This window comes from Salibaculum sp., assembly GCF_035270045.1.
Classification (GTDB): domain Bacteria; phylum Pseudomonadota; class Alphaproteobacteria; order Rhodobacterales; family Rhodobacteraceae; genus Salibaculum.
Map to the genome: position 1 here is coordinate 1 of NZ_DATFIP010000032.1, position 57,383 is coordinate 57,383.

Below are 57,383 nucleotides of genomic sequence, written 5' to 3' on the forward strand. Positions count from 1 at the left end.
AGCTGGGCTGGACCAGCTTCATGCGCCCTGACACCACCGAGAAGGCACCGGCCGAAAGCTCTGAGCGCGTCACATGCGCGATCTTCTCGGCCTCGTACCTACGCCAGGCCGAGATCGCGACCGCGCCCGAAACGATGAGGCCCCCGAATATTTCCAACAACATCGAAGACAGTGGTGATGCCCCCGACACCACCGAGACAGGAGTCATGTCATGACAGAGATCAGCCTCGAAACCGTCACCGGAAAGCTCAATCGCGTGGGCTACGATGCCTTCATGCAGGCCCTGCGCCATGCCCGTGGCGAGGGCAACCGGCACCTGGAGCTGACACACTGGATCTTCCACCTGCTTGAGAATGAACGCTCCGATGTTACCGTGTCACTGCAACACTACGGCATCGACCGAGGCCGCGTGCTGGGCGATTTCGAAAAGGCCATCGCGGGGCTGCGCCGCAACGTGACCGAGATGCCGGGCATTTCCGCCCACATGACAGACGCGCTGGATCGCGGCTGGCACTACGCCACGCTGCTGTTTGGCGAGGCCCAGATCCGGTCGGGACATGTGTTGGTCGCCATGCTGCGCACACGCGACCTCTACCAGGCGCTCAAAACCATCAGTCCGCTGATGGCGACACTGGACGCCGACCAGATCGTCACAGATGCACGCACCGTTTGGGCCGGTTCAGAAGAAGAGGACATGCGCCCGATGGACGGCTCCGGACTGACCGGCGCGGGCGGCGAACCCGGACACGAGCCAGGCACCGGACAAACCGCGCTGGGACGCTTTGCCATCGACATGACCGCCCAGGCCGAGGCCAGCAAGATGGACCCGATCGTCGGCCGCGACGAGGAAATACGCCAAGTCATCGACGTGCTGATGCGGCGGCGGCAGAACAACCCCATCCTGACCGGCGAGGCGGGTGTCGGCAAGACCGCCGTCGTCGAAGGCTTTGCACAGGCGCTGGCCGCCGACAAGGTACCGCCGGCGTTGCAGGGTGTTCGGCTTTTCGCACTGGACATCGGCCTGATGCAGGCCGGCGCCAGCATGAAGGGCGAATTCGAGCAGCGCCTGCGTTCTCTCATTGACGAGGTCCAGGCCTCACCAACCCCGATCATCCTGTTCATCGACGAGGCGCACACGCTAATCGGCGCAGGCGGCGCAGCGGGCACAGGAGATGCCGCCAACCTGCTGAAACCGGCTCTGGCGCGCGGCACCCTGCGAACCATCGCGGCCACGACATGGTCGGAATACCGCCAGCATTTCGAGAAAGACCCGGCGCTGACCCGCCGTTTCCAGCCTGTCAACGTGGACGAACCCTCGATTGACCGGGCCTGTACCATGCTGCGTGGGCTGCTCGACCCGATGGAAGCACATCACAAGGTGCGCATTTCGGACGAAGCGGTGACGGCGGCCGTCACGCTTTCGGCACGCTACCTGCCCGCGCGGCAATTGCCCGACAAGGCAGTGTCTTTGCTCGACACGGCCTCGGCCCGTGTGGCGATCAGCCAGTCGGCAGTCCCTGCTCTGGTCGCGGATCTCCAGGCCGAGATCGCCGCGCTGGAAACCGAACTGTCTGCCAAGAAGGCCCAGGCAGACTTGGGCGAGACCAGCGCCGACCGCATCGCCGAGATCAACGAGACACTGGAAGAAAAGAGAACCGCTCTGGACGCGGCCGAGATGCATTACCAACGGGAAAAGGACCTGGTCGACGATATCCTGTCGCTGCGCCAAAGGCTGACCACGGCGCGCGGCGGGAACGCGCAGGAAGCCGGAGAAAGCGAGGCGGTCTGGGGCAAGGACGACGCGGAAGCCGCAGAAGATGGCGGCGCGACACCACCCACTGAGCCCGAGGCGAAAGCAATGAGCGGCGACCCCGAGGCATTGCGGGCTGAACTGGCCGCTCAAGTCGGCGTCCTTGAAGGCGGCGATCCAGACCGCCGCATGATCTATGCTCACGTGGACGAACAGGCCGTCGCCTCGGTCGTGTCCGACTGGACGGGCATCCCTGTTGGCCGAATGGTCACCGACGAATTGCGCGCCATCCTCAACCTGCCCGATCAGCTGCGTGAACGGGTCATCGGCCAGGATCACGGCCTGACCCAGATCGCAAAGCGGATCGAGACCAACCGCGCCGGGCTGGACAACCCGGGCAAGCCCATCGGTGTCTTCATGCTCTGTGGTCCCTCGGGCGTGGGCAAGACCGAGACCGCGCTGGCCCTCGCAGAGGCGATCTACGGGGGCGAACAGAACGTCATCACCATTAACATGAGTGAATTCCAGGAGGCGCACACCGTCTCGGCGCTCAAGGGGGCGCCGCCGGGATACGTGGGCTACGGCGAGGGCGGTCGCCTGACCGAGGCAGTGCGCCGGAAGCCCTACTCGGTGGTGCTTCTGGACGAGGTCGAGAAGGCACACCCCGACATTCACGAGCTGTTCTTCCAGGTCTTTGACAAGGGCATCCTGGAAGACGGAACAGGCCGCAAGGTCGATTTCAAGAACACGGTGATCCTTCTGACCTCGAACGTGGGAACCGAGGCGATCATGGACATGGCCGCGCGCGGCGAGACCCGCCCCGACCCGGATGAGCTCAGCACGGCTCTGCGCCCGCACCTGCAACAGGTGTTCCCACCCGCGCTTCTGGGGCGCATCGTGACGATCCCCTACTTCCCGCTGAACCCGGATGTCCTGTCCGGCATCGTGCGGCTCAAGCTGGACGCCATCGTCGAGCGCATGACAGCGGGCCACGGCGCGAAACTGCACTACTCCGACGCGGTCGTCGATCACATCGTGGCCCAGTGCAACGACCCCGACTCGGGCGGTCGCGTGGTCGACAACATCATCACCAACTCCATCCTGCCCGACCTGTCGCGCGCCGTGCTCACCCGCACGCTGGAGGGTACCGAGTTCGCCAGCGTCGAGGTGGGGATGGGCGAGGAGGGGTTCGATTACAGGATCGATTAGGGCCGCAAGGCCCATACCGGATCTTGCCAGTGTGACAACGCCCATATTGACCGAAAGGAGATTCCCCATGCCCATCAACAGCTCGCTTTTCATTTCCGGCAGCGTCGGCGCCGGCGGTCGCAACAAGAACCAAGACGTCGCAGCGGTGCAGCAAAGGCTCAACGACCTCATGAACCCGCCGCGCCAGCCGCTGGTGGTCGACGGGCTGTCAGGCCCGAAGACGATCCGTGCGATCCGGGATTTCCAGAAATGCGTCATGGGTTTTCATCGCGGCGACGGACGGGTTGATCCAGATGCCAAGACGATACGCGGGCTCAGCGACCCGTCCTCGGAGGGAAAGTGGGCCGGAATGTCGATGCCGTCTCAAGAAGATATGCGCCCCCCCAAGGGCCCGGGTGCCGGGCTGAGCGAGCCGGAACTGGACAATCACGAAAAGCTGCACGCTGCTATTTCGAACGAGCTGGAAGACCAGGACTACGCACAGGAATTTCTTGACGAGTCCCTCAAGAACTACGGCCCCGCGGTCAAGGGCATGATCGCAACCCTCGGTGAGGCCGGGAACATCCTCAAGGTCGCGCAGGGGATCAAGGTCCTCAAGGATGCCGGGCTGTCCGCGCCGCAGGCAGCGCAGGTCCTCGGTGTCTTGCTCAGAACAAGATCGGCCCCGATGTCCGTCGCGTTCCTCAAGGAGATGGGCAAGCACGGACAGTCGATCGCGCCCAAACTCAGGGCCCTGGGCAGGGGGGCAGTCGTGCTGTCTGTCATCGTGACTGCCCTGGAATACTACAACCACTGGCAAAAGGGCGAATACGGCGCCGCTGCCGGAAAAGCCTATGAGCTGGGTATGAGCGTGGCCGTGCCCTGGGCCGCCGTGATTGGCGCGATACAGGCTGTCATCGAGGGCATGGCCCCGACCCTCAAGGGCAATCCCTATTTTGACGCCAGCTTCAAGATTCTCCGCACCTTGAATCCGATCGCAGCGGGCGGCGTGGGCATCGACGCCGTTGTGACCATCGTCAACATGACCATCGAGGGGCTTATGACCGGAAAGATCAATTGGTCCGAGCTGGACAGGCTGGTTGAACGCATGCGGAACAGTCCACTCGGCGTATTCACCGAGATCGGCGATTCCCTGGGCGACGCCGCCTTCGACTTCTACGAGTGGGCTTCGAGTTGACCACAGGGTTTTTGCAAGTTCGAAACCGTGGCGTCCATGGAAAGGGCGCAGGCGCCTCTCCATCAGCCCTTCGCCCGCCTTTCCCGTGACATCCTGATCCGGTCTTGCTAAGCGGAACCAGCATCGAGCGGAGGTTTTTCGTGCAGGTTCTGAAGACAGGGTTGCCGGGTATCGTGATCATCGAACCGGCGCGGTTCGGTGATGATCGTGGCTTCTTCTCGGAATCCTGGAACCGGCGTCGCATGGCCGAGGCGGGTCTGGACATCGACTTCGTACAGGACAACCATTCCCTGTCGAGACAGGCGGGCACCCTGCGGGGGCTACACTTTCAGTCGCCGCCCCATGCGCAGGCCAAGCTGGTGCGCTGTGGCCGTGGAGCGCTTTTCGACGTGGCCGTCGACATCCGCCACGGCAGTCCGACCTACGGCCAGTGGACGGGGGTCGAGCTGAGTTTCGAAAATGGCCGTCAACTGTTTGTCCCCGAAGGCTTTCTGCATGGCTTTGTCACGCGGCAGCCCGAGACCGAAGTTATCTACAAGTGTTCCGACTACTACGCGCCCGACTGTGACGGGGCCGTGCGCTTCGACGATCCGGAACTCGGCATCGACTGGGGGCTGGACGGTGACCCCGTGCTGTCGGACAAGGATGCCGCCGCGCCGCGCCTGCGCGACCTTCCTGCTTATTTCACATGGGAGGGCTGAGGCCATGAAGCTGCTCGTGACGGGGGGCTGCGGCTTCATCGGATCGGCCGTGGTGCGCCTCGCCATCGCGCGCGGCCACGCTGTGATCAATCTCGATGCGCTGACCTATGCCGCCTGCCCGGACAACGTGGCCGAGGTTGCCGAGGACCCGGGCTATGCCTTCGAACATGCAGATATCCGCGACCGTGTCGCGCTCGACCGGATATTCGAAGCTCATACCCCCGACGCGGTGATGCACCTGGCGGCAGAATCCCATGTCGACCGGTCGATCGACGGCCCGGGCACCTTCATCGAGACGAATATCACCGGGACCTACCAGTTGCTGGAGGCGGCACGCGCCTTCTGGGTGCGCCACGGCAAACCTGAAGACTTCCGGTTTCATCACATCTCGACCGACGAGGTCTTCGGCACGCTCGGGGCGGAAGGGCAGTTCACCGAGGACACGCGCTACGATCCGCGCAGTCCCTATTCCGCCTCCAAGGCGGCGAGTGACCACTTGGTGCGCGCCTGGAACGAGACCTACGGCCTGCCGGTGATTCTGAGCAATTGTTCCAACAACTATGGCCCCTTCCATTTCCCCGAGAAGCTTGTGCCGGTCATCATCCTCAACGCGCTGGATGAAAAGCCGCTGCCGATCTACGGCGACGGCTCGAACGTGCGTGACTGGCTCTATGTCGAGGATCATGCCGATGCGCTGCTGCTGGTTCTGGAAAAGGGCAAGCTGGGGCGCAGCTACAACATCGGTGGTGAGAACGAGCGCAGCAACTTGGAACTGGTGCGCACGATCTGCGCCATCCTCGATGAGAAACGCCCTCGCGACGAGGGGTCATATGCCGATCTGATCGAATTCGTCGCCGACCGTCCCGGGCACGATGCACGCTATGCCATAGATCCCGAACGCATACGTGAGGAACTGGGCTGGCGGCCCTCGGTCACGGTCGAGGAAGGGCTGGCCCGAACCGTTGACTGGTACCTGATGAACGAGGGCTGGTGGCGCGCGCTGCAAGACCGTGACGGGGTCGGTGCGCGACTCGGCGTAAGACCATGACCCTGCTCGTCTTCGGCAAATCCGGCCAGATCGCCACCGAGCTGGCCCGCCGCGCGCCCGGGGCGGTGTTCCTTGGGCGGAAAGACGCGGACCTTTGCGATCCCGAGGGATGTGCAGCGGCGATCCACGCCCACGCTCCAAACGCCGTGATCAATGCCGCCGCCTATACCGCCGTTGACCATGCAGAGGACGACGAAGCCGTGGCAATGCGCGTCAATGCCGATGCTCCCGGGGCGATGGCTGAAGCCTGCGCGGCGCAGGGCGTTCCGCTGTTGCATATCTCGACCGATTACGTGTTCGACGGCAGCGGCGACACAGCCTGGCACCCCGGGGATGGGCCCGGCCCACTTGGCGTTTACGGTCGTACCAAGCTGGCCGGCGAGCGGGCCATCGTACAAGCCGGTGGGCCTCATGCCATCTTGCGCACATCCTGGGTGTTCTCGGCGCAGGGGGGAAATTTCGTGCGAACCATGCTGCGTCTCGGCCGGACCCGCGAGGCGTTGTCGATCGTCGAGGACCAAGTCGGCGGGCCGACCCCTGCGGCCGACATCGCGGCGGCCTGCCTGAGTATCTCAGGCGCCCTGCGCGAGAACCCAGGGCAGACGGGTATATATCATTTCGCGGGCTGGCCAGACACCAGTTGGAAGGGCTTTGCAGAAGCGATTTTCGGAATGACCGGTCACGCCGTGTCCATCACCGGCATCCCCACGTCGGACTATCCCACACCGGCCAAAAGACCTCTCAATTCCAGGCTCGATTGTCGCACAACGGAACACGCCTTTGGCATTACACGTCCCCGGTGGCAGACCGGTCTGCGTGACGTCCTGAAGGAACTCGGAGACCTGAGACAATGACTGATCGCAAGGGCATCATCCTGGCCGGCGGGTCCGGCACGCGGCTTTATCCCGTCACGCTGGGGGTGTCGAAGCAGCTGTTGCCAATCTACGACAAGCCGATGGTCTACTATCCGCTATCGGTTCTGATGCTGGCCGGTATCCGGGAGATCGCCGTCATCACGACCCCCCAGGACAGTGCCCAGTTCCAGCGCGTCCTGGGCGATGGAAGCCAATGGGGTATCCAGCTCACCTTCATCACCCAGCCCGCGCCCGAAGGGCTTGCCCAGGCCTATACGCTGGCCGCGGATTTCCTCGATGGCGCTGCCTCGCTGATGGTGCTGGGCGACAATATCTTTTTCGGCCACGGGCTTCCAGACATGCTGGCGAGGGCTGCCAAGCGCGACAGCGGTGGCACGGTCTTCGGCTACCGGGTTGCAGACCCGGAACGCTATGGCGTTATCGACTTCGGCACGGACGGAACCGTGCGCGGGATCATCGAGAAGCCCGAAAAACCGCCATCCCACTATGCGGTCACAGGCCTTTATTGCCTGGATGGCACCGCCCCGGAGAAGGCCGCCCGAGTCACGCACTCGGCACGGGGCGAACTGGAGATCACTTCGCTGCTGGAAATGTACCTGGACGAGGGGACACTCGCCGTCGAAACGATGGGTCGGGGTTATGCCTGGCTCGACACCGGCACCCATGGCAGCCTGCTCGATGCGGGGAACTTCGTGCGCACACTGGAAACGCGCCAAGGCCTTCAGACGGGCAGCCCCGACGAGATCGCCTTTGCGAATTCCTGGATCACGGCGGCGGACCTGGGTGCGCGCGCCGACCACTTTGCCAAGAACGACTACGGCAAATACCTCCGCAGCCTGACCGGGTAGTCAGCCGTCCGATTTGCTGCCCGCCACAAGGCCCACGACGCTACCATTCCGCACAGTGGCTTCGAATTCCTCCCGTGCCTCCAGCTCGGTGGCAAAGGTGGCCTGCCACTCGATCGGTTCGCTATCACGATCGATGATGGCCAGCCGCCAGATTGTCTGGCCCGGCTCACGGTAGATGCGCACTTTCAGGTCACAGCCGTTATCGGTGTAGGTATGACTGTAATTCGAGTGTTCGATAGCCGCCACCGTCCCACTTGCTTGCGAACCTGCATCTTGCCGGGCGCACCTGTATTTGCGCCGCCGGCGGATAGCCAGCCGGGTGATCGCCACATGAGTAACGCCAAAGAGTGTTGCAAAGAATGCGAGCGCAATCCAGGCCGCCCGTGGATCAGCCGCCAGCGCGACCCCGGTAAGAACGGGCATGATGACCAGTGGCGTCAGTGCCAAGGTCGTGAGAGGGTTCGAACGTTTACGGTGGGCACCGCCAAGAAAGACGATTTCGATGCAGCGGCGCGTCTTTTGGTGCAGGTGCATTCGGTCCGGCTCAAAGACCGGCGCCCGCCCCACCAAACGCCGCGCAATGGAGTGCAAGGTATCGGCGAAGGGCCAGAACAGCACCAAAACCAATGCCGGCACAGCGATCTCGGAGTTTCGGTCGGCCAGGAGAAAGGCCAACCAGATCAGGACATGCCCGACACCATAGGACCCCGCATCGCCCATGAACATGGTCCCGAAAGGCCAATTGAGCATGAAGAACCCGACCATGGCCGCCCCTACGATCGCTGCCATCATCGCGATGTCGGACTGGCCCGCCCCATGTGCCAGGATCGCCAGCCCGGCCGCAGCCACGGTAATGACCACCGCCGCCAGCCCGTTCATCCCGTCCACCAGGTTGGTCGCGTGGCAGAACCCGGCCGAAACGATCACGGTCAGCAGGATGCCGGTGGGCGCAAAGCGCAAAACCTGGTCAAGCCCCGGCATGTTGGCCCGGCCTACCCAGGTTTCGAGAAGAATGACAGCCAATGCTGCGGCGAGGAACGAGGCGATCAGCCGCCGCAGGGGCGAGGCACCATAGCCCAGATCCTCCCACAAACCGGCCAGAAAGGCCGGTGCCGCGGAAAGAACAAGTAGCGCCGGCATGGCCGGGCTATCCCAACGGGTAACGAGCAGGCCCGCGCCCAGGCCGGCAAAGATGGCGATCCCCCCGAGACGCATCGGGTTTCCGAAATGCGAGGATTGCACCGCCTGCGCATCGTTCCGTTCCCGCATCAGGCGCGACAAGGGGCGACGGTTCACGGTAATGGCCAGCGCCACGATGACAGTAGCAAGTGCCACAACCAGAAGGCGTGCCCAGAAATGGGGGAGAGCCCCTGACAGGGCCAGGTCCGTATTGAGAGTGGCAAACATGACGACCAAGGAACCCCGCAGCGGGGAAGGAAGAAAAATCTAGCGCAAACAGGGGCCGCGCGTCTCTTGCATATTGCGAAGGGCCCGGCACATTTGCAAAGGGATTCCGGTCGATGACGCCGCATCGCGGCGAAAATGGCACGCTGGTGCAACAGCCCGCTCAACTGCTGCAAGTACGAGCACTGGATAAGGGTTCATGGCTACAGTTTGATTTACCTCGCGTCACCCCCAGCAGATGGCTTGTCTGCCCAGCAGCTTTCGCTCTAGTCTCGGTGATGGTCGCGCGGCCGGGACAAGGCTGCCGAATAACTGCAACCTGGGAGAACAAGATGAAATATCAAACCGGTATCCTGGCAGCGGCGCTTCTGGCGTCGACGTCGATCGGCGCTTCTGCCGAAACGCTGCGCTGGGCGCGGGCGGGTGATTCCCTAACGCTGGATCCCCATGCCCAGAACGAGGGGCCGACTCACACGCTGTCGCACCAGATCTACGAGCCGCTGATCATCCGCGACATGACCGGGGCACCGCAGGCCGCACTGGCGACATCCTGGGCACCCAGCCCTGAAGATCCGAGCGTATGGGTCTTCGAGCTGCGCGAGGGTGTTACCTACCATGACGGCGCGGATTTCACCGCAGAGGATGTGGTATTCTCGATTGAACGTGCGAAGTCCGAGAATTCCAACATGAAGGAACTTCTTGCCTCGATCATCGAGGTGCGCGCGGTGGACGATTACACAGTGGAGATGGAGACCGACGGCCCGAACCCGATTCTCCCGGCGAACCTGACCAACCTGTTCATGATGGACAAGGGCTGGACCGAAGCGAATGACGCGGTCGACGTGCAGGACGTGGAGGGTGGCGAGCAAACCTTCGCCGCAGCCAACGCAAACGGCACCGGCGCCTACGAACTGGTGAGCCGCGAACCTGACGTGCGCACCGTCCTGACCCAGAACGAGGATTACTGGGGCATGGACGAATTCCCCATGGAAGTGACCGAAATCATCTACACCCCGATCCAGAACGCCGCGACCCGCGTCGCGGCACTGCTGTCGGGCGAGGTGGACTTCATCCAGGACGTGCCGGTGCAGGACCTGGGCCGCGTCGCGGATACCGAGGGCCTTGTCGTGAAGACCGCACCACAGAACCGCGTGATCTTCTTCGGCATGAACATCGGTGCGGATGACCTGGCCAATGACGACGTCGACGGCGCCAACCCGCTGGCTGATGTCCGGGTGCGTCAGGCTATGAACATGGCCATCAACCGTGAGGCCATCCAGCAAGTGGTCATGCGTGGCCAGTCGGAGCCTGCGGGCATGATCGCGCCGCCCTTCGTCAACGGCTGGACCGAAGAGATGGACTCGGTGGAAACGGATGTTGACGCGGCCAAGGCGCTGATGGCCGATGCCGGCTACGAGGACGGCTTCTCGATCCAGCTGGACTGCCCGAACGATCGCTACATCAACGACGAGGCGATCTGTCAGGCCACCGTGGGCATGCTGGCACAGATCGGTGTCACCGTGAACCTGGATGCCAAACCCAAGGCACAGCACTTCCCTCTGATCACCAATGCCGAGACCGATTTCTACATGCTCGGCTGGGGCGTTCCGACCTACGATTCGGAATACATCTTCAACTTCCTGGTTCACACCCGCGGCGACGAGCGCGGAAGCTGGAACAACACCGGCTATTCCAACCCCGAGCTTGACGAGATGATCGTCTCTCTCGCCTCCGAGACCGATCTCGAGGTCCGCAACGAAGACATCGCGTCGATCTGGGAGGTCGTGCAGGAGGAAACGCTCTACCTGCCAATCCACCACCAGGTCCTTAACTGGGGGATGACCGATGCCGTCGGCATCGAAGTCAGCCCCGAGGACGATCCGAAGTTCAAGTTCTTCGAAATGAACTGATCCGACCCAACAGGCGGGCGGCGCGAGAAGTGCCGCCCGTCTTCGTCCTGCGTCCTTCAGGGTGCGGGGCGGTCGATTCCGGGGGTCCCGCACATGCTTGCCTACATCATCCGCCGCGTGGCGCAGTCCATTCTGGTGCTTTTCGTCGTGGGGCTTGTCGCCTTTTCCATGTTCCGCTTCGTCGGTGATCCCATCGACAACATGCTGGGGCAGGAACGCACTCAGGCCGATATCGAACGTCTGCGCGAGCAGCTGGGCCTCGATCAACCCTTCGTCGTGCAATATTGGCGGTTTTTGGAACAGGCGGTGCAGGGCAATTTCGGCCTGTCGTATCGCCAAGGTCGCCCGGTTGCCGATATCCTGATCGAGCGTCTTCCCGCCACCCTGGAACTGGCCTTCATTTCTGGCCTGATGGCACTGATCGGGGGCATTGCACTAGGGATCTTCACCGCGATCCGTCGGCGCGGCCTGTCAGCCAACATCATCATGACCGGCTCGTTGATCGGCGTGTCACTGCCAACCTTCCTCATCGGTATCCTGCTGATCTACCTCTTCTCGGTCGAGCTCGGCTGGCTACCCAGCTTCGGGCGGGGCGAAGTCACAGATCTTGGATGGTGGACCACCGGGTTTCTGACTGAAAGCGGCCTCAAGGCCCTGATCCTGCCCGCGATCACGCTGGGCCTCTACCAGATGACGCTTATCATGCGGCTGGTCCGAACCGAGATGCTTGAGGTTCTGCGCATGGACTACATCCGGTTCGCCCGCGCCCGCGGGATTCGCGAGCGCGCGATCAATTTCCGCCATGCACTCAAGAACACTCTTGTTCCGGTCATCACCATCACTGGCCTGCAACTGGGCAGCATCATCGCCTTCGCCATCATTACCGAAACCGTGTTCCAGTGGCCCGGCGTCGGCCTGCTCTTCATCAACGCGATCCAGTTCGTCGATATCCCTGTCATGGCGGCCTACCTGATGCTGATCTCGGTCATGTTCGTGGGCATCAACCTGATCGTCGACATGCTCTATTTCGCGATCGATCCGCGCCTGCGCGCGGACCGCACGCAGGGAGGCAACTAAGATGACAGACTCAGCCGAAACCAGGGCTCCTGCGGCCACGAACCGGGCCCGCCGTATCTGGGACAGCGATTTCGTCTGGTCGTTCCGTCAGACACCAGTCGCGATCATTTCGTTCTTCGTGGTCATGGTGCTGGTCCTCGCCGCTGTCGTTGCGCCGCTGATCGCGCCGCATGATCCTTTCAACCCGGCCACGCTGAACCTGATGAACGGCTTCACCCCGCCGGGCGAGCCCAATGCCTTTACCGGCGACCAGTTTCTGCTGGGCACCGATGACCAGGGGCGCGATGTCTTTTCGACCATTCTATACGGAATGCGGATTTCGCTGTTCGTCGGGTTCGCGGCCGTGATGCTGGCGATGGTGATCGGCGTCACGCTGGGGCTGCTCGCGGGCTACCTCGGCGGTTGGGTCGAATCGATCATCATGCGCGTGGCCGATGTGCAACTGACCTTTCCGGCGATCCTTGTGGCAATGCTGATCTTCGGCATTGCCAAGGGGATCACCCCCCCCGAATACCGTGACCAGATGGCGATCTGGGTTCTGATCCTGGCCATCGGACTGTCCGACTGGGTGCAGTTCGCCCGCGTGGTGCGCGGTGCGACCCTTGTCGAGAAGGGCAAGGAGTACGTGCAAGCCGCCCGGCTGATCGGCCGCTCGCCCTTTGCCATCATGCTACGGCACATCCTGCCCAACGTGCTCAACCCGGTTCTGGTGATCGCCACGATCTCTCTGGCGCTGGCCATCATCGCGGAGGCTACCCTGTCATTCCTCGGGGTAGGCGCGCCGCCGACCAAGCCCTCGCTGGGTACGCTGATCCGCATCGGTCAGGAGTTCATGTTCTCGGGCGAATGGTGGATTCTCTTCTTCCCGGCCCTTGCGCTCCTCTCACTGGCCCTCTCCATCAACTTGCTGGGCGACTGGCTGCGCGACGCCCTGAACCCGAGGCTGAGATGACCCAGACACCCGTTCTTTCCGTCCGCAACCTCGTCGTGGAGATTCCCACGCGCCACGGTGTGCTGCGCCCGGTCGACCACGTCAGCTATGACATTCATGCCGGTGAAATCCTGGGTGTCGTGGGTGAATCGGGCGCTGGAAAATCCATGGCCGGCAACGCGGTGATCGGCCTGCTGGACCGGCCCGCGCGCATCGCATCGGGAGAAATCCTGCTGTCCGGGCAACCCATCCATGCCCTGAAGGGGGACACCATTCGCCGCCTGCGCGGCAAGAAGATGGGAATGATTTTCCAAGACCCCCTGACATCCCTGAACCCCTTGCTGACCGTCGGCGACCAGCTGACCGAGACGATCCTCGAACACCTCAGGGTCGGACAGACCGAGGCCAGAAAGCGCGCCATCGCCGCCTTGGAAGAGGTCGGAATCCCCGCCGCCGCCCAACGGATCAGCAGCTATCCGCACGAATTTTCCGGCGGGATGCGGCAGCGGGTGGTCATCGCGCTCGCGCTTTGTGCCGAGCCGGATCTCGTGATTGCCGATGAACCCACCACCGCACTGGATGTCAGTGTCCAGGCCCAGATCGTCGCACTTCTTAAACGGCTCTGCCGCGACCGTGGTGTGGCCGTGATGCTGGTCACCCATGACATGGGCGTGATCGCCGAGGCCGCAGACCGCGTCGCCGTCATGTATGCCGGACGCTTGGCCGAGCTTGGACCGGTCCGTGAGGTCCTGACAAACGCGCGCCACCCCTATACCGCAGGGCTCATGGCCTCGACACCGTTGGCCAGCCAGGGGCGCAAGCGGCTGCGGCAAATCCCAGGTTCGATGCCACGGCTGGGCGCCCTTCCCAGCGGCTGTGCCTTCCACCCCAGGTGTGAATTTGCGCAGGAACAGTGCCGAAACGAACCCGGCCCGACGCTGGACCGCTGTGATGGTCGGGCCGCCTGCTGGTTCCCCCTGACCACCGATCAGAAGGTATCCGCATGAGCGCGCTGATTTCTGTCCGCGACCTGACCCGGGTCTTTGACGTCTCGAAACCCTGGCTCAACCGCGTGATCGAGCGCCGACCCAAGGCCCTGCTTACGGCCGTGTCCGAGGTAAGCTTCGATGTTCCGGAAAATAGTGTTTACGCCCTTGTCGGCGAAAGCGGTTCTGGCAAGTCCACCATCGGAAAGATCATGGTTGGGCTGGTTCCGCCCAGCAATGGATCAGTCAAGATTGAGGGGGTGGATCTGGCCACGGAGACGGATCAGAGCAAGATCGAAGCGGTCCGCGACGACATCCAGATGATCTTTCAGGATCCCTTCGCCTCGCTCAACCCGCGCTGGCGGGTGCGCGACATCATAGAAGAACCGGTCTCGGCCAAGGGCAGGCGGACCAGCGGCCTGGCCGAAAAGCTGCTCGAACAGGTCGGCCTGTCTGCTGCCGATGCCGGAAAATACCCGCACGAGTTTTCCGGAGGGCAGCGGCAGCGGATCTGCATCGCCAGGGCACTCGCCTCGGAGCCGCGGATCATCGTCTGCGACGAGCCGACCTCGGCGCTGGATGTCTCGGTACAAAGCCAGGTGCTGAATCTCATGTCCGACCTGCGCGAGGAACTGGGCCTGACTTATCTGTTTATCAGCCACGATCTGACCGTGGTGCAGCACATGGCCGACGTGATCGGCGTGCTCTACCTGGGCCGGCTGGTCGAAGAGGCGCCGCGCGACCGCTTGTTCAACGAACCCAAACATCCCTACACACAAATGCTCTTTGATGCGGCCCCCCGGATGGATGCCTTCGGCCGCGAGATCGACCCGCCCAAGGGGGAGATCCCCGATGCCATCAACCCGCCGCCGGGCTGTGCCTTTCACCCGCGCTGTCCGCTGGCCACGGATCGATGCAGGACGGAAAATCCCGAGATGCGCAATATCGGAACGACCCGCGTGGCATGCCACCACGCGCAGTAAATCGCTCGGGGTAACAAACAAGGGCGTGATCGCAGACTTTCTGCACGAAAGGGCCGCAACCGGCACGCACCAAGGGAAGGGACGCCAGGTTCAACGCACTGATCGTTCGCAAGGATGGCGAAACGGGCAAGACCACCGCCAAGGTCAAGCAAATTTCCGAGGCGGACCTGCCCATGGACACGCTCGACGCGATGGTCCAGCCGGCATCTCTCGCCGATCTTCCGCGGCTGGGCGCGGAGATCCTCAAAATCCGCGTCAGGGACCGCGTTGTAGTGGATGTAAACGCTTGGCAGACCGCGCGATTACGGTGTCACGAGCTCGTGACATCACGAGCCCTTGAATTGTCCCGCAGCAATCTGGCCCTCATGTTCCAATCGCATGGAGGGGCACAATGACTCGTGTAAGCCGGAACCTTAAGACCGCCATCCTGATCGGGGCAATTGTCCTGGGATGGATCGTGCAATCGACCACCGCGCAGGCGCGGGACATGCAGGTTCTGACCGTGGCCGGTGGCTGCTTTTGGTGCGTCGAGGCCGATTTCGAGAAGGTCGCCGGCGTTCAGGAGGTCGTCTCGGGTTACACCGGAGGCACGGTCGAGAACCCCACCTACAAGCAAGTGACGCGCGGCGGCACCGGGCACTACGAGGCCGTGGAAATCCGCTATGACGCTGATCGCGTCTCGGCCCGTCAGCTTTATGACCTGTTCTTTCGCTCGATCGACCCAACGGATGCCGGCGGCCAGTTCTGTGACCGTGGCGAAAGCTATCGCACCGCCATTTTCGTCTCTGATTCTTCGGAAAGGCAACAAGCGCGGGCCGCCAAGGCCACCGCTGAAAGCGAGCTGGGCCGATCCATCGTGACCCCGATCCTGGACGTCGCGCCCTTCTATGAGGCCGAGTCCTACCATCAAGACTACTACAAGGGGCAGGACCGGATCATCACGCGGCGTGGGATCAAGACGAAAGCCGAAGCCTATGATTTCTACCGCGAGGCTTGCGGCCGGGATGAGCGTATCCGCCAGCTCTGGGGCGATGGCGCCCCCTTCGTGAACTAGCCGCGAAAAGCCTGCACCTCGGCCAGGTCTGGGATCACGTCAGCGGTACCATGTCGTGTGACCATAAGCGCGGCGGCGCGGCTGGCCTGGTCCATTGCCTGTCGCATCGGCACACCGCGCGCCAGCCCCGACAGCACATACCCTGTAAAGGTGTCGCCTGCTCCGGTTGTGTCCACAGGCTTGACAGTCAGGGCCGAAATATGGACTGGGCCTTCCGGGCCAAACCATGTCGCACCGTCATCACCTTTCGTTACGATTACATGCTCCACCGGCAGAGCTCCGGGGGATTGGCCAATGGCCTGCTCCAACTGCTCGGCCTCAAGCGCGTTCAGAATCAGGAAATCGAGGCTGTCCAGAACCGCCGTGACACGATCAGCCTCGAAGGGCGCGGCGGCGTAAGCGACCCGAAGGCCCATGGCCTTGCCCAATTCGGCCGCTTCGGTCTGCAGGCAGGTTTCGTTCTGCATGACCAGCCAGTCATCGGTTCTTGCCCGGGTCAGGGCCTGTTCCAACGCGTCGGGCGGGATCGCCATGTTCGCGCCGGGGTGCAACACGATGGTGTTTTCCCCAACCGGATCCACGAAAATCATGGCTTGGCAAGTCTCGGTCTCGACCTGGGAGATGTATCGGGTATCAACGCCGTATTCCATGAGCCGATCGACCGCCCAGCGCCCGTCTGCGCCCACCGCACCAATATGGCACACATGCGTTCCGGCCCGCGCAGCGGCGACCGAAATATTGGTGCCCTTTCCACCAAGAAATACCTGCCGCCCGGACGAGGTGATGGTTTCACCCGGAGCCGGAATATGCGGCACGTCGTAAATGTAATCCGTGTTGATCGAGCCAAGGTTCCAGAGCGTCATCACCCCACCTTGCAGGCTGCCAGAACGGCCATGTTCAGGATGTCGTTGACCGTGGATGTAGTCGAACAGATCTGGATGGGCCGGTCGATGCCCGAGAGGATCGGGCCAATCACCGTCGCGCCGGCCATTTCCTGCATCAACTTGACCGAGATCGAGGCCGAATGCCGCGCGGGCACCACAAGGACATTGGCCGGGCCAGTCAGGCGGGAAAAGGGGTAGTTTTCCATGGCCCTGGGGTTCAGGGCGACATCAACGGTCATTTCGCCCTCGTATTCGAAATCCACGCCGCGGGCGTCCAGTTCGCGCGGCGCCATGTGCATCTTGGTGGCCCGCTCGGACACGGGGTAGCCGAACGTCGAGAAGGACAGGAAGGCGACGCGCGGTTCCAGGCCCAGGTCCCGTGCCACTGAGGCGCCGCGTTCCGCGATATCGGCCAGGTCTTTCTCGTCAGGCCATTCATGCACCAGCGTGTCGGCGATGAGAACGATCCGGCCCTTGTTCAGCACCGCTGAAACACCGACGGCCCCGTCATGGGGGTTGGCGTCAAAAACATGGTTGATGAGTTCAAGCACATGTGCCGATTTGCGTGTCGCCCCGGTCACCATGGCGTCTGCATGGTCGTGGGCCAGCATCAGGGCCGAAAACACATGCCGGTCCCGGGCAGCAAGCCTGTGGATGTCGTGCCGGTCGTGCCCCTTGCGCTGGAGCCGATGATAAAGGAATTCCTTGTAAGTCTCGAGGTAGTCAGTATTGGCCGCGTTGACCACGCGGAGTTCGCGCACGGCATCGCCCAACCCTTCGGACTCGAGCTTCTGTTTGACGTCCTGTTCCCGGCCCACGACCAGCGCCCTGCCATAACCGCCCCTTTGATAGGAGACGGCGGCGCGCAAAACGCGGGGGTCGTCGCCCTCTGCAAAGACCACGGTCGACTGGTTCTTGCGAGCCCGGGCATTGATGCCACGCAGGATCGAGGCGGTCGGGTCCATCCGAGTCTTGAGCGATTCCTCGTAACCGTCCATGTCGACGATGGGCCGACGCGCAGCGCCCGTTTCCATCCCGGCACGGGCCACGGCGGGCGGAACCACATGGATCAGGCGGGGGTCGAAGGGGGTCGGAATGATGTAGTCGCGCCCGAAAGTCAGCTTGCGGCCATAGGCCATCGCGACCTCGTCGGGCACGTCCTTGCGCGCCAGTTCAGCCAGTGCATCGGCGCAGGCGATCTTCATCTCGTCATTGATGGCGCGTGCATTGATGTCCAGCGCGCCGCGGAACAGGTAGGGAAAGCCAAGAACGTTGTTGACCTGGTTTGGATAATCACTGCGCCCGGTGGCCACGATGGCATCGACCCGCACGGCATGGGCCTCCTCGGGAGTGATTTCCGGGTCGGGGTTGGCCATGGCGAAGATCACAGGGTTGTCGGCCATGCTCTCGACCATCCCGGGCGTCACCGCTCCCTTGACCGACACCCCGAGGAACACGTCGGCCCGCTCCATTGCCTCTTCCAGGCTACGCAGGTCCGTCTTGATCGCATGGGCCGATTTCCACTGGTTCATGCCTTCGGTGCGACCCTGGTAGATCACGCCCTTGGTGTCGCAGACGATGCAGTTCTCGTGCCGCGCCCCCATGGACTTGAGCAGTTCTATACAGGCGATGCCGGCGGCTCCGGCGCCATTCAGAACGATTCGGCAATCCTCGATTTTCTTTCCCGACAAGTGCAGTGCGTTGATCAACCCGGCGGCGCAGATCACGGCAGTGCCGTGCTGGTCATCATGGAAGACGGGGATGTCCATCTCTTCCATGAGGCGCTGTTCGATGATGAAACATTCGGGCGCCTTGATATCCTCGAGGTTGATCCCACCAAAGGTCGGTCCCATCAACCTGACCGCCTTGCAGAATTCATCCGGGTCCTCGGTATCCAGCTCGATATCAATGGAATTCACATCGGCAAAGCGTTTGAACAGCACCGACTTGCCCTCCATTACCGGCTTGGACCCGGCCGCTCCAAGATTGCCCAGGCCGAGGACGGCCGTGCCGTTCGAGACCACGGCCACGAGGTTACCCTTGTTGGTATAGTCGTAGATGGTTTCGGGGTTCGCGTGGATTTCCTCACAGGGCATGGCCACGCCGGGGGAATAGGCAAGCGACAGATCACGCTGCGTGGTCATCGGGACCGTCGGCTGGATCTCCCACTTGCCGGGCGTCGGCTCGATGTGGAATTGCAGCGCTTCCTCGCGCGTGATGCGTTGCTTGGTCATGTTGTCCCTCCCGGCCAGCGCGAGCAGCTTTACGGGAAAGGACCTTGGCGGGGCAACCGCTCTCTTTTCGGCTTTCGTCGCTAACATGGTCTGGTTTAGGGTCAGCCAACAGGCATTCGGGGGCATGAATGAGCGGCACATCGGCGGCTGTCACACCGATGATGGCACAATACCTGGAGATCAAGGAGGGCCACCCCGATGCCCTGCTGTTCTACCGGATGGGCGATTTCTACGAGTTGTTTTTTGACGATGCCATCGCCGCCGCGGAATCGCTAGATATCGCCCTGACCAAGCGCGGCAAACACCAAGGCGAAGATATCGCGATGTGCGGCGTGCCGGTCCATTCTGCCGAGAACTACCTTCTAACCCTGATCCGCAAAGGGTTCCGTGTCGCGGTTTGCGAACAGATGGAGGATCCCTCAGAAGCCAAGAAGCGCGGCTCCAAGGCAGTGGTCAAACGCGAGGTCGTGCGGCTTGTCACACCCGGAACGCTGACCGAGGAGAACCTGCTGGACGCCCGGCGCCACAATTACCTGGCCGCCGTCGCAAGGGTGCGTGACCAACTGGCCATCGCCTGGACAGATATCTCGACCGGCAGCCTTTCAGTGCTGACCTGCGCACCGGTGGCAATGGGCCCGGAGCTGGCCCGGCTCGCCCCGCGCGAAGTTCTGGTGCCCGACAACGCGAAGGAGGATTTCGGCAAGGTGATCGAGGACTCGGGTGCTGCCTTGACCGTCTTGGGAAATGCGGCCTTCGACAGTACAAACGGTGTTTCACGCCTGTGTAGGCTCTATTCGGTCGATACACTTGATGGATACGGTGCCTTCGGGCGGCACGAGATCGCAGCGCTGGCAGCCGTGGTCGAATACCTGGAGATCACCCAGAAAAGCAATCTTCCGCTGTTGCGCCCGCCGATCAAGGAATATCGGGATGCCGCCATGCAGATCGACGCAGCAACGCGGCTGTCGCTGGAGCTTACCACCTCGATGAATGGCGGGCGATCCGGCTCGCTGTTGGGTGTGATCGACCGAACCGTGACCGCGCCAGGCGCGCGCCTTCTGGAGCGGCGGGTTTCTGCCCCCTCGCGGAGGCTTGAAACGGTGGAATCGCGCCTGAACAGTATCGAATGGGCGCTTGGGCAAACCATCCTTGTCGAGGACCTGCGCGATATCCTGAAATCCGTTCACGACCTCGACCGGGCACTGTCCCGGCTCGCGCTGGACCGGGGCGGTCCCCGCGACATGGCAGCGCTTCGTAACTCCATCGCCGCAGCGCAGGACATTCATGCACTACTGCCCGACGAGATGCCGGATCTTCTCGCCTCGGCCCGGGAGGATCTCGTCGGTCTGGACGAGATCGGTGCGCTTCTCGACGCGGCCTTGGTGGCCGAGCCGCCCTTGCTGACCCGTGACGGCAATTTCATTGCGCCTGGCTATGAGTCCGAACTGGATGAGTTTCGCAAACTTCGTGATGAAGGCCGCTCGGTCATCGCGAGCATGCAGTCGGACTACGCTGAAAAGACTGGCATTGGCGCACTGAAGATCAAGCACAACAACGTTCTGGGCTATTTCATCGAGACCACGGCAACCCATGCTGGAAAGATGATGCAGCCGCCTCTTTCGGAGACCTTTATCCACCGTCAGACCACGGCTAACCAGGTCAGGTTCACGACGCTTGAACTGAACGAGCTGGAAACCCGAATAATCAACGCCGGAAGCAAGAGTCTGGAAATTGAAAAGCGGCTCTATTCCGGCCTGAGAGAACATATAATCAAAAATGGCGCGCAAATCTCGGCGCTTGCGCGGGCGCTGGCGGAGATCGATATCGTCTTCGCACTGGCCCGACTGGCCCAAGAAGAAGACTGGACCCGCCCACGGGTGGATGAAAGCCGGAGTTTCGAGATTTCAGGCGGGCGCCATCCGGTTGTCGAGGCGGCGCTGAAGCGAGGGGGAAGACCCTTTGTCGCCAATGATTGCGACTTGAGCGAACAATCCATATGGCTCCTGACTGGCCCCAACATGGCCGGTAAGTCAACCTACCTGCGGCAAAATGCACTGATCGCCGTTCTGGCGCAGATCGGCTCCTTCGTGCCGGCCAAGGCGGCCCATCTGGGGCTGGTCAGCCAAGTCTTCAGCCGGGTCGGCGCCTCGGACGACCTGGCGAGGGGGCGTTCTACCTTCATGGTCGAAATGGTCGAGACCGCAGCGATCCTGAACCAGGCCGACGACCGGGCGTTGGTAATCCTTGACGAGATCGGGCGCGGCACCTCGACCTACGACGGGCTATCGATTGCCTGGGCCACGTTGGAATACCTGCACGACGTGAACCAGAGCAGGTGCCTGTTCGCAACGCACTACCACGAGATGACGGCGCTGTCCGACCGGCTGGAAGGTGTCGAGAACGCCACAATCCGCGTCCGTGAATTGGAGGGCGAGGTCGTTTTCCTTCACGAGGTCATTCGGGGCACAGCCGAGGGCAGTTATGGCGTGCAAGTCGCGCGTCTTGCCGGGCTTCCTGCCCCGGTACTGGACCGGGCCAAGATCGTGCTTGATATGCTTGAGAAGGGCGAGCGCGAAGGCGGGCGCGACAGGCTGATTGACGACTTGCCACTGTTCTCGGCTACATCAACAGTTCGCGCGGACGCCGCCAGCGACGTGTCTCAGGTAGAACAGCGCCTCAAAGATGTGTTTCCCGACACCCTGACACCCCGAGATTCGCTTAACCTCGTCTACGAGCTCAAGGCGCTCATGTCTCCGGCGTCGGATCAGGGGTCGCCTGGGGGGTCGAACTGACACCGACCTGAGCGGGACGCAGCAAACGATCGTAGAGCATGAACCCGGTGGCAGACACTTGGATGATATCGCCAGATGACGTGTTGGGAACAGGTGCCTCGAACATCGCTTCGTGCGACTGCGGGTCGAACTTGTCACCCAACTGCGGCTGTATCGTGGTGATCCCATGCTTTTCGAAAACTTTCAGGAGCTCGCGCATGGTCAGGTCGACACCTTCAAGAAGGGCCTTGTCGAAGGCGCTGGCTTCTTCGCTGTCCTGGCGAAGGGCGCGATCAAGGTTATCATAGACCGGCAAGAGGTCCCGTGCGAGGCGTGAACCGCCATAGTTCTCGGCCTCGCGACGGTCACGATCCGCACGCTTGCGCGTGTTCTCGGCGTCGGCAAGCGCGCGGACATAGGCATCCTTCAACTCGGCGTTCTCAGTTCTGAGCGCCTCGATCTCGTCGCCTTCTGCGGCTAGTTCATCAAGCGACAGGGGTTCGTCCGCGATATCCTCTACCGGCTCTTCCGGGGTCTGCTCTTCTGCTTTCGCTCTGCTCATATTCGCCTTCCTATCCGCGGTTCGAGATCAGTCGCCCAACCAACTGCGCGGTGTAATCCACAATCGGCACGATCCGTCCATAGTTCAGGCGGGTCGGCCCGATGACGCCGACGGCGCCAACGATCTTTCGGTCAGCGTTCATATATGGAGAGACCACCAAAGATGAACCCGAAAGTGAAAAAAGCTTGTTCTCGGAACCGATAAAAATCCTCACACCGTCACCGGTTTCGGCGAGATCAAGGAAATCCACAATGTCCTGCTTGCGTTCAAGATCGTCGAAAAGCGATCGGATGCGGTCAAGGTCAGATTCTTCCTGATCCGCGATCAGGTTCCCGCGCCCCCGGACGATCAGCCGTTCCGATGATTCGCCCGGGTTCTCCCAGATCGCGGCACCGTTCTCGACCAACTCGCGGGCGAGAATGTCGATTTCTTGTCGACGTGCATCAATCTCTCGCGCGATGCCAGTGCTGAGCTCTGCCAAGGTTCGGCCCTCGGCGATCGCATTTATGAAATTCGCCGCTTCCCGCATGGAAGACGGGGTCTGGCCTGGCGGGGGGGTGAAAACCCGGTTCTCGACATGGCCATCGCCGTAAACCAGCACTACGAGCGCACGATCAGGGGCCAGGTTCACGAAGTCGATATGCTTGATCGGGGCCTCATGCTTGGGGGTCAAGACAAGACTCGCGCCATGTGTGACCCCGGACAGCGCCGAACCAATCCTGTCCAGGGCCGTGGTTACGTCCTGATCGTTGCCTCCGAGGGTCTGGTCCATGCGGGCGCGGTCCTCTCCGTCCAGATCCCCTACCTCCAGGAGGCCATCGACGAACATGCGTAGGCCAAGCTGTGTCGGGATGCGTCCGGAGCTGACGTGGGGGCTGTCGAGAAGGCCAAGATGCTCAAGGTCCTGCATGACATTGCGAATCGTCGCTGCACTGACCTTTTCGGCCAAGGCGCGGGTCAGCGTGCGCGAGCCCACGGGGGCGCCCGTGTCAAGGTAACCCTCGACCACGCGGCGAAAGACCTCGCGCGAGCGGTCGTTGAGTTCCGAGATGGAGGGTGTCTGCTCAGCCATAACTACGATCCTGGTTCGATCGGACACATTAAATACCGCTGTCTGCAAAGGTCAATCGGGGTTGGAATTGCAGGGCAGGGCGCGTATCCCCGCAGCAAAACGAATGAAGGATGAGACATGCGACCCTCTGGACGGACCCTGAACGAGATGCGGCCGATTTCCATCGAAACCGGTGTAACGAAACACGCGGAGGGATCTTGCCTGATCCGGGTCGGAGACACGCATGTGCTTTGTACCGCCTCCATCGAAGAGCGCGTACCACCCTTTATCAAAGGGTCTGGGCTAGGTTGGGTCACGGCGGAATACGGCATGTTGCCCCGCTCGACCGGCAGCCGGATGAGACGCGAGGCCACGGCGGGCAAGCAAGGCGGGCGCACGGTGGAGATCCAGCGCCTGATCGGGCGCAGCCTGCGCGCCGGGACGGATCGGGTGGCCATGGGCGAGCGTCAGATCACCGTGGACTGTGACGTGATACAGGCCGACGGCGGCACTCGCTGCGCCGCGATCACCGGGGGCTGGGTGGCCCTTAAGTTGGCCGTTCAGAAACTGATCAAGGCAGGCGATCTGGCCCATGATCCACTGGAACAGCCTGTTGCCGCAGTCAGCTGTGGGATCTACGCCGGCCAGCCGGTACTGGATCTCGACTATCCCGAGGACAGCGAGGCTGGTGTCGATGGCAACTTCGTTATGACTGGCGATCGCATGATCGAGGTTCAGATGTCCGCGGAAGGCGCCACCTTCTCTCGCGGCCAGATGGACGAGCTGATGGAATTGGCCCAAAAAGGCGTTGCGGAGCTTGGCCGGATGCAGATGGAGGCCCTGGGGTGACACGGAAATTCGAGGGCCGGGACTTGCTTGTCGCTACCCATAACCGGGGCAAGCTTGATGAAATCGCTGAGCTCCTGGCACCTTTCGGTATTTCTGTGAGCTCGAATACCGATCACGGTTTGCCGGAACCTGACGAAACCGAGATGTCCTTTGTCGGTAATGCTCGGATCAAGGCCCATGCCGGCGCCCGTGCCACCGGGTTGCCGGCCTTGGCGGACGATAGTGGGATCACGGTTGATGGTCTGGATGGCGCGCCCGGTGTCCAGACCGCCGACTGGGCCGAGGGAGAAACCGGGCGGGACTTCGTCAAGGCAATGACCCGCACGCGGAACGAGCTGGAACAGCGGGACGTGCCGAGTCCATGGCTCGCACAGTTTCGCTGTACACTGGTTCTGGCCTGGCCAGATGGTCATGACGAAGTCTTCGAGGGTGTTATGGCTGGTCAAGTGGTCTGGCCCATGCGGGGAGACCAAGGCCACGGCTATGACCCTATCTTTCTGCCCGACGGCTATGATGTGACTTTCGGTGAAATGGATCGTTGGGAAAAGAACCGCATCAGCCACCGCGCCCGTGCCTTTAAAAAGCTGGTCGAGGGTTGTTTTGCCTGATCCGGGTTTCGGGCTCTATATCCATTGGCCATTCTGCCAGGCCAAGTGTCCCTATTGCGATTTCAACTCGCACATCTGGAACAACATCGACCAAGACGACTGGACAGAAGCCTACCTGCGCGAGATCAACCGTGTCGCGGACGAAACAGGTGACCGTATCCTCCGGTCGGTCTTCTTCGGCGGCGGAACGCCCAGCCTGATGGAAGGGCGCACCGTGGAACGCATACTCGACCGGGTGCGGCGAAACTGGCGCCTGGAGAACAATATCGAGATCACGCTCGAAGCCAATCCGACATCTGTGGAAGCGGCGCGCTTCACTGCTTATCGGCAGGCCGGTGTGACCCGTGTTTCCCTGGGTCTCCAGGCCCTGAACGATGAGGATTTGCGGCGACTTGGTCGGCTCCATACCTCGCGTGAGGGGCTGAAGGCGCTTGATGTCGCCAGAGAGGTCTTTGAGCGGGTCAGTTTCGACCTGATCTATGCCCGACAAAACCAGACCGTCACGGCTTGGCAGGCAGAGTTGGACAGGGCACTCTCGTTTGAACCGTCACACCTGTCGCTTTACCAGTTGACGATCGAGAATGGCACGGCTTTCGGTGACCGCTTTGATCGCGGAAAGCTGGATGGATTACCTGACGAAGATCTGGGTACGGCTCTCTGGGACATGACTCAGGACCGCACCGAACGAGCGGGCCTTCCGGCCTACGAGATCTCGAACCATGCAAAGCCGGGTGAAGAAAGCCGTCACAACCTGATCTACTGGCAAGGGGGCGACTATGCCGGCATTGGACCAGGATCACATGGCCGGTTGACACTCGGTGGCCGGCGCTGGTCGACGGAGTCTGTCAAAGACCCAGGGACTTGGCTGCAGGCAAGCAGGACCGGATCAGCTGAAACACGTAGGGCCCTGTCAGAGGCCGAAGTCTTGCAGGAAAAACTCCTGATGGGGCTGCGTCTTTCGGACGGGGTAATGCTATCGAGTCAGGATGAGATGAGAATATTTAAAAATATCAAATATTTATACGATCTCAACCTGGTGACGCTCGATCAAGGCGAACTACGTTTGACACGCGCTGGTCGACCACTACTGAACGCGGTACTTGACCGGCTCTTGAATGGTTAATCGCCGGACAGGAGCCGGAGTAGATCATCCAGTTGGCTCAAATCGCGGTAGTTCAACGTCAGCTTGCCCGCCTCTCCACCAGCTTCGTGATCAATCCTGACCGACATCCCGAGGTGCGCCGCAAGTTCTCGCTCAATACTCTTGGTATCCGCATCTTTCTCTGCAGCTTTTGATCTTGGTGCCTTGGCCTTTTTGACATCGCTTGCCAGCTTCTCGGCCTGTCGAACAGACAGGTCGCCTTTTATGATCTGCCTTGCCAGATCGATTGCGTTGTCTTTGCCGACAAGGGCCCGGGCATGGCCTGCAGAGAGCTTTCCATCCGACACAAGCTGCTGGACATCTTTCGGGAGGGTCAGAAGGCGCAGGAGATTCGCGATATGGCTGCGGCTCTTGCCAAGAGCCGTCGCGATTTCTTCCTGCGTATGATCGAAACGATCCATGAGCTGTCGATAGCCCGTCGCCTCGTCCACGGCATTCAGGTCCGCCCGTTGAATGTTCTCTATGATCGCGAATTGCAAGACTTCGGTGTCCGACAAATCCCGAACAAGAACCGGAAGGTCATGCAACCCGGCTTTCTGAGCCGCGCGCCAACGGCGTTCCCCTGCCACGATCTCGAACATTTCATCATCAGCCTCGCGAACGATAAGAGGCTGAATGACGCCTTTGGAACGGATCGATTCCGCGAGTTCGGACAGGGCGGAATCGTTGAAGCTACGCCTTGGCTGGTGCGGATTCGGCCGAATCTTTTCGATAGGAACGGACTGGTCAGCACGACTCTCGTTCCTCGGTGCGGCATCGGGCGGCCCGGACTCTTGTGTCACGACATCGGACATGAGCGAGGATAGACCGCGACCCAAGCCGCGCGTGCGCGATTTGTTATCACTCATACCGCTTTCCTTTCATGTCTTGGCCCTTCACGCTCCAGGATTTCTGCAGCCAGTTCCAGATAGGCCCGACTTCCGGTCGAATTGGCATCGTAATCCATGACGGGCAGGGCAAAGGACGGGGATTCACTGAGTCGAACATTTCGCGGGATCACGGTCCGAAAGACGAGGTCATGCAAGTTGTCGCGTGCATCATTCTCGACTTGTTGGCACAGATTGTTGCGTCGGTCATACATCGTAAGGATCACCCCTTCGATCCTTAAGTCCGGGTTCGCGGCCTGGCGCACTTCACGGACGGTAAGCATGAGCTGAGAAAGCCCCTCCAACGCGAAGAACTCGCTCTGGAGCGGAACAATGACGGAATGAGCCGCAACCATCGCGTTAATTGTGAGAATATTGAGCGATGGCGGACAGTCGATCAGGATATAATCGAGATGCAAATCATCAATGGACGTTTGTCGCAGTGCGTCATGCAGGACGAAGCTGCGCTTTTCGTTGGAGAGCAGGTTGATATCAGCGGAACTCAGGTCCGTTGTGGCGGGGATGAGCAGCAGATTTTCTACATTCGTCAGGCGCGCAGCATCTTGCGGTGGCACGTCCCCCAGAAGCAGATCATAGGTGGTTGTTGAACGATCATCCATGCCCAGGCCGGTGGAAGCATTTCCCTGCGGATCAAGATCTACGAGGAGAACCCGACGACCGGACCGCGCAAGACCGGCGCCCAGGTTGATGGCGGTCGTCGTCTTCCCGACCCCGCCCTTCTGATTGGCGATGGCGATTATCTTTGGGTCGGTGCTACGGCTGAGATCCACGTTTCCTAATCCTTGCGATCCTGAGAATTCGGGCGTTCGGGTTGGTTATACTGGGCAGGGCGTCGTACTCAAAGTGCCAAGCCTTCTGTGCGGACAGAATTTCTGTCGCATGTGTTTCGCCTTTCGGAAACAAGGCGATTCCCCGTTCATCGAGGCTTCGCGCCGCATAATCCAAGAGCTGTCCAAGAGGCGCGAGCGCGCGCGCTGACACGACGTCTGCCGGGTCGACTTCAAGCTCTTCGATCCGTGCGTTTACGACTTTGACGTTCAGTTCAAGCTCTCGGATTACCGTTCTCAGAAAGGTGCATTTTCGCAGGTCGCTCTCCACCAGCGTAACACGGCAGTCCCTTGGCGCGAGGATGCCGATCACAAGACCCGGAAAGCCGCCTCCGCTTCCAAGGTCCAGCCAGTGCTGCCATTGATTGGGCGCTTTTTGCAGGAGCTGGGCGGAATCACGGATGTGGCGATCCCAGATGATGTCAACGGTTGATGGCGCGACAAGGTTTATCCTTCGGGTCCATTTCTTTGTCAGTTTGGTGAAGGTTTGCAAGTCCTGCGATGTTTCACGTGAAACACTCAAGCCAGCGATCAGCTCATCCCCCATCAACTGGCCTTGGTCCGAACATCAGCCTTGCGAATAACCGCCACCAACAGACTGAGCGCCGCCGGCGTCATCCCCTCGATCCGACCAGCCTGACCAACCGTTTCCGGCCGCACCCTCTCGAGTTTCGCAGCAAGCTCCCCTGAAAGGCCGGACAACGTCCCGTAGTCGATATCGCAGGGCAAGCGTAGCGCCTCGTCCTTGCGCAGTAATTCCACGTCTTTTTTTTGTCGCGCAACATAATGGTGGTAGAGCGCTTCAATCTCGGCCTGACTGACAATACCAGGCTCGACACACCGGTCGTCTTCCGGCAGGAACGAAGAGATTTGCGAAAAATTCGTTCCATGGATTGAAAGCGCTTCAAAGAGCGACCGTTTGGGACCGTCAGGATTTACCTTCACTCCTGCTTCCGACAACGCCCGCGAACTGATTCGTGTATCTTCAAGACAGGACCTGAACCGCGCGAGGGTTTCGGTCTTTTCATTGTACATACTCCAACGGGCATCTCCGACACAGCCCAGCTCTCGTCCGATCGGCGTCAACCTCTGATCAGCGTTATCGGCCCGCAAGGCCAAACGGAATTCTGCCCGTGATGTGAACATACGATAGGGTTCCGTCACCCCACGCGTCACCAGATCATCCACCATGACGCCTATGTAGGAACTCGCCCTGTCGAATTCTGCGGGCTCCTTCTCCAATATCTCACTCGCTGCGGCAAGCCCAGCAACGAGTCCCTGCGCTGCGGCCTCTTCGTAACCTGTTGTTCCATTGATTTGGCCAGCGAAGAAAAGACCGGGCAACGCCTGTAATTGCAACTGCCGTGTCAAGCACCGTGGATCGACGTAATCATACTCGATTGCGTAGCCCGGCTGAAGGATGACCGCATCTTCAAGGCCGATCATTGAACGGACATAAGCCTCTTGCACGTCGGCTGGCAGGGAGGTCGAAATACCGTTGGGATAAACGGTATTGTCATCAAGCCCTTCGGGTTCGAGGAAAACTTGGTGTGATTCCTTGTCCTCAAAACGAACGATCTTGTCTTCAATGGACGGACAATACCGTGGCCCGACACTGTCTATATGACCGCCATACATTGCTGACTGGTGCAAGTTGGCTCTAATAATATCGTGGGTGGTATTGTTGGTATGTGTGATACCACATGCGATTTGTCGAGCGAACGGCTTGTCGTGCATGAAGCTGAACAACGTCGGATCAGCGTCCGCCTCCTGACGATCGACCTCGCCCCAGTTGATTGTCTTGCCATCAAGGCGAGGTGGAGTGCCGGTCTTGAGCCGACCAAGTGGCAACCCCAGGTGATCAAGACGTTCAGCCAGCTTAACCGTGGGCCGATCGCCCATTCTTCCTGCCGGGATCCGTTCCTCGCCCAAGTGGATAACGCCCCGTAGGAAAGTTCCCGTCGTCAAGATCACCCGTCGCGCTGATATTTCACTCCCGTCCGCCAAGACAACACCGGCTGCCCGATCGTTGGCGATACGGATGTCCACAACCTCGCCCTCAATGATTTGGAGGCCGGGACGTGCCCGCGTTATGTCCAGCATTGCCGCACTGTAAAGCTTACGGTCCGCCTGAGTACGCGGCCCTTGCACGGCAGGGCCCTTCCGTCTGTTCAGAAGCCGAAACTGGATACCGGCCCGATCCGCCACGCGTCCCATGACACCGTCCAGTGCATCAATCTCTCTGACAAGGTGACCCTTGCCAAGACCGCCAATTGCTGGATTACAGGACATTACGCCGATGCCGCCCAAGGTTATTGTGATCAGCGCCGTTTGAACACCCATTCGCGCGGCGGCATGGGCGGCTTCGGCGCCCGCATGGCCGCCACCGATTACAACAACATCATAATTCAAATGTTTCACGTGAAACATGCCTCACTTTCCAATGCAGAAGCTCGTGAAGATCTCATCAAGTAGAGATTCAACATCCACACGCCCCAGAAGAGCGTCAAGCGCCCTTATGGCAGTGCGGACGTCCTCTGCCAGAAGGTCGACACTCTCAATATCATTCGAGGCCAGTCTCTCCAACACCTGACCGATCTGGGCGACACCCTCCCTCAATGCCACCGCGTGACGCGCGCGCGTCGCCGCGCCGGCTGATCGAACACGATCTGACAAGGTCAAGGCAACTCTGTCTACGAGATCATCAACACCGGCGCCCGTCATACCTGACACCCCCGGCTTTGTGGACCCCACCTGGCAGTCCGCCTTGCCAAGCAGCAGGATATCGTCTGATGACAGGGGCGTAATTTCCTCATCTTCCGACCTCAGCAGGTAAATCCGAAGATCCGCCCGGCTGGCACGCTTTCTACCAACATCAATCCCAATCCGCTCAACCGCGTCCTCGGCAACCCTAAGGCCCGCAGTATCAAGGATTGTTACAGGCAACCCCTTGAGATCCATCCGGACTTCAATCACGTCCCGCGTCGTTCCCGCATGTTCCGACGTTATGGCAGCATCACGACCGGCCAAGCGGTTCAACAGCGTGGATTTTCCTGTGTTGGGCGCACCCACGATTGCAACTTCGAAACCGTCGCGTACACGCTCTCGAACGTCAGCCCCGTCAGCCTCCGTCAAAAGCTCACCATGCACTGATGTCAGCAAGTCATTCACCTCTGGAAAAACGTCCTCCGGCACATCCTCTTCGGCGAAATCGATCGTCGCTTCCAACAAGGCCGCAGCACGGATCAACTTGACCCGCCAACCCTCCACAAGCCCCCCGAGCGCGCCGTCGAAAATCCGAACCGCTTGGCGACGTTGTTCTTCTGTTTCCGCGTCGATCAAGTCGGCTAGTCCCTCGACCTGCGCAAGATCCAGTTGACCGGTTTCCAAAGCTCGCCGCGTGAATTCTCCCGCATCGGCCAGGCGGAACCCAGCTTCGGCCAACCTGTTCAGAACGCGGGAAACGATCACTGACGATCCATGCGTATGGAACTCAACGACCGGCTCACCCGTGAAACTGCGCCCCGGCTCAAAGGACAGAATAAAGGCAATATCAATCAATGCCCCATCACGGTCCAGGAGTCGGCCAACCTTTCGATCCAATGAAGCAAGCTCAACGCCAAAAACAGCCGCTGCGGCGCGCGCATCAGGGCCCGAAACGCGCACGATGGAGACCCCGGCCTTGCCCGCAGCGGTTGCCTGGGCAAAAATGGTATCCATCTGATCCCTCCCGGTATCGTCAGGTGTTCATAGACTCGAAGAAGTCGGAATTCGTCTTCGTCTGCTTAAGCTTCGAAATCAGGAATTCAATTGCATCCGTCGTCCCCATCGGGTTGAGGATACGCCGCAACACAAAGGTCTTTTGAAGATCAGCCTTATCGATCAGAAGATCCTCTTTCCGCGTTCCGGATTTCAGGATGTCCATTGCCGGGAAAACGCGCTTGTCCGCCACCTTGCGATCCAGCACGATCTCGCTGTTGCCTGTGCCCTTGAACTCTTCGAAAATGACTTCATCCATGCGACTGCCCGTGTCGATCAGCGCGGTCGAAATGATCGTCAGAGACCCGCCTTCCTCTATATTTCTTGCCGCGCCAAAGAACCGCTTGGGCCGTTGCAATGCATTGGCATCGACCCCGCCTGTCAATACCTTGCCCGAACTCGGAACAGTCGTGTTGTAAGCTCTGCCAAGACGGGTAATCGAATCCAGAAGGATGACGACGTCACGTTTGTGTTCGACCAGGCGCTTGGCCTTCTCTATCACCATCTCGGACACGGCTACGTGACGGGTCGCAGGTTCATCAAATGTCGATGAAATCACCTCGCCTTTCACTGACCTCTGCATGTCGGTCACTTCCTCCGGGCGCTCATCGATCAGAAGAACGATCAAATAGCATTCCGGGTGATTATGCTCGATCGAATGCGCGATGTTTTGCAGCAGCACCGTCTTGCCGGTTCTAGGCGGGGCCACGATAAGCGACCGCTGGCCTTTTCCAATCGGGGCCACCAGATCGATGATCCGGGCAGAACGATCCTTGACCGTCGGATCATCCTCGATCTCCATGTTCAGACGGTCATCGGGATAAAGCGGTGTCAGGTTATCGAATGCGACCTTGTGCTTGGCCTTGTCCGGATCCGAAAAATTGATTGATTCTACCGTGATGAGACCGAAATACCGCTCGGTGTCATTTGGTTCCTTTATCACGCCTGCAACCGTATCACCCGTCCGCAAGGAGAATTTCTTTATCATCTCGGGGCTGACGTAAATATCATCCGGGCCCGGGAGATAATTGGCTTCGGGGGACCGCAGGAATCCGAACCCATCCTGAAGCACTTCGAGAACTCCGTCACCACCAATGATCCAGCCATCATCCGCCCGTTCACGCAGGATCGAGAACATCATCTCGCCTTTGCGCATTGTCGAGGCGTTCTCGATTTCAAGTTCTTCCGCCATCGAAAGCAGGTCCTTGGGGCTTTGCGCCTTTAGGTCGGACAGATTCAAACGTTGATCGGACAAGGGTCGTCTCCTGCTGAAAGCATCAGCTTTAGCTCATGTACGTGGAAATAGATGCTCCGGACGGAGCTTTGCCTAACTAGGCGTGTGCCAGTATCAAGTCAAGCAGTCTGAAGTGTCGGAAATTTTGGACTTCACCTTCTTAACCATAGAATATTCTTTAGAATATTGTGGTTGTGGTGAGGCCGGGGATAACTCCTCGAAGCGATCTTTTCCTCTGGGTCATCCCCAGGACCTTGAGGCTCGACATCAGTTGCCACAGGCTCAGAAATAACTACAAATCACTGATTTACAAAGATTTTTATAGAATGACCTTTGCTAAATAAGTGTTGCTTTCTCAACCAGGCTGTTCCAGATGGAAGTTATACACAACACGGATTCGTCCTTGTCCCGCGTGGACAATTAGGCACAACTCCTGAACAAGAACCAAGCTTTCCACGGGCGACACCAGGGTGGTGACAGCCAGTCGGGTCTTCCGAAAGTTCCGCACCGATCAACACACCGGGATATCCACATGAAAGAACAGGTTGTTCTAGCCTCTGCTTCCGAGATTCGGTCGCAAATGCTGCATGCAGCTGCGGTTCCGCACGAATCGATCCCCGCGCGCATCGACGAGGAGTCCCTCAAGGCGTCGATGATGCAGGAGGGGGCGATGCCACGTGACATCGCCGATGCACTCGCCGAGATGAAGGCACGCAAGGTCTCGCAAAAAGCCCCCGACGCACTCGTTCTCGGATGTGATCAGGTCCTGGCCCACGGTCAGTCCATACTGTCGAAACCGGATAGCGCCGAACACGCCAGCGAACAACTTACCGCACTGCGAGGAAGCACGCATCAGCTTCTTGCCGCCGCGGTGCTTTACCAGCGCCATGAACCCGTCTGGCGTCATGTCGGCGTGGCGCGCCTGACCATGCGCTCCTTTTCCGATGCCTATCGCGACGACTATATCGCCCGCAACTGGAACAGCATCCGCTCGTCCGTTGGTGGTTACAAGATCGAGGAAGAAGGGATCAGACTTTTCAGCAACATCGCAGGCGATCATTTCACGGTGCAGGGTTTGCCCCTGCTTGAACTCTTGTCATATCTGGCACTTCGCGGGACATTGCCATCATGACCGATACTCGTATTTCCTTGGCCGGTGTGCTGGGGAACCCAGTCGCGCATTCAAGGTCCCCACGCCTGTTCCGGCATTGGCTGACCAGATATGATCTCGCCGGATATTATGTTCCCATCCCGGTGGCCGAGGCAGACTTGGAACAGGTTGTCCGGACGCTTCCGGCGATGGGTTTCGCCGGGATCAACGTCACGATTCCCTACAAGGAAGCGGTGCTCGAAGTTGCAGATCTGGTCACAGACCGGGCCACGCTTATCGGCGCCGCGAATACCATCATATTTCGCCGCGACGGCAAGATTCATGCCGACAATACGGATGGTTACGGTTTCATTGCTAACCTCCAACAGAACGCGCCAAGTTGGAAACCTGACAATGGACCCGCGGCTGTCTTGGGGGCAGGAGGCGCGGCCAGGGCTGTCCTGACCTCCTTGATCGAAGTTGGCGTGAAGGAGATCTTGCTGAGCAACAGAACACGGCCGCGTGCCGATGCCCTGCGAGCGGAATTTGGGTCACGGATCACCGTGGTAGATTGGGTTCAAGCCGGCAACATGCTTGAAGCGGCGACCACCGTTGTTAACACCACCTCGCTCGGGATGACCGGACAGCCCGAATTGCGCGTGCCGCTTGACGGATTGCGGAGCGACGCCGTGGTGACAGACCTTGTCTATTCCCCTTTGCAAACGCGCCTTCTGCGAGAGGCCAAAGAAATAGGGTGCACGACCGTTGACGGCCTGGGAATGCTGCTGCACCAAGCTGTTCCCGGATTTGAGCGGTGGTTTGGAGTCCGTCCCGTGGTGGATGACGATACCCGGGCCGCGGTCCTGGAATGACCTGCCTGGTCGGGCTCACCGGGTCTATCGGGATGGGCAAGAGCACCACCGCTCAGATGTTCGCGGAGGAAGGCGTGCCGGTTTGGGATGCAGACGCTGCGGTCCATCGGCTCTATTCCCTTGGCGGCTCGGCAGTGCCTGAGATCGAAAAGGCATTCCCCGAGGCGGTTATCAACGGGGAAGTCTCGCGTGAGCGCCTCAAGGGAATGCTCCGGGCCTCTCCAGAAAACTATGCCGTGCTTGAATCCGTCGTTCATCCTCTGGTTGCTGCCGATCGGCAGGCTTTCCTGGATCGACACGCAGATGTACCGATTGTTCTCCTCGATATTCCCCTGCTGTTCGAAACCGGCGCGGAAACGTGGTTGGATGTGACCCTGTGCGTCTCGGCACCGGCCGAAGTGCAGAAGGCCCGCGTCCTGCCCCGCCCCGGAATGACCGAGGACCAGTTGAACGACCTTCTGTCGCGCCAGATGCCCGATTCCGAGAAGCGCGCCAAGGCCGACCACGTGATCGAAACCCAGACGCTTGACGGCACGCGCGCAACTGTCAGATCACTGCTGAAAGAGCTGAGGAAGACCCATGCGTGAAATCGTTCTCGATACCGAAACCACCGGCTTCGAGCCAGGGCAGGGCGATCGCCTGGTCGAGATCGGCGCGATCGAACTCCTGAATCACATGCCGACGGGACGCACCTATCATCAGTATATCAACCCGCAACGGGACATGCCGCAATCAGCCTTCGACGTTCATGGAATCGGCCCCGATCTGCTGGACCCTCCCCGCCCCGCGGCCGCTGCTGAGGTCACATTGCGGGACAAGCCGGTGTTCGGCGCCGTGGGGCAGGCGTTTCTTGATTTCATCGGGGATGCGAAGCTGGTTATTCATAATGCCGCGTTCGACATGAAATTTCTCAATGCCGAACTGGGGTGGGCCAGCTTGGCACAGATCCCGTGGGATCAGGCTGTCGACACCCTTGATATGGCGCGACGAAAGTACCCCGGTTCGCCAGCTTCGCTTGATGCACTCTGTCGCCGATTCAGCATCGACAACGCGGCCCGGACGTTGCACGGGGCACTTCTGGATAGTGAAATCCTGGCAGAGGTCTACCTTGAATTGATCGGTGGCCGGCAACCGGGCCTGGTTCTTTCGACCGCCGGACTGGATCGGGCGGCCGTGTCAAACGATGACTGGCGTCCGCGCCCGCGGCCCGATGCCTTGCCGCCGCGGCTTACGGATCGGGAAAGGAATGCCCATACCGCCTTTGTCGAGACGTTGGGCGCGGATGCCCTTTGGAAAACGCTGTACGGCTGACTTTCAGGCGTCGGATTGTTGCTGTTGCTGTTGCTGTTGGCGCTGAGCGATCTGCTGGCGGTAGAGCGCAAGGAAATCGATCTGCTCCAGGTTCAGCGGCGGAAAACCACCATCGCGGGTCACGTCGCTTACGATCCGGCGTACGAAGGGGAAGGTCTGGCGCGGGCATTCGATCAGAAGGAAGGGATGAAGCTGGTCATCCGGCACGCCCTCGACCTGAAAGATCCCGGCATACTCGAGCTCCAACAGGAACAGTGTCTTGTCCGTGCCTTGGTTGGTCGAGGTGACCTTCATCTTGGTGATCACTTCGTATTGGTTTTCCGTCGCGCGCTTGCGGCCATCGAGGCTGACCTCGACCTTGATCTCGGGCTTTATCTCGCCATCTACACCGTTCTGGGCCATGACGTTCTCGAAGGAGATGTCACGGGTATACTGTGCAAGGATCTTGTTCTTGATTTGCGGGGCTTGCTGCTGCGTGGCGGAGGTATCTTCCGCTGCACCATTCTCGTTCTCGGCCATCGGGCACTCCTGGTTCACATGATTGAACGCTTCGTAGCAGCCGATTGCAGTAGCCTCAATGGCCGCGGCGTCAGTGGCGCGTCCAGCCGGAGCCTTCGTCGCGTGGCGGCTGATCGGGTGGTATGTCCTCGAACTCTGCGTCCACGACCCTGTCGCGCGGCGGGCGACGGTTGCCGGGGCCACGATCGGCGGCGCTGTCCGGACCCATTTGGAATGATTGCACCCTCAGGCGCTTGCGGGCCCAACCGAATAGAGCCTGACGTATCCGGGGGACAAGTAGAGCGAACCCCACAGCGTCGGTGAAGAAACCCGGCGTCAGCAACAAGGCACCGGAAAACAGGATCATTGCGCCATGAGCGAGCGGCTCCGAAGGATCGTCGAGATCTGCCATCGAGCGCCGCAGCCGCTCCATAGCCATGGCGCCTTGGCTGCGCACCATGGCCGCCCCCAGGATCGCCGTGGCCACCACGATGAACAGCGTCCAGCCCAACCCTATGAGACCTCCCAGCTGGATGAACAGCGTGATCTCGATCAGCGGAATCGCGATGAAGAGGAGAAAAAGCGGCATTCAGGTCCTCTCTCTGGCAGAAGTAGGCAGGTCCCGAGGTGGACTTGGCCCCGTCGCAACCTTACATAGGTTCGACAGGTCAAGGTTGCTACATCCGCAAGAGAGATATCCATGAATTCGCCTATTATACAGCTATTGGTCCTCGCCGGGATCGCCGTTTTCCTGATCCTCCGGCTGCGGAGCGTCCTGGGAACCCGGGAAGGGTTCGAGAAGTCCCCTGTGCCGCGCCAGCCTGGCAACCAGAACCAGGGACCGGAGCTTGAAGTCATCGAAAGCGGGCCGGATCATGACATCATTGATAACGTTGCCGATGACAGCGATGCGGCCAAGGCGCTCGCAAAGATGAAACGGATCGATAACAGTTTCTCCGTCAATGAATTCCTTCAAGGTGCGCGGGGTGCGTACGAGATGATCCTTACGGCCTTCGAACAGGGCGATATGGCGGATATCAAGCCTTTCCTGTCCGAAGATGTCTACGAGGCTTTTGCAGAGGTCGTCGAGTCTCGCCGGGAACAGGAACTCGACATCGAGTTTACCTTCGTGGGCGTCTCCGAACTCAGGCTGATGGATGCCGATTTCGATGATATGACCAACGAGGCAGAGCTGACGGTTCGGTTCCTTGGAGAGATGACCTCGGTCGTGCGCGACAGCGCGGGTGAGATCATCGAGGGATCGTCCAGCGATATCAAGCGACAGCGGGACGTGTGGACCTTTGCACGCAAGATGGGAACCTCGGACCCGAACTGGATTCTTGTCGCAACGGGCGAATGACAGGAAGAATGACGGGGCGGATCGGATCGGCCGTGTTTGCCCTGACCCTGGCGGGTGGGACTGTCATGGCTGATCCAAATTACAGCCTGCTGAGTTTTTCCGACCTGCGCGGCTGGGCCGAGGACGATCATCAGGCCGGTCTGGACGTTTTCCTGCGAACCTGCGGGGACATCGACGCCGAGGATTGGCGCACCATCTGCGCCTTGGCCCGCAAGGGGCAAGAGGCGCGGCGTTTCTTCGAGACATTCTTTGTGCCAGTCCTGATCGAGGACGGCCGCGACATGCTTTTCACTGGTTATTACGAACCTGAACTCACGGGCGCACGCTTTCGGGGCGGCCCGTATCAATATCCCCTCTACAGGCCGCCCGACGGGATTGAGGATCCTTGGTTTACTCGCCGAGAGATCGAGGAACGCGCAGTGCTGGACGGAAAAGGACTGGAAATCGCCTGGATCGATGATCCGGTCGACGTGTTCTTCCTCCAAGTGCAAGGGTCGGGACGGGTCAGGCTGGACGACGGATCCGTGATCCGCGTCGGTTATGGCGGGGCGAACGGACACGAGTATTCCTCGGTCGGGTCGGAACTGGTGCGCCGCGGGGTCTATGAACCCTACCAGGTTTCGACCGATGTGATCCGATCCTGGGTCCGGCGTAACCCCGAAGCAGGACAGGAACTGCTCTGGACCAACAAGAGCTTTGTTTTCTTTCGGGAAATCAATCATGTCCCCGCCGACCAAGGCCCGTTGGGGGCGATGGGTAGGCCAGTCACGCCCGGCCGGACGATTGCCGTCGACCCGTCCATCGTTCGCCTTGGCAGCCCTGTCTGGATCGAAAAATCGGGCGAGGGTCCGTTGAATCGGCTTATGGTCGCCCAGGATACCGGCTCGGCTATCACGGGGGCGCAACGGGCGGATATCTTCATCGGTACGGGCGACGTGGCCGGGCAACGTGCGGGCCGCATCCGGGATGGCGGTCGGATGATCGTTCTGATGCCGATTCAGCGTGCGCTGGCCCTGGTGCCAGAGACCGTGCGATGAGACGGCCGCGCCATCTTTCGCCTGAGGAGCGGGATCTCTGGGACAAGGTGGCGCGCACGGCCAAACCGTTGGAGAACCGCTCCGAGCCGCGCTTGTCCGGCCGGCGGAAACCCGACGCCAAGACACCAGCGGACGATGAGACGGCATCCCCCGTTACCGCATTCCGCATCGGTGAGAAGATCGACCATTCCGGCGATCATGACCTGCTGCCGTCGTTGGGGGAACAGATGGGCCGGGCACCGATCGCCATGGATCGCAAGACCCATGGCAAACTCAAGCGCGGCAAGCTCAAGCCCGAGGCCCGGATTGATTTGCACGGGATGACCCTGGCACAGGCGCATCCTGAACTCACGTCATTCATTCTGTCGTCGCAAGCCATTGGGCGGCGGTTGGTCCTCGTCATCACGGGCAAGGGGAAACCGCGCGATACCGGCGACCCTATCCCGACACGATTGGGCGTGTTGCGCCATCAGGTGCCTCAATGGCTGCGGATGCCGCCGCTTGGTCCGATCGTCCTGCAAGTGAGCGAGGCCCATGCCCGCCACGGCGGGCACGGGGCCTTTTACGTCTATCTACGTCGCCGGGGCTGAAGTCCGCAGGCTGGCGATACCGAATGCCGCGGCGATACAGGTCAGGGCGAAATAACCCGCAATCCAGAGCATCTGTGCCTCGATTCCGACCCCCGCAGTTATCAGGCTACCAGTCAGCCCTGGCCCTACGGCAGAACCAAGAACCATGATCGCCGTGCCCATGGCCTTGATCGCTCCGATGTTCCGCGTCCCGTAGAACTCAGCCCAGAACGCCGAGGTGATGGGATTGTTTGCCCCCGCTCCCATGGCCATGAGCATGAGCCCGAACGCCGCGCCCCAGGGCGTCTGCGCCAGCGAGAAAGCGACGAAGCCCAACGCCATGGGGAATTGGTAGATGGGCATCAATTTACGTGTGCCGACCTTGTCGATGACGAACCCTGTGCCGAAAGCAGCCGCGACGCTGATTGTCGTGTAGAGCGGGAAGAGCGCGACCAGCTCCAGGTGGGTCCACCCCTTTGTTTCGGCGTAGTGAACCTGCTGAAAGAAAAAGGCCGTGTTGAAGGCGGGCGGTCCAAGAAGCGCGGGGATCATGAACCAGAACAGCCGATGCCGGAGCACCTCGTGCCGGGTCCAGTGATGCCCTTCGAGCCCGAGCGATTGCGCGCTTTTCGCATCGTCTTGTGGGGTGCGCTCCAATCGCAGAAGGCGTTGAAGGATCGGAAGCAGGATCATCGCGAAGACAGCGCAGCCGACCCAGACCAAACGCCAGTCGAACCAGACCAGAATCGCCACGATCAGGATCGGAAGCGTGGCTTCTGCGACGGAAAAGCCCAGGCTGGCTATGGACAGCGCCTTGCCCCGCGTTGCCACGAACCAGCGTGACATGGCGACCTGGCCCATATGGCTCATCATGCCCTGGCCCATGACCCTCAGGAAGAAGATTGCCGGAACAAGTGCCCACCAGACCGGTGCCGCAGCCATGAGGAGACATGCACCAGCCGTTCCGACCAGGATCATTGCCCCCAGCGCACGAATACGGAACACGTCCGTCAAGGCACCGGACCAGACCATCACCAGCGCACTTGCCAAGGTACCGATCGCGTAGATTTGCCCCCAGAGTGCATGGCTCAGGCCGAATTCTGCCCGGATTTCCCCCGCGAAAAGTGAAATGAAGAAGGTTTGCCCGAAGGCCGATCCAAAGGTCAGCAGAAACCCGGCAGACAGGAAAGCCGCGTTCTGCTTGATGAAGTCTATCAGGCGCATGGATGACTCTCTGCGCCATTCGTCCACCAGTGGAAAGACCGAATCCGTCCTAGTTCAGCGCCATGACGGGGGACAGGATGATCTGGGTGGCGTTCTGAACGGTCAGCACGGTTCCTGGCAGGAGGCCTGTGCGGCCTGCGCGTTCCCCCTGGAAGGCGGCATTGACTTCGTTGAGGTCCTGCATGAGTGCGATCAGCGTTGGAGACGTCGCCGGCGTGAGGTGGCGTGTGCCGTCCCGGAAATTCGTGACGTCCAGCATGGTGACGTCAAGATCGGAAACCCGGTCCACCTGAGAAAGGTTGCCCAGACGTTCCCGCTGACCGGTCAGCCGTGCAGACAACTGAAGCGCTCGGTCGCGTTTCGAGGTGAAAATCAGGAACGGCTGGGGCAGCGTGCCGATCCGGTGGGCCTGTGCGAGAAACAGCTCAACGTCTATATCCGGCGACATGAGGATGACGCCGTGGACCGTGCGTGAGGCGGCATCTTCGTCGCCGATCTCGATCTGACGCAGCGTTTCCATCGTCATCAACGACCCTAGAGAATGACCGACGAGGATGATATCCGCGGCCCCGGCTGCCTTGACTTCGGCAAGCAGTGTTTCGAGCCCGTCACGCCCGAACAGAACGCTGTCACGGTCGTAGCTGTAGCCAAGCGGATTGTTCAGGCTGGGCCAGGCATAGTGAACAGCCAGACCCGGTATGGAAAGGTCTTCGGCCAGCTGGGCCAGCCGGATCATACCCTCCGAAAACGTGCTGTTGAAACCGTGAACAAAGACGACGACATCGCGCTGATTCTCGGGCAGCGCCCGCAAATCTTGGGCCATTGCCTGACGAAAGGCCGATGGGCCTGCAAAGCCTGTCGAAGCCGTGGCCAGGAAATCTGTTCTCGGATCGGGATCTTTGCCGGGATAGGAGACATCGCCCGCCATCCTGTCCGGCGGCACCGACAGCTCGATACGCCCATAGCTCGGTGTTTCGACGCGCTCGGTTCCGTAGATCACGCCCGGGGCGTCGCTCTTCTCCCGGGTGGTGGAGTAGTAGATGGACCGCACGTCACCTATTTCGGCGGCAGAGGGGTCCAGGACGATCGTGCCACGCGGGGTGCAGGCCGAAAGCAGCGCAACCGCCACGATCAGTGCGCTGGGATAGACCTTCATCACAGGACGTAGCGGCTCAGATCGGCGGAACGGCTGAGCTCTCCCAGGTGGTCCTCGACGAAATCGGCATTCACGACGATCTCCTCTCCGGCCTTGTCGGGCGCGGTGAAGGACAACTCTTCGAAGACCCGCTCCATGACAGTATAGAGCCTGCGCGCGCCAATATTCTCGACGCTCTCGTTAACCTCGGCAGCGATCCGGGCCAGGGCGGCGATCCCATCTTCGGTGAAGGATACGGTCACCTGTTCGGTGCCCATTAGGGCAGTATATTGCCGGGTCAGGGCATTGTCCGTCTCTGTCAGGATACGGATGAAATCCCCCTCGGTCAGCGCGCGCAATTCCACCCGGATCGGCAGACGCCCCTGAAGTTCCGGAAGCAGGTCCGACGGCTTGGCAATATGGAACGCGCCCGAGGCAATGAACAGGATATGATCAGTTTTGACCGGGCCATGCTTTGTGCTCACGGTGGTGCCCTCGATCAGCGGCAGCAGGTCGCGCTGCACGCCCTCGCGGCTGACATCGGCACCGCGTGCATCGGCATTGCGGCAGACCTTGTCGATCTCGTCCAGGAATACGATGCCGTTCTGCTCGACGCTCTCTACGGCCTGTTTCGTGACCAGTTCGTCGTCCAGAAGCTTGTCGGCCTCGTCGTTGATCAGCAGGTCATAGCTATCGGCGACGGTAACGCGCTTCTTGACTGTCCGCCCGCCGAAGGCCTTGCCGAAGATCGCACCCAGGTCCATGCCCGGCGCCATCCCCGGCTGGCCGGGCATCTCCATGCCGCCAAGCGGGTTGGAACTGTCCTGTAGCTCCAGCTCGATCACCGTGTCATCCAGCTCACCCGCCTTGAGTTTCTTGTGGAACATCTCGCGGGTGGCCTCGCGGGCGTCATCCCCCGCTATGGCAGTGATGACCCGTTCCTCGGCGGACCGATGCGCTTTGGATTTCACGTCCTCCCGCATGTATTCGCGCGTCTGGACGATGGCGGCATCGACGAGATCCCGGATGATCTGTTCCACGTCGCGCCCGACATAGCCCACTTCCGTGAACTTCGTGGCCTCGACCTTGAGGAACGGCGCCCGGGCCAACTTGGCCAGGCGACGGCTGATCTCGGTCTTGCCGACGCCGGTGGGGCCGATCATCAGGATGTTCTTGGGATAGACCTCGTCGCGGAGGTCGTCACCCAGTTGCTTGCGGCGCCAGCGGTTGCGCAAGGCCACGGAGACCGCGCGCTTGGCGTCCTTTTGGCCGATGATGAAACGGTCGAGTTCGGAGACGATTTCGCGTGGGGTCAGGTCGGTCATGGGTGTCCTTTTCGGGTCGGGCTCAGGTCGAGGGCGGCAGCCGGTCGAGTGGCAGGAAGGGCATGAGTCGCAGCAGTCGCGCCCGGATGCCTTCCCAGAAGGCGCCCAGCACAAGCAGTACGGCTCCCAGGGCGACGATGGTCGTTGCGGCGTGGCTCTCGCTTAGAACGGTAAAGGAAAGCGTGACGACATAGCCGATGGCCGCGATCAGGAATGACCGGCGGTCAATCACGATGGCCACCAACGCGAATAAAGCGAGCACGGCCAGCAGAAACAGTAGTGATCCATCCCTGTCCAGAAGGCTCAGTGCCAGGGTGTTCACCAGTGCGGGCGCGGCCACGAGATGCAGCCAGAACCCGTTTGCGGATCGACGGGTCACGCGGTGCGGGTCGCTCATGTCGAAGCACATGGCCCCGACGAAGACCAGCACGCCCAGTGCCAGGGTGATCCAGGCAAAGGGGCCATCGGCGGACAGCAGGAAAAGATCATCCACATTGGTCGGTGAGCCGGCAGAGGTCGCCGCCAGGAGAATGGCCACGACGAAAAGCCCCACGGCGATCATGGCCATGGCGAAGGGCACTCGGAACCGCAACCAGAAGACCGCAAGTGCCAGCGTGGTCAGCCCGAAAGGCCAGGGCAGACTCGAAAAATCCTGCTGTACGACCATGAAGGGCTGTGCGAACGCGGCAATAAGTCCGGCTGCGGCATTGGCTGCAAACAGGACCGACAGGGCGATCGCCGGCGCGACCATGCGACGGCGACGAATGAAGTATTCGGATAGCAGCCAGAGTACCGCCGCCGCGATCGCGGCCGTGGTGATCGTCTGGGTGCGGTAGTTCACGATTTCCGTGGTCATGGTGACGGCATTCATACCCAGCCAGCCAGAGGCCAGAATGACCAGGCCGATCACGATGAATATCTCGTTGAAGCCCTTGAACAGTTCGAAGGGTTCATCGCCGGGGGACAAGCCTTCGCGCGCACCGCGGCGGCTGTCGGAAAGCGTGGCCAGTGCGGCGGCCTGCCGCTCAGTCACGATACCGGCCGAAACCGCGGCGCGAAGATCGTCGCGCTCGATCATGCCTCGGCCGTTTCCACCGTAAGGTTGTCGTTGGTGTAGACGCAGATATCGGCGGCGATAGCCATGGCGCGGCGGGCAATGCTCTCGGGGTCCATGTCGCTGTCCATTAGGGCACGCCCCGCGGCAAGCGCGTAATTCCCGCCCGAGCCGATGGCAGTGACATCGTGTTCGGGCTCCAGCACGTCACCTGCGCCGGTGATGACGTACAGGTCCTTGCCATTGCTGACGATCAGGAAGGCCTCCAACTTTTGCAGGTACTTGTCGGTACGCCAGTCCTTGGCGAGGTCGACCGCGGCGCGCTGCAACTGCCCTGGGGTCGATTCCAGTTTCTTTTCCAGTCGTTCGAGCAGGGTGAAGGCATCTGCGGTAGACCCGGCAAAGCCGCAGATCACGTCATGCCCGCCCGGGCTGATCCGGCGCACCTTGCGCGCTGTGCCCTTTATGACAGTCTGACCCAGCGTGACTTGCCCGTCACCTGCGATCACCACCTTGCCGTCCTTGCGCACCGCCACGATCGTGGTGCCGTGCCAACCGGGAAAATCCTGTTCCGCCATGCCGCGTCCTTTCCAATCTCGTCACGATATGGCGCCCGGGGCGGCGGGACTCAAGCCCGCAACGAAAAAGGGCGCCCCGCGGGGGCGCCCCTTGCCTGCCTTGCGCGGCGTGGGATCAGATGCTCTCCTCGATCCAGCTCTGAAGGGCGGCCTTGGGTGCCGCGCCTGCTTTGTTGGAGATCACCTCGCCATCCTTGAAGATGAACAGGGCGGGAATGCCGCGCACACCCATCTGGCCGGGCGACATCGGATTCTGGTCCACGTCGACCTTGGCGACCTTGATCTTGCCGGCCATCTCCTCGGACAGCTCCTCAAGCGCGGGGCCGATCTGTTTGCAGGGGCCGCACCATTCCGCCCAGAAGTCTACCACGACGGGGATATCGGACTTACGGACTTCGGCATCGAACGTATCGTCGGTGACAGCAACGGTAGCCATTGGGATCTCCTGGGCTTGAAAATATCTTGAATTTGGAACGTATGGGCGCCGACCCGCGCCGTCAAGATGTGGGCGCCTCAGCAAGGGCATGCGACAGCATATCGTCGGGCAATTTCATCAAGGCACCTGTCCGTGTCCAAAGGAGTGCGGTCCCCACGGCCCTGTCTGGATAGATCTGCGTCAGCGCGCCACGATAGGCGGCCATCTGGCGCCGCAGACCAAGGGGCACCTGCTCGACCCGATCGGGGACGACACGGTTGGATTTCAGATCGACCGCCAGCACCTCGGTCTTCGTGACCAGTAGCCTGTCGATCGCCCCGTGGATGCGGCTGTCGCGTAGTTCGGGCAAGGTCGCGGTGATATCCACCTCGGGCAGACCGTCCTCGAAGATCGCGGCCAGGTCTGGATCGGCCAGCAAAGCCAGGACTTCGTCGATCAGTGACGCGGCGTCGGCGACAAGGTTCCGGTCGGCGTGGCGCGCCATCAATGTCTGCGCAATCCGCGCCCGGTCCGCCGGGACCACGCCGGGCAGCACCTCGGACAGGGTATGAATGATCCGGCCGCGCGCCTTGGCGCCCTCGCTGTCGTCCTCGTCGATATCCCCCGGCAAGGCCTTGGCACCACCAAGGTCCGAAGGAGCGACGGTCTTTTCAACAGGAGTGGGGTCGGGCACCGGGCTGTGCGATGGCACGGGCAGGCCGGTTGAAGCGTCTTCGGGTTCTACATGCCTGATCGGGGCATTGGTCCAATCGCCGGATTCGAACCTGCGGATCGGGCCGGCGGTCGGGCTTTCCATTTCGATCGGACCAAGCTGATCCAGCCCGTGGCGAACCATGTTGTACCAGTTTTCACCGGCGTCACTAATCTTGCCCGCGCCTGCTATGATCAACCAGCTTTCGGCCCGTGTCAGGGCCACGTAGAGCAGCCGCCGGAACTCCCGCGACTCGGCCGCGACCGCGCCTGCGCGCATCTCGGCAACCTCTGGCGGCTCGGCCTCCTTTCGCGGTTTCCAGACGGGCACGGACCCCGTGGTCAGGATTTCCTGCCGGGGGCCAGGCTTGCGATCGGTAGTATCTGGAAGGATGACGATAGGTGCCTCAAGTCCCTTGGCGCCATGCACCGTCATGACCCTGATCCGGTCTCCGGCGGAATCCATCTGTCGCTTGATCTGGATATCCTCGGCATCGAACCAAGCGAGGAAACCGGTCAGGCTGGGCACGTCCGACCGTTCGAAGGCAAGGGATTGTGCCAAAAGGCCGTCAATCCCGTCCTCGGCCTGGTGCCCGAGACGTGCGAGCATCTTGCGGCGGCCGTCATGACCCAAGAGGATGCGGTTGATCAGGTCGTATGGCCGCAGGAACTCGGCCCGATCGCGCAGGTCGTGCAGTATGGCGAGCGTTTCTGGAAAGCTCTTTTCTCGCGCCCGCAGGGCCTCCCACAGGGACTGGCCGGGAGCGCGGCCCTGCGCGATGCTGTAAAGATCCGACTCGCGCCAGCCGAAGATCGGCGATTTGAGCGCTTCGGCCAGGGACAGGTCATCCTCGGGCAGGGCAAGGAACCTCAGGCACGACAGGATATCGCGCACGCCCAGGTCGTCGCCCAGGTGCAGGCGGTCAGCCCCGGCAATCTCCAGCCCAGCGGCCTTGCAGGCGCCGATGATTTCGCTGAACAGACTGCTGCGCCGCCGGACGAGGATCAGGACATCCCCGGGTGTAACCGGGCGCCGTACCCAGGTCCCGTTCTCGCGGATCGTCAGGGTTTCTTCCCGGATCATACGGTCGATCTCGGCGGCGATCGTGCGGGCCAGTTCGATTTCGTGGTGACTTTCGGCAGGGTGGTCGGTGGGGTCGTCCCATGCGGGCTGAGGTTGATCTGCCTTTTCCAGCGCTGGCCAGAGGTCCACGCGCCCTGGCTGGTCAGGATGGAAGGGCAGGTGAGTCAGGCCTGTGTCTACCCCGTCGGCATTGTCGCCGACAAAAACGTGGTCCACCAAGGAAAGGATCGCGGCGGAGGACCGGAAGGAATAGAGCAGTTCACGCGGGCGCAGGTTCTTGCCGATATTGGCGAGTGCGGTGCCGAATTCTTCGCGCTTGGTTCCGAAATGGTCCGGGTCCGCACCCTGGAAGGAATAGATCGACTGCTTGCGGTCGCCGACGACGAAGATCGTGCGGTCTCGGTCGGTGCGGGCGCCTTGCCCGCTGGTGAATTCCTGGGTCAGAAGGTCGATGACCTCCCATTGGGTCGGCGAGGTGTCCTGCGCCTCGTCCACGAGGATATGATCGACCCCGCCATCCAGCCGGAAAAGTACCCATTGCGCTACGGCCGGATCGGTTAGAAGCGCGCGGGTCTTGTGGATCAGGTCGTCGAAATCCAGCACCCCGCGACGCTGCTTGTCAGCGGTGTAGCGTGCACCAAAGGTTACAGCGAAACGGTGCAAGACCATGGTCCTGTCCCGCACAACGCACCGCAAGCGGGCGTTTCGCGTGTCCTCGACCCGCTGCATGAGATCGTTGAGCGCCTCGGAAAGATCAGGATTGGCCGCGCGCGTGCCCTTTGTCGGGAAGGCGTCGATCTTGGCGGCATGGGCGGTCTTGCTGCCCGGACCAAAGAGGAAGATGCTTTCCATGATCTCCAGGTCGGCCGTGTCGAAGGCCTCGCCAGGGCTGATACCTGCGAGGCGCTTCGCGGCCTTGGCCTCGGTGGAACCACCCTGTTCAAGAATGTCGATCCAGCGCCTCAGAAGTGCCTTGTCATTACCGTCAAAGCGCGTGGCGGAGAGATCGCAAACAGAGAGATCGGCAGCGACCCCCAGTGCTGCACTGAGGGTCTTTGTGTCCGTTGGCGCTGGAAACGCGTCCAGCTGACCCGTGATCTCTTTCAGCAGCGTGGCGATCTCGGCCCCGGTGAAATGTCGCGCCAACGCATCGACCAGCGGCTTGTCGCGATCCTCGGCCATGGCCTCGAGGATGTCGTTGCGCAGCAGGTCCGTCTCGTGTTCCTCCATCTCGCGGAACTGGGGACTGACTCCGGCTTCCAGCGGGAAACGGCGCAGGATACCCGCGCAGAAGGAATGAATCGTTTGAATCTTCAGACCTCCCGGGGTCTCGATGGCCGCTGCGAAAAGTCGGCGCGCGCGCGACAGATAGTCCGCGTCGATCCGGTCTGCGATGCCGAGTCTTCTCAACGCCCCGAGCAGCTCGGTCTCGGGCATCATCGCCCATTCGCCCAGCCTGCGGAAAAGCCGGTTCTGCATCTCGGATGCTGCGGCCTTGGTGTAGGTCAGGCACAGGATATTCTGCGGATCGGCACCCACCAGCAACAGCCGCGCTACCCGGTCTGTCAGAACACGGGTCTTGCCCGACCCGGCATTGGCGGCCAGCCAGGTCGATGCATGCGGATCGGCGGCGTCCACCTGTGCGCGGGTCGCGTCATCCATTGTCATGGCAGATCCTCGGGGTTGGCATCCTGTGTTTCGTCCCATTCACCATAGCGGGCCAGGTGATCGTAGGTGCCGGTATCCTGTGCCGTCATGTTCGAGCGCCGGGCCGTATAGCCCAGGTCCTCGCTAGCCCAACGTTGCATCAGCGTGGTGAAGCGCTGCAAGAAATCGCTCTCATCCCTATCCAGCCAGGCAGCAACGGATTTCACATCGGACGACAGTTGCAGGTATTCCGCTCCGGCGATGGAGGCCGGTCCGACGGCGTCGAAGCCGCCGCGTTCGATCATTGCCGCTTCGAGGATCAACTGTTTGTCATAAAGTTCCTGCGCTTTCGGTTGGGGTGCCTCGCCTGACTTGTAGTCATAGAGCCAGATCGCGCCGTCCTCGGTCAGGTCCAGCCGGTCGGCCTTGGCCGTCAGGGTGAAATCAACACCATCGAGGGTCATCCTGCCTGACTTTTCCAGAGGGCCGGGCGCGGCCCGTTGGCGCCGTGTGACTTCATCCGCGAGGAAGGCGCGGGCGAAGCGAGCCACCCGGGCCAGCCAGAGCCGCTGAACCGAGGGCCAGGGGCAGTCACGGACGAGAAGTTGCTCGGAGACCTCCAGCAGCAGGTCCCGAGCCGCAGGGTCGCCGGGGTCGGGGCATAGCGGCAGGAAAGCCTCAAGGATGTCGTGGATGATATTGCCGCGCAGGGCCGCGTCGGGGGAATGTACAAGCGGATCAAGCGGTTTCAGGCCCAGAACGTGCCGTGCATAAATGGCGTATGGATCGCGGATCAGGGTCTTGATCTGCGTCACCGAAAGCTGCCGGGGCCGCGCAGCGGCCGGTGGCCGGGGCGAGGGGCGCGACGCCGGGGCATTCCTTCCGGGGGGTGTTTCGAGCGCCGCCGCAGCCCGCAGCAACGCATCGCCGCGGGCGCGCATGGCGGCAATGGCCTCTGGTCCGCCGGTCTCTGTCAGACCGCCAAGTAGGTTCAGCAGCCGGTTGAGCCAGCGGCTCGCCACTGTCTCGGCCTCGGTGTCGCGGACGGCGCGGCTGATCACGACTTCGGGCGCGGTGACGGCGATCTGGAAATCATGGGCGGACAGCCCGATGCGCCGTTCGGGCAGAAGCAGCCCGGCCTGGCGCCGCATGGTGCGGTTGAGCCAGGGGTCTGGTGCCGGAGGTTCCGGCCAGGTGCCCTCGTTCAAACCGCCCAGGATGACTAGGTCGGCGCTCTGGACCCGGGCCTCGAGCGTCCCCCAGATCAGGACCTTCGGGTGGCTGGCTTCCTGGTCGCGGACTTCACCACCTGACAGGTATTGACCGATCAGTGCCTCGTAATCTGTCGCGTTCATCTGTCCGGCGGCAGAGGCATGGTCGGTCAACTCTGTCATCATGCGCAGGGCTTCGCGCCCGGCAGCCTTTTCCCAAAGTCCTCCCGACCCCTCGGCGTCGGGTCCTGTAGCAAGTCCCTCGGACAGCGCGCGATGGCGGGCTACCCAGTCGCTCAGCGGGCGGTTTTCGTCTGACACCTTTTCGGGAAGAAGGTCAGCCAACCAGGTGGCCCAGCGCTGACGCGCCGGGTCCGGTGTCGTGCCCAGATCGGCCCAGGCCCGCAGGTTGTCGCCGTTCGGGAAGGCCGGACCGTGGCGCCGCAGATGCAGTTCCAGCGCGGTGGTGCACAGCCCGTGCCGCCCCCGCGCGCCGGAATGGCACAGCGGATGTTTGAGCAGCGTCAGAAGGGCCTCGGGTGTCAGCCGCTGCGCCAGCAACCTCGCGGTATGACGCAGGAACCGCCCCGGCGGCGTGAGATGCAGCGGTGTGCCGGCGCTGTCATCTGGCCTTATTCCCCAGCGCTCCATCGCCGAAGTGACCTGCCGTGCCAGGATTCTGTCAGGGGTGATGAGCGCGACGGTCTGGTCTTCGGCTGCCGCCTGGCGCATGCGCAGGGCAATGGCGCTCGCCTCGGCGCGCGGGCTGGGTGCCTCCAGAAGGGTGAGGTCTGCCGTGGCCGCCCCGAGGTCGGGCAGGGCGGGGCCGTCGGTGATCCATTGATCTGTTACCGGCGCCGGGCGCAGCGCCAGAGAGATCAGCGTGTCGCGGCCGTGGTCGGGCGCATCGGTGTCAACCCAGCGCCTGATGTCTGCCGGGTGCATCTCCAGCATATCGCAAAGCGCCTTGAAGCGGAATTGCGGGTGATCTTCGCCGCCTGTCTCGGCGGTCATGCGGTCCCAGACAGAGCGTGGCATCTCTTGGTCGACACCGGGCAGGACGACATGGCCCCGGGGCAAGCCGAGGACTGCCCGGATCAGCTGCGCCGTGGTTCCGCGAGACCCTGTCGATCCCGCGACAATCACCGGATTGTCGGGCGGGGTCTCTTGCCAGCGCCGGGCGAGGCGTTCGACGACCAGACGTTGCCGCGCCTCTGGGTCCGGGTCCGGGTGGGTCTGTTCGAAATAGTGCTGGACCAGCGTGATAAAGCGCAGCGCGCGGTGCCAGTGGCCGGACTCGTCCTCGATGTCCAGTTCCGCAATGCGGGCTGGATCGACGCCCTCTCCATGCATCTCGGAAAAGAGCGCGGCCAAGCTCTCGGCCAGGGCAAAGCGGCTTTCGCGCGGTGCCAGCGTAGGGTCCTGTTGAAGCAGCTTGCCCACCAGGTTGGAAAGGTCGAGTCGGCGGCGCAGCGGCGACACCGGCAACGGCAGGTCGTGAAACCCGGGGTCTTGTCCCAGGTCGGTGATCAGCCGCAGTCGCGGCAGGAGACGGGCTGGTCCCCTGTCGAACAGCGCGCGTAGCCGTCGCTGGGTGCGGCGCGTGTTCACCAGGATCTCGATACGGGCAAAATCCTCGGGCGGAAGGTGGCCGAAACGCTGGTCCAGGCCGTTCAGGAAGCTGTGTCCGAAGTCGCATCCGGTTGGAATGGCAAAAAGGCCGGGGTCACTCATGCTGTTCGTCTTCCTGAAGGTTGGGCGCCGTGTGGGGATCATGGCTCCGCCTGTGTAGACCGTCCCCGTAAACTGGACAATCCGACCCGCTGCGCCCAGTAGCCGTCAACGGACGCTGGCCAAGGCACCGGTCAGCCGGCCGGCCCAGGCCGAGGTGAGAGACAGGCGGGCATTGTGCCCGTCCGGCGTGGCCGTGAGGTGGATTTGCAGCGCGTCGCTGGGAAGGTCGGGGCCCAGCCTGTCGGGCCATTCCACAAGGCATATCGCGTTGTCGAAGGCATCAAGCAGCCCCAGTTCAAGCGCTTCCTGCGCGTCACCCAGGCGGTAGAGGTCACTATGCCAGATTTCTCCGCCCGGCGCGGGGTAGGTCTGTACTAGCGTATAGGTCGGTGAGGGAACTTCGGTTTCCTCGCCGCAGATCGCGCGGATGATGCTGCGGGCGAGGGCGGACTTGCCCGCCCCGATCTCACCCCACAGCAATAGCGTATCGCCGGCTCGCAAGAGCGGGGCGAGCGATTGGCCCAAGCGATCTGTCTCGGCCTCGGAGCGGAGGAACAGGCAATGGTCTGTCGTGGTCGTGGTCATGGGACCAGACTATGGCTCTGGCAGGCAACGACAAGCCCTATCCGGTCTGGGCTACTGGTCTCTGCGCATCTGCCTCCATGGCCGAGAAACGGATCAGTCGGTGCCCTGTTGTAAGCGTGGAACACTGCAGCGCAAAGCGGCGTCCATCCTGCATCGTGATAGCCTCTTCGCAAGGGGCGGGCGCGGTGCCTAGCTGGTGCCAGAGTGGCGAGGGCATAGTCTTGTTGCGCCAGATCGCAAGTTCGTCCGACAATGTACAGGGCCCGAGCCCCAGGTGCCCCTCGCTGCCCCAAAGCCCGCGATAGGCTCGGTTCGACATTACCATCTCTCCGGTGGCGCTGAAGGCCACGGCGGCCTCTGCCATCGAGTCGAGGATTTCCTGGCCCATCTCGATCTGGGTCCGGAACCTGCGGGTCAGGGATAATTCCTCGGAAATATCCTCGAAAAGGAAGGCCAATGCGCCGTCGGGATGCGGGCGCCCGGTGACGCGATAGGTCTGGCCATTGGGGAGGTCCCAGGCCTCTTGGTATCGGTCGTCGGCGGCCGCGGCCTCGACGGCTTCGACCTCGGTGCGCCAGGCGGCAAAGTCCCTGGGTTCGGGGATCATCCGCGCCTCGCGCAGCCGGTCGAGGAATGGGCCGATATGCGGGCGCGAAATCAAGAAATCCGTTGGCAGTCCCAGCATGTCCATGAGCGCTGGGTTGAAGAGTTTGAGTCGACGATCCCTATCGAAGATTGCGAGGCCCACGGACAGCTGCGCGAAGGTCTTGGTCAAGGTCTGGACGAATTTCTGCTGGTCCTCGCGGGCTTCCATCACTTCGGTGATGTCGACACCGTAGTGGATGGTGCCCAAGTCACGGCGCACGCTGGTGATTTCATAGCATCGTGGCGCAAGATGACTGGCTGCGGTCAACCATTTCTGTTCGATCACCGGCGCGCAATCCTCGGGGGGTGCCAGGTCCTCGAAAAGGTCGTGGGGTGGCCAGCGAAGGGGCGCATCGTCTGCAGTCGGACAGGCCCGATCGGCAAGGTCCAGATAGGCGCGGTTGGCCCAGGTCAGATCGCCCGAGGGGCTGCATTGCCAGACCAGTTGCGGGGCATTGTCGCCGATGCTGCGCAGCAGGCTCAATTCCTGTTCCATAGCCGCGACGATCAGGCGTTCGGCCGGGTCGATGCTTATTTCCTTTGATGTCATTTCCAACCTTACGATACCATCGAGATAGGTGGCTTCGATCAGCATGTCGGGAGCGTCGGCTGCCGCAATTGTCTTGCGACCTCTATCAGCGAGGTCGGCGCATTGTGCCCGCAGGTCGGGAAAGCGCGGGGCCAGCGCCGAAACCAGCCTGTCCCAGTCCGTCTTGCCGTTACGGGCCTGCCGCAAGAGCGTGTGCCCCTCGGGCGTGGCATCCACCAGCGCGTCGTCGTCGAAGATCAGCGCGGTGCCGCCCTGGCTATCCAGGAGCAGCCGGCGCGCGGCGACGGCGCGGGTGGAATTGACCCGCGCCCACCAAAGAAACAGGAGCGCAGCGGCGACCACGCCAATCCCGGCGGCCAGGAACGCTTGGACAGTGTCGGGCAGGGTCATCGCGGGCTCCATTGACGGTGATGGGCCAAAGGTCGGCGCGATTGGTTAATTCACGGTTAAGTTGTGCCGCCCGGTCAGGCGAGCCGTTCATTTTTGCCCAGTGGCTGCGTTTTTCGGTCGGTGACGCCAATGCTCTCGGCAGGCCAGGTGACATTTACCACCGCGCCGCCGGAGCGGTTGGCCAGTGCCCGGGCCCCGCCGTTGGAAAAGGTCAAGCTGGCGCCCGATCGCTCCAGCAGCGTCTTCGCGATGAAAAGCCCCAAGCCCATTCCTTCGTAGCCCGGACGGCGATCATCCAGCAGTTGCCAGCGCCGCCGCCGAACGAAGGGATCGCCGATCCGGCCCAGCACCGACGAGGAGAACCCCCCGCCATCGTCCATGATGCGCACGCCCAGGTTCTGGTCCGACCAGCTCAGTTCGATCCGAACGCTGGAGTCACTGAAATCCACGGCATTCTGAACGAGGTTTCGAATGCCGTGGATGATCTCGGGCTGGCGGCGGATGACAGGTTGGTGGGATGGGTCCGTATCGGATGATATCCGGAACTCTACGATCTTGCCGCGCTCCATGTGGGGTTCAGCCGCTTCGCGGATAACGGTCTCGAAAGGGGCGGTCTGCAGGTACTTGTCATCCTTTCCGGCCCGGCCCATCGAGCGCAGGATGTCGCGGCACCGATCCGCCTGGTCGCGGACGAGAACGGCATCGTCGCGCAGGTCCGATCCTTCGTCCAACTCGTCGATCAACTCGCTGCTGACCAGTTTGATCGTGGCAAGGGGCGTGCCAAGCTCGTGGGCTGCGGCGGCAACCACGCCGCCAAGGTCCGTCAGCTTCTGTTCGCGGGCGAGTGCCATCTGGGTCGCGGCCAGTGCTTCGCTCATCGACATGATCTCTTGCGTGACCTGGCGGGCATAGAGCCCGATGAAGATGACGCCGGTGACCAGGGCGACCCAGAATCCGAAGATGAAAAGCTGCGGCAGCCCCAATGGAAACCCCGTGGCCGTCAGCATTTGCACATGCCATTGAGTCAGCGCGCTTATGATGCCGATTGCCACCAGCCCCAGAAGAATCGTGCTGCGCGCCGGCAGGACATTGGCCGCGATCGTCACCGGCGCGAGGATCAGAAGCGAAAAGGGATTGCTGAGCCCGCCGCTGAGGTAGAGCAGGACACCCAGTTGCAGCAGGTCAAACCCCATCATCATCAGGCCCTCGCCCTCGTTGAGGCGGCGGTTCTCGGGGTATAGGAACGTTGACAGGATATTGGCCAGAACCCCGGCGCCGATCGTCATGGCGATCAACCCGGTCTCGAGCCGCAGGTTGAAGACATGCAGCGCCACGACAACTGCCGCGGTCTGCCCGATGACGGCAACCCAGCGCAGGATCACGAGGGTCCGGAGCCGCACCCAGTTGCTGCGCTGATTGATGCTGAAAGTCGCTGCTTCGGGCTGCGCCATTGTGCCACGATGTCCCTATGCCGGTTGATGGTGGATAAGGGATCACTAGATTACGATAAATCAAGTGGAGAGTGAGAGATCATGCGGAAATCGATTGTCCTGGCCGGTGCCGTGGCCATCGCGGCCGCAGCGGGTGCATTGAGCGCCGGCTTGTTCGGCCCCAGCAGTTGGTTCGGTCCGGATGACAAGTTCGCCCAATGCCGCGAGACCACAGTCGGCGGCGCTGACATCGGCGGACCCTTCGAATTGGTCGACGAGACAGGGCAAACAGTCACCGAGAAAGACGTCATAACCGGCCCGACGCTGGTCTATTTCGGCTATACTTTCTGCCCTGACATCTGCCCGACGGACAATATGCGAAACGCAATGGCTGTAGAGATCCTGGACGAGCGCGGACTGGACGTGAAACCGGTCTTTATCTCGATTGACCCCGAGCGGGACACGCCTGAGCGGCTGAGCGATTTCACCGACGCGTTCCACGACCGGATGGTGGGGCTGACCGGGACGCCCGCGCAGGTCCGCGCGGCCTCGCAGGCCTACAAGACATTTTTCCAGAAGGAAGACACCGAGGATGACTATTACCTCGTGGACCATACCACGATGTCCTATCTCATCTTTCCAGACGAGGGTTTTGTCGAGTTCTATCGCCGCAGTGTCACACCCAATGAAATGGCCGAAAGCGTCGCCTGTTTCGCGGACGCGGCGGCAAGCTAGAGAATTGACCGGGGCGCACTAAGACTCTACGCATCATGGACGTTCAAGCGGAGGCCCCATTCATGAACGCAGCCCAGATTGGCGACGATCCGTCACTCCTGATCCTGGATGACGACGAGGCATTCCTCAGGCGCCTCGCCAAGGCGATGGAAAAGCGTGGCTTCGCCGTCGAGACCGCAGAGAGCGTGGCCGCGGGCACGGCCATCGCCAAGGCCCGGCCACCGGCCTATGCCGTCGTGGATCTCCGGCTGGAGGACGGCAACGGGCTGGACGTGGTCGAAGTGCTTCGCGAACAGCGGCCCGACAGCCGAATTGTTGTTCTGACAGGCTATGGTGCCATCGCCACCGCGGTCGCCGCGGTCAAGATGGGGGCCACCGATTACATGTCTAAGCCGGCAGACGCCCGGGATGTGACCAATGCCTTGCTGGCCACCGGGGACGAATTGCCTCCGCCGCCCGACAATCCCATGAGCGCGGATCGCGTTCGCTGGGAACATATCCAGAGGGTCTACGAACTCTGTGACCGCAACGTCAGCGAAACTGCCCGGCGGTTGAACATGCACCGCCGCACGCTGCAACGTATCCTTGCCAAACGCAGCCCGCACTGACTATCACGTCTTCGCTTGGCGCCGGATCCAGCGCACAAAGGCATCGCGGGGGGTCGAGATGATGCCGGGCCGTGTTAGGATGTGGTAGGCCACGGCGCTGTCCGTTTCGCGGAACAGGGCCCGCAGCCGCCCGGCCCTCACCTCGTCCTCGACAAGTGGAGCAGGAAGGATGGCGACACCAAGACCGGCGCGCGCCGCTTCCCGCGACAGTTGGGCCGTGGCAAAGGTCTTGACCCGTTCAAGGTCCGGATCAACGCCATGGGTCGCAACCCAGAGGCGTTCTTCCGAGGTTTGACCATCCATCAGCCAGGTGAAGCCGCGCAACTGTGACAGGTCCCGGACCGCGTCTCCCGGCACGTGCCCCGGTGCAGCGACCGCGACATGGCCCGCAGAGATCAGTGCCATGGAGTCGACACCGCTCCAGCCGCCGCGCCCATACCGGATCGCCACATCGATCCTGTCCGCGCGCAGGTCCACCAGCCCGACACCGGGTATGATCTCGACATCCAGCTCAGGGTGCTCGGTCCAGAACCCCCCGATCCTCGGCATCAGCCAGTTGGCCGCAAAGGACGGAGTGACGGCGATGCGCAGCGGCCGCTGCGCCGCCTTTTCCAACAGGTCATCCGTCGCCGCACCGATCAGGGTGAACGCCTCGGCCAACGCCATGGCCAGCCGGTGCCCTTCGGCCGTTGTCACCATGTTCCGTCCCTGGCGCTCCATGAGGATCGTATCGAAATGGGCTTCCAGCGCTCGTACGTGCTGAGCCACGGCGGCATGGGTCACGTTCAGGTCTCGTGCGGCCGC

51 protein-coding genes and 1 pseudogene (1 of these 52 running past the window's edge) are annotated in these 57,383 nt (G+C 61.5%); 26 read left to right on the forward strand and 26 right to left on the reverse strand.

What is annotated here, in order from left to right; genetic code table 11:
* Positions 1-208 (reverse strand): hypothetical protein (locus VJ897_RS05300; RefSeq protein ID WP_324053937.1); only part of this gene is annotated, 208 nt, incomplete at its 3' end.
* 3 nt (positions 209-211) lie between these two features.
* Here VJ897_RS05300 and tssH point away from each other — a divergent pair.
* From tssH to rfbA, 6 genes are all read left to right on the forward strand, one after another.
* Positions 212-2,959: a type VI secretion system ATPase TssH gene (gene tssH / locus VJ897_RS05305; RefSeq protein ID WP_324053939.1), complete on the forward strand. Its 2,748-nt coding sequence runs from the start codon at positions 212-214 to the stop codon at positions 2,957-2,959.
* A gap of 67 nt (positions 2,960-3,026) precedes the next feature.
* Positions 3,027-4,136, forward strand: a complete 1,110-nt coding sequence (locus VJ897_RS05310) for a peptidoglycan-binding domain-containing protein (protein WP_324053941.1) — start codon at positions 3,027-3,029, stop codon at positions 4,134-4,136.
* 140 nt (positions 4,137-4,276) lie between these two features.
* Positions 4,277-4,837, forward strand: a complete 561-nt coding sequence (gene rfbC / locus VJ897_RS05315; RefSeq protein ID WP_324053943.1) for a dTDP-4-dehydrorhamnose 3,5-epimerase — start codon at positions 4,277-4,279, stop codon at positions 4,835-4,837.
* A 4-nt stretch (positions 4,838-4,841) separates the two neighbouring features.
* Positions 4,842-5,885 carry a dTDP-glucose 4,6-dehydratase gene (gene rfbB, locus VJ897_RS05320; protein ID WP_324053945.1) on the forward strand — a complete coding sequence of 348 codons (1,044 nt, stop codon included), beginning with the start codon at positions 4,842-4,844 and terminating at the stop codon, positions 5,883-5,885.
* Entirely contained in the window at positions 5,882-6,739 is an 858-nt protein-coding gene (gene rfbD / locus VJ897_RS05325; RefSeq protein ID WP_324053947.1) for a dTDP-4-dehydrorhamnose reductase, read from the forward strand. The genes rfbB and rfbD overlap by 4 nt, the downstream gene beginning before the upstream one ends.
* On the forward strand, positions 6,736-7,608 hold the full coding sequence (gene rfbA, locus VJ897_RS05330; protein ID WP_324053949.1) for a glucose-1-phosphate thymidylyltransferase RfbA: 873 nt from the start codon (positions 6,736-6,738) through the stop codon (positions 7,606-7,608). The genes rfbD and rfbA overlap by 4 nt, the downstream gene beginning before the upstream one ends.
* On the opposite strand, the gene VJ897_RS05335 is transcribed toward rfbA, so the two are convergent.
* Positions 7,609-9,015, reverse strand: a complete 1,407-nt coding sequence (locus VJ897_RS05335; protein ID WP_324053951.1) for an MraY family glycosyltransferase — start codon at positions 9,013-9,015, stop codon at positions 7,609-7,611.
* 329 nt (positions 9,016-9,344) lie between these two features.
* On the opposite strand from VJ897_RS05335, the gene VJ897_RS05340 reads away from it, so the two are divergent.
* The 7 genes and pseudogenes from VJ897_RS05340 (at position 9,345) to msrA (ending at position 15,953) form a co-directional block, all read left to right on the forward strand.
* On the forward strand, positions 9,345-10,922 hold the full coding sequence (locus VJ897_RS05340; RefSeq protein ID WP_324053953.1) for an ABC transporter substrate-binding protein: 1,578 nt from the start codon (positions 9,345-9,347) through the stop codon (positions 10,920-10,922).
* Between the two features lie 93 nt (positions 10,923-11,015).
* Positions 11,016-11,999, forward strand: coding sequence for an ABC transporter permease (locus VJ897_RS05345; protein ID WP_324053955.1), 984 nt, complete (start codon positions 11,016-11,018; stop codon positions 11,997-11,999).
* A gap of 1 nt (position 12,000) precedes the next feature.
* Positions 12,001-12,951 carry an ABC transporter permease gene (locus VJ897_RS05350; RefSeq protein WP_324053957.1) on the forward strand — a complete coding sequence of 317 codons (951 nt, stop codon included), beginning with the start codon at positions 12,001-12,003 and terminating at the stop codon, positions 12,949-12,951.
* Positions 12,948-13,937 (forward strand): ABC transporter ATP-binding protein, encoded by a 990-nt coding sequence (locus VJ897_RS05355; protein WP_324053959.1) that lies wholly within the window; start codon positions 12,948-12,950, stop codon positions 13,935-13,937. The genes VJ897_RS05350 and VJ897_RS05355 overlap by 4 nt, the downstream gene beginning before the upstream one ends.
* Positions 13,934-14,899, forward strand: a complete 966-nt coding sequence (locus VJ897_RS05360; RefSeq protein WP_324053961.1) for an ABC transporter ATP-binding protein — start codon at positions 13,934-13,936, stop codon at positions 14,897-14,899. The genes VJ897_RS05355 and VJ897_RS05360 overlap by 4 nt, the downstream gene beginning before the upstream one ends.
* A 164-nt stretch (positions 14,900-15,063) precedes the next feature.
* Positions 15,064-15,186: pseudogene (locus VJ897_RS05365) on the forward strand (oxidoreductase); the annotation flags it as partial.
* Positions 15,187-15,290: 104 nt separating this feature from the next.
* Positions 15,291-15,953, forward strand: a complete 663-nt coding sequence (gene msrA, locus VJ897_RS05370; protein WP_324053963.1) for a peptide-methionine (S)-S-oxide reductase MsrA — start codon at positions 15,291-15,293, stop codon at positions 15,951-15,953.
* Here msrA and VJ897_RS05375 read toward each other — a convergent pair.
* The gene (locus tag VJ897_RS05375; protein WP_324053964.1) at positions 15,950-16,816 is read right to left on the reverse strand and encodes a ribokinase; all 867 of its coding nucleotides are present in this window, start codon (positions 16,814-16,816) and stop codon (positions 15,950-15,952) included. The genes msrA and VJ897_RS05375 overlap by 4 nt on opposite strands.
* Entirely contained in the window at positions 16,816-19,071 is a 2,256-nt protein-coding gene (locus VJ897_RS05380) for an NADP-dependent malic enzyme (RefSeq protein ID WP_324053966.1), read from the reverse strand. Before VJ897_RS05380 ends, VJ897_RS05375 begins: the two co-directional genes overlap by 1 nt.
* 128 nt (positions 19,072-19,199) lie before the next feature.
* On the opposite strand from VJ897_RS05380, the gene mutS reads away from it, so the two are divergent.
* Positions 19,200-21,863, forward strand: a complete 2,664-nt coding sequence (mutS, locus tag VJ897_RS05385) for a DNA mismatch repair protein MutS (RefSeq protein ID WP_324053968.1) — start codon at positions 19,200-19,202, stop codon at positions 21,861-21,863.
* Here mutS and VJ897_RS05390 read toward each other — a convergent pair.
* Together VJ897_RS05390 and hrcA are read right to left on the reverse strand one after the other, a co-directional pair.
* The gene (locus VJ897_RS05390; protein WP_324053970.1) at positions 21,817-22,404 is read right to left on the reverse strand and encodes a nucleotide exchange factor GrpE; all 588 of its coding nucleotides are present in this window, start codon (positions 22,402-22,404) and stop codon (positions 21,817-21,819) included. The genes mutS and VJ897_RS05390 overlap by 47 nt on opposite strands.
* 10 nt (positions 22,405-22,414) lie before the next feature.
* A complete protein-coding gene (gene hrcA / locus VJ897_RS05395) occupies positions 22,415-23,476 on the reverse strand; it encodes a heat-inducible transcriptional repressor HrcA (RefSeq protein WP_324053971.1) in 1,062 nt (353 codons plus the stop codon).
* A 117-nt stretch (positions 23,477-23,593) separates the two neighbouring features.
* Between hrcA and rph the strand changes: the two genes are divergently transcribed.
* From rph to hemW, 3 genes are read left to right on the forward strand one after another with little or no spacing between them, the layout of a single operon-like run.
* Complete coding sequence (gene rph / locus VJ897_RS05400) at positions 23,594-24,304, forward strand: ribonuclease PH (RefSeq protein WP_324053973.1); 711 nt, start codon at positions 23,594-23,596, stop codon at positions 24,302-24,304.
* Positions 24,301-24,912, forward strand: a complete 612-nt coding sequence (gene rdgB, locus VJ897_RS05405) for an RdgB/HAM1 family non-canonical purine NTP pyrophosphatase (protein WP_324053975.1) — start codon at positions 24,301-24,303, stop codon at positions 24,910-24,912. Before rph ends, rdgB begins: the two co-directional genes overlap by 4 nt.
* On the forward strand, positions 24,905-26,035 hold the full coding sequence (gene hemW, locus VJ897_RS05410; protein WP_324054033.1) for a radical SAM family heme chaperone HemW: 1,131 nt from the start codon (positions 24,905-24,907) through the stop codon (positions 26,033-26,035). Before rdgB ends, hemW begins: the two co-directional genes overlap by 8 nt.
* Here hemW and VJ897_RS05415 read toward each other — a convergent pair.
* Genes VJ897_RS05415 through rho form a run of 6 tightly spaced genes read right to left on the reverse strand, consistent with a single transcriptional unit; the run spans position 26,032 to position 32,802 of the window.
* Positions 26,032-26,922, reverse strand: coding sequence for a ParB/RepB/Spo0J family partition protein (locus tag VJ897_RS05415; protein ID WP_324053977.1), 891 nt, complete (start codon positions 26,920-26,922; stop codon positions 26,032-26,034). The genes hemW and VJ897_RS05415 overlap by 4 nt on opposite strands.
* Complete coding sequence (locus tag VJ897_RS05420) at positions 26,919-27,731, reverse strand: ParA family protein (protein WP_324053979.1); 813 nt, start codon at positions 27,729-27,731, stop codon at positions 26,919-26,921. Before VJ897_RS05420 ends, VJ897_RS05415 begins: the two co-directional genes overlap by 4 nt.
* Complete coding sequence (gene rsmG, locus VJ897_RS05425; RefSeq protein WP_324053981.1) at positions 27,715-28,338, reverse strand: 16S rRNA (guanine(527)-N(7))-methyltransferase RsmG; 624 nt, start codon at positions 28,336-28,338, stop codon at positions 27,715-27,717. The genes VJ897_RS05420 and rsmG overlap by 17 nt, the downstream gene beginning before the upstream one ends.
* Positions 28,335-30,218, reverse strand: a complete 1,884-nt coding sequence (mnmG, locus tag VJ897_RS05430) for a tRNA uridine-5-carboxymethylaminomethyl(34) synthesis enzyme MnmG (protein ID WP_324053983.1) — start codon at positions 30,216-30,218, stop codon at positions 28,335-28,337. Before mnmG ends, rsmG begins: the two co-directional genes overlap by 4 nt.
* Before the next feature lie 3 nt (positions 30,219-30,221).
* Entirely contained in the window at positions 30,222-31,508 is a 1,287-nt protein-coding gene (gene mnmE / locus VJ897_RS05435) for a tRNA uridine-5-carboxymethylaminomethyl(34) synthesis GTPase MnmE (RefSeq protein ID WP_324053985.1), read from the reverse strand.
* A gap of 19 nt (positions 31,509-31,527) precedes the next feature.
* The gene (rho, locus tag VJ897_RS05440) at positions 31,528-32,802 is read right to left on the reverse strand and encodes a transcription termination factor Rho (RefSeq protein WP_324053987.1); all 1,275 of its coding nucleotides are present in this window, start codon (positions 32,800-32,802) and stop codon (positions 31,528-31,530) included.
* 511 nt (positions 32,803-33,313) lie between these two features.
* Here rho and VJ897_RS05445 point away from each other — a divergent pair.
* From VJ897_RS05445 to dnaQ, 4 genes are read left to right on the forward strand one after another with little or no spacing between them, the layout of a single operon-like run.
* Entirely contained in the window at positions 33,314-33,913 is a 600-nt protein-coding gene (locus VJ897_RS05445; protein ID WP_324053989.1) for a Maf family protein, read from the forward strand.
* Positions 33,910-34,743: a shikimate dehydrogenase gene (locus VJ897_RS05450; RefSeq protein ID WP_324053991.1), complete on the forward strand. Its 834-nt coding sequence runs from the start codon at positions 33,910-33,912 to the stop codon at positions 34,741-34,743. The genes VJ897_RS05445 and VJ897_RS05450 overlap by 4 nt, the downstream gene beginning before the upstream one ends.
* On the forward strand, positions 34,740-35,330 hold the full coding sequence (gene coaE, locus VJ897_RS05455; protein ID WP_324053993.1) for a dephospho-CoA kinase: 591 nt from the start codon (positions 34,740-34,742) through the stop codon (positions 35,328-35,330). The genes VJ897_RS05450 and coaE overlap by 4 nt, the downstream gene beginning before the upstream one ends.
* Positions 35,323-36,054, forward strand: coding sequence for a DNA polymerase III subunit epsilon (gene dnaQ, locus VJ897_RS05460; protein ID WP_324053995.1), 732 nt, complete (start codon positions 35,323-35,325; stop codon positions 36,052-36,054). Before coaE ends, dnaQ begins: the two co-directional genes overlap by 8 nt.
* A 3-nt stretch (positions 36,055-36,057) precedes the next feature.
* Here dnaQ and secB read toward each other — a convergent pair whose 3' ends face one another.
* The gene (secB, locus tag VJ897_RS05465; RefSeq protein WP_324053997.1) at positions 36,058-36,573 is read right to left on the reverse strand and encodes a protein-export chaperone SecB; all 516 of its coding nucleotides are present in this window, start codon (positions 36,571-36,573) and stop codon (positions 36,058-36,060) included.
* Between the two features lie 70 nt (positions 36,574-36,643).
* The gene (locus VJ897_RS05470; RefSeq protein ID WP_324053998.1) at positions 36,644-37,141 is read right to left on the reverse strand and encodes an FxsA family protein; all 498 of its coding nucleotides are present in this window, start codon (positions 37,139-37,141) and stop codon (positions 36,644-36,646) included.
* 111 nt (positions 37,142-37,252) lie between these two features.
* On the opposite strand from VJ897_RS05470, the gene VJ897_RS05475 reads away from it, so the two are divergent.
* The 3 genes from VJ897_RS05475 to VJ897_RS05485 are packed head-to-tail and all read left to right on the forward strand — an operon-like array spanning position 37,253 to position 39,539.
* Complete coding sequence (locus tag VJ897_RS05475) at positions 37,253-37,912, forward strand: Tim44/TimA family putative adaptor protein (RefSeq protein WP_324054000.1); 660 nt, start codon at positions 37,253-37,255, stop codon at positions 37,910-37,912.
* Positions 37,913-37,920: 8 nt separating this feature from the next.
* The gene (gene mltA / locus VJ897_RS05480) at positions 37,921-38,949 is read left to right on the forward strand and encodes a murein transglycosylase A (RefSeq protein WP_324054001.1); all 1,029 of its coding nucleotides are present in this window, start codon (positions 37,921-37,923) and stop codon (positions 38,947-38,949) included.
* Positions 38,946-39,539, forward strand: a complete 594-nt coding sequence (locus tag VJ897_RS05485; RefSeq protein WP_324054003.1) for a Smr/MutS family protein — start codon at positions 38,946-38,948, stop codon at positions 39,537-39,539. The genes mltA and VJ897_RS05485 overlap by 4 nt, the downstream gene beginning before the upstream one ends.
* On the opposite strand, the gene VJ897_RS05490 is transcribed toward VJ897_RS05485, so the two are convergent.
* The 11 genes from VJ897_RS05490 to regB all read right to left on the reverse strand — a co-directional run bounded on the left by VJ897_RS05490 (position 39,522) and on the right by regB (position 55,257).
* A complete protein-coding gene (locus VJ897_RS05490; protein ID WP_324054004.1) occupies positions 39,522-40,742 on the reverse strand; it encodes an MFS transporter in 1,221 nt (406 codons plus the stop codon). The genes VJ897_RS05485 and VJ897_RS05490 overlap by 18 nt on opposite strands.
* Before the next feature lie 49 nt (positions 40,743-40,791).
* Positions 40,792-41,793: an alpha/beta hydrolase gene (locus VJ897_RS05495; RefSeq protein ID WP_324054006.1), complete on the reverse strand. Its 1,002-nt coding sequence runs from the start codon at positions 41,791-41,793 to the stop codon at positions 40,792-40,794.
* Between the two features lie 104 nt (positions 41,794-41,897).
* Complete coding sequence (gene hslU / locus VJ897_RS05500; RefSeq protein WP_324054008.1) at positions 41,898-43,202, reverse strand: ATP-dependent protease ATPase subunit HslU; 1,305 nt, start codon at positions 43,200-43,202, stop codon at positions 41,898-41,900.
* Positions 43,203-43,224: 22 nt separating this feature from the next.
* Complete coding sequence (locus tag VJ897_RS05505) at positions 43,225-44,280, reverse strand: hypothetical protein (protein WP_324054010.1); 1,056 nt, start codon at positions 44,278-44,280, stop codon at positions 43,225-43,227.
* A complete protein-coding gene (gene hslV, locus VJ897_RS05510; RefSeq protein ID WP_324054012.1) occupies positions 44,277-44,834 on the reverse strand; it encodes an ATP-dependent protease subunit HslV in 558 nt (185 codons plus the stop codon). The genes VJ897_RS05505 and hslV overlap by 4 nt, the downstream gene beginning before the upstream one ends.
* 115 nt (positions 44,835-44,949) lie before the next feature.
* Positions 44,950-45,270: a thioredoxin gene (gene trxA, locus VJ897_RS05515; protein ID WP_324054014.1), complete on the reverse strand. Its 321-nt coding sequence runs from the start codon at positions 45,268-45,270 to the stop codon at positions 44,950-44,952.
* A 61-nt stretch (positions 45,271-45,331) separates the two neighbouring features.
* Complete coding sequence (gene addA / locus VJ897_RS05520; protein WP_324054016.1) at positions 45,332-48,712, reverse strand: double-strand break repair helicase AddA; 3,381 nt, start codon at positions 48,710-48,712, stop codon at positions 45,332-45,334.
* Positions 48,709-51,636: a double-strand break repair protein AddB gene (gene addB, locus VJ897_RS05525; RefSeq protein ID WP_324054018.1), complete on the reverse strand. Its 2,928-nt coding sequence runs from the start codon at positions 51,634-51,636 to the stop codon at positions 48,709-48,711. Before addB ends, addA begins: the two co-directional genes overlap by 4 nt.
* Positions 51,637-51,741: 105 nt before the next feature.
* A complete protein-coding gene (gene tsaE / locus VJ897_RS05530; RefSeq protein ID WP_324054020.1) occupies positions 51,742-52,221 on the reverse strand; it encodes a tRNA (adenosine(37)-N6)-threonylcarbamoyltransferase complex ATPase subunit type 1 TsaE in 480 nt (159 codons plus the stop codon).
* Between the two features lie 37 nt (positions 52,222-52,258).
* Entirely contained in the window at positions 52,259-53,806 is a 1,548-nt protein-coding gene (locus tag VJ897_RS05535; protein ID WP_324054022.1) for a PAS-domain containing protein, read from the reverse strand.
* Positions 53,807-53,880: 74 nt separating this feature from the next.
* Positions 53,881-55,257, reverse strand: a complete 1,377-nt coding sequence (gene regB, locus VJ897_RS05540) for a sensor histidine kinase RegB (RefSeq protein ID WP_324054024.1) — start codon at positions 55,255-55,257, stop codon at positions 53,881-53,883.
* 81 nt (positions 55,258-55,338) lie between these two features.
* Here regB and VJ897_RS05545 point away from each other — a divergent pair, with 81 nt between their 5' ends.
* Together VJ897_RS05545 and VJ897_RS05550 are read left to right on the forward strand one after the other, a co-directional pair.
* Positions 55,339-55,971 carry an SCO family protein gene (locus tag VJ897_RS05545; protein WP_324054026.1) on the forward strand — a complete coding sequence of 211 codons (633 nt, stop codon included), beginning with the start codon at positions 55,339-55,341 and terminating at the stop codon, positions 55,969-55,971.
* A 62-nt stretch (positions 55,972-56,033) separates the two neighbouring features.
* Positions 56,034-56,579 (forward strand): ActR/PrrA/RegA family redox response regulator transcription factor, encoded by a 546-nt coding sequence (locus VJ897_RS05550; RefSeq protein WP_324054035.1) that lies wholly within the window; start codon positions 56,034-56,036, stop codon positions 56,577-56,579.
* Positions 56,580-56,582: 3 nt separating this feature from the next.
* Here VJ897_RS05550 and VJ897_RS05555 read toward each other — a convergent pair whose 3' ends face one another.
* Positions 56,583-57,383, reverse strand: partial view of a LysR family transcriptional regulator gene (locus VJ897_RS05555; RefSeq protein WP_324054028.1) — the 3' portion only. 87 nt of this gene lie beyond the right edge of the window; the window shows 801 of its 888 coding nt (coding positions 88-888); its start codon lies off the right edge, out of view; its stop codon occupies positions 56,583-56,585.

What these genes read in the sequence shown, in the direction of transcription:
- addB (WP_324054018.1), bottom strand. Translation starts at nt 51,636, where the DNA reads ATGAGTGACCCCGGCCTTTTTGCCATTCCAACCGGATGCGACTTCGGA.
- tsaE (WP_324054020.1), bottom strand. Translation starts at nt 52,221, where the DNA reads ATGACCACGACCACGACAGACCATTGCCTGTTCCTCCGCTCCGAGGCC.
- VJ897_RS05375 (WP_324053964.1), bottom strand. Translation starts at nt 16,816, where the DNA reads ATGACGCTCTGGAACCTTGGCTCGATCAACACGGATTACATTTACGAC.
- msrA (WP_324053963.1), top strand. Translation starts at nt 15,291, where the DNA reads ATGACTCGTGTAAGCCGGAACCTTAAGACCGCCATCCTGATCGGGGCA.
- VJ897_RS05310 (WP_324053941.1), top strand. Translation starts at nt 3,027, where the DNA reads ATGCCCATCAACAGCTCGCTTTTCATTTCCGGCAGCGTCGGCGCCGGC.
- VJ897_RS05545 (WP_324054026.1), top strand. Translation starts at nt 55,339, where the DNA reads ATGCGGAAATCGATTGTCCTGGCCGGTGCCGTGGCCATCGCGGCCGCA.
- VJ897_RS05345 (WP_324053955.1), top strand. Translation starts at nt 11,016, where the DNA reads ATGCTTGCCTACATCATCCGCCGCGTGGCGCAGTCCATTCTGGTGCTT.
- VJ897_RS05535 (WP_324054022.1), bottom strand. Translation starts at nt 53,806, where the DNA reads ATGACCCTGCCCGACACTGTCCAAGCGTTCCTGGCCGCCGGGATTGGC.
- trxA (WP_324054014.1), bottom strand. Translation starts at nt 45,270, where the DNA reads ATGGCTACCGTTGCTGTCACCGACGATACGTTCGATGCCGAAGTCCGT.
- VJ897_RS05360 (WP_324053961.1), top strand. Translation starts at nt 13,934, where the DNA reads ATGAGCGCGCTGATTTCTGTCCGCGACCTGACCCGGGTCTTTGACGTC.
- rfbA (WP_324053949.1), top strand. Translation starts at nt 6,736, where the DNA reads ATGACTGATCGCAAGGGCATCATCCTGGCCGGCGGGTCCGGCACGCGG.
- tssH (WP_324053939.1), top strand. Translation starts at nt 212, where the DNA reads ATGACAGAGATCAGCCTCGAAACCGTCACCGGAAAGCTCAATCGCGTG.
- VJ897_RS05470 (WP_324053998.1), bottom strand. Translation starts at nt 37,141, where the DNA reads ATGCCGCTTTTTCTCCTCTTCATCGCGATTCCGCTGATCGAGATCACG.
- VJ897_RS05415 (WP_324053977.1), bottom strand. Translation starts at nt 26,922, where the DNA reads ATGAGTGATAACAAATCGCGCACGCGCGGCTTGGGTCGCGGTCTATCC.
- VJ897_RS05340 (WP_324053953.1), top strand. Translation starts at nt 9,345, where the DNA reads ATGAAATATCAAACCGGTATCCTGGCAGCGGCGCTTCTGGCGTCGACG.
- VJ897_RS05550 (WP_324054035.1), top strand. Translation starts at nt 56,034, where the DNA reads ATGAACGCAGCCCAGATTGGCGACGATCCGTCACTCCTGATCCTGGAT.
- VJ897_RS05490 (WP_324054004.1), bottom strand. Translation starts at nt 40,742, where the DNA reads ATGCGCCTGATAGACTTCATCAAGCAGAACGCGGCTTTCCTGTCTGCC.
- addA (WP_324054016.1), bottom strand. Translation starts at nt 48,712, where the DNA reads ATGACAATGGATGACGCGACCCGCGCACAGGTGGACGCCGCCGATCCG.
- coaE (WP_324053993.1), top strand. Translation starts at nt 34,740, where the DNA reads ATGACCTGCCTGGTCGGGCTCACCGGGTCTATCGGGATGGGCAAGAGC.
- hslU (WP_324054008.1), bottom strand. Translation starts at nt 43,202, where the DNA reads ATGACCGACCTGACCCCACGCGAAATCGTCTCCGAACTCGACCGTTTC.
- VJ897_RS05350 (WP_324053957.1), top strand. Translation starts at nt 12,001, where the DNA reads ATGACAGACTCAGCCGAAACCAGGGCTCCTGCGGCCACGAACCGGGCC.
- VJ897_RS05380 (WP_324053966.1), bottom strand. Translation starts at nt 19,071, where the DNA reads ATGACCAAGCAACGCATCACGCGCGAGGAAGCGCTGCAATTCCACATC.
- rph (WP_324053973.1), top strand. Translation starts at nt 23,594, where the DNA reads ATGCGACCCTCTGGACGGACCCTGAACGAGATGCGGCCGATTTCCATC.
- mltA (WP_324054001.1), top strand. Translation starts at nt 37,921, where the DNA reads ATGACGGGGCGGATCGGATCGGCCGTGTTTGCCCTGACCCTGGCGGGT.
- regB (WP_324054024.1), bottom strand. Translation starts at nt 55,257, where the DNA reads ATGGCGCAGCCCGAAGCAGCGACTTTCAGCATCAATCAGCGCAGCAAC.
- secB (WP_324053997.1), bottom strand. Translation starts at nt 36,573, where the DNA reads ATGGCCGAGAACGAGAATGGTGCAGCGGAAGATACCTCCGCCACGCAG.
- VJ897_RS05355 (WP_324053959.1), top strand. Translation starts at nt 12,948, where the DNA reads ATGACCCAGACACCCGTTCTTTCCGTCCGCAACCTCGTCGTGGAGATT.
- mnmG (WP_324053983.1), bottom strand. Translation starts at nt 30,218, where the DNA reads ATGTTTCACGTGAAACATTTGAATTATGATGTTGTTGTAATCGGTGGC.
- VJ897_RS05450 (WP_324053991.1), top strand. Translation starts at nt 33,910, where the DNA reads ATGACCGATACTCGTATTTCCTTGGCCGGTGTGCTGGGGAACCCAGTC.
- VJ897_RS05505 (WP_324054010.1), bottom strand. Translation starts at nt 44,280, where the DNA reads ATGATCGAGCGCGACGATCTTCGCGCCGCGGTTTCGGCCGGTATCGTG.
- VJ897_RS05475 (WP_324054000.1), top strand. Translation starts at nt 37,253, where the DNA reads ATGAATTCGCCTATTATACAGCTATTGGTCCTCGCCGGGATCGCCGTT.
- rfbD (WP_324053947.1), top strand. Translation starts at nt 5,882, where the DNA reads ATGACCCTGCTCGTCTTCGGCAAATCCGGCCAGATCGCCACCGAGCTG.
- VJ897_RS05445 (WP_324053989.1), top strand. Translation starts at nt 33,314, where the DNA reads ATGAAAGAACAGGTTGTTCTAGCCTCTGCTTCCGAGATTCGGTCGCAA.
- VJ897_RS05485 (WP_324054003.1), top strand. Translation starts at nt 38,946, where the DNA reads ATGAGACGGCCGCGCCATCTTTCGCCTGAGGAGCGGGATCTCTGGGAC.
- hslV (WP_324054012.1), bottom strand. Translation starts at nt 44,834, where the DNA reads ATGGCGGAACAGGATTTTCCCGGTTGGCACGGCACCACGATCGTGGCG.
- hrcA (WP_324053971.1), bottom strand. Translation starts at nt 23,476, where the DNA reads ATGGCTGAGCAGACACCCTCCATCTCGGAACTCAACGACCGCTCGCGC.
- VJ897_RS05390 (WP_324053970.1), bottom strand. Translation starts at nt 22,404, where the DNA reads ATGAGCAGAGCGAAAGCAGAAGAGCAGACCCCGGAAGAGCCGGTAGAG.
- rfbB (WP_324053945.1), top strand. Translation starts at nt 4,842, where the DNA reads ATGAAGCTGCTCGTGACGGGGGGCTGCGGCTTCATCGGATCGGCCGTG.
- mutS (WP_324053968.1), top strand. Translation starts at nt 19,200, where the DNA reads ATGAGCGGCACATCGGCGGCTGTCACACCGATGATGGCACAATACCTG.
- dnaQ (WP_324053995.1), top strand. Translation starts at nt 35,323, where the DNA reads ATGCGTGAAATCGTTCTCGATACCGAAACCACCGGCTTCGAGCCAGGG.
- mnmE (WP_324053985.1), bottom strand. Translation starts at nt 31,508, where the DNA reads ATGGATACCATTTTTGCCCAGGCAACCGCTGCGGGCAAGGCCGGGGTC.
- VJ897_RS05335 (WP_324053951.1), bottom strand. Translation starts at nt 9,015, where the DNA reads ATGTTTGCCACTCTCAATACGGACCTGGCCCTGTCAGGGGCTCTCCCC.